47 protein-coding genes and 3 tRNA genes (1 of these 50 running past the window's edge) are annotated in these 57,671 nt (G+C 46.2%); 20 read left to right on the forward strand and 30 right to left on the reverse strand.

Annotated features, from left to right (window positions below; genetic code table 11):
- Positions 1 to 286: 286 nt before the first annotated feature.
- The 4 genes from NDK19_RS15085 to NDK19_RS15100 form a co-directional block, all read right to left on the reverse strand.
- Positions 287 to 1,459 carry a 3-dehydroquinate synthase gene (locus NDK19_RS15085; RefSeq protein WP_250632740.1) on the reverse strand — a complete coding sequence of 391 codons (1,173 nt, stop codon included), beginning with the start codon at positions 1,457 to 1,459 and terminating at the stop codon, positions 287 to 289.
- A gap of 12 nt (positions 1,460 to 1,471) precedes the next feature.
- Positions 1,472 to 2,914, reverse strand: a complete 1,443-nt coding sequence (gene asnS / locus NDK19_RS15090) for an asparagine--tRNA ligase (protein ID WP_250632741.1) — start codon at positions 2,912 to 2,914, stop codon at positions 1,472 to 1,474.
- A 126-nt stretch (positions 2,915 to 3,040) separates the two neighbouring features.
- A complete protein-coding gene (locus tag NDK19_RS15095; RefSeq protein ID WP_250632742.1) occupies positions 3,041 to 3,913 on the reverse strand; it encodes a formyltransferase family protein in 873 nt (290 codons plus the stop codon).
- Positions 3,910 to 4,866 carry a polysaccharide deacetylase family protein gene (locus NDK19_RS15100; protein ID WP_250632743.1) on the reverse strand — a complete coding sequence of 319 codons (957 nt, stop codon included), beginning with the start codon at positions 4,864 to 4,866 and terminating at the stop codon, positions 3,910 to 3,912. Before NDK19_RS15100 ends, NDK19_RS15095 begins: the two co-directional genes overlap by 4 nt.
- 53 nt (positions 4,867 to 4,919) lie before the next feature.
- Between NDK19_RS15100 and aat the strand changes: the two genes are divergently transcribed.
- The 5 genes from aat (at position 4,920) to NDK19_RS15125 (ending at position 9,282) form a co-directional block, all read left to right on the forward strand.
- Positions 4,920 to 5,618 (forward strand): leucyl/phenylalanyl-tRNA--protein transferase, encoded by a 699-nt coding sequence (gene aat, locus NDK19_RS15105; protein ID WP_250632744.1) that lies wholly within the window; start codon positions 4,920 to 4,922, stop codon positions 5,616 to 5,618.
- 63 nt (positions 5,619 to 5,681) lie between these two features.
- The gene (lepB, locus tag NDK19_RS15110) at positions 5,682 to 6,827 is read left to right on the forward strand and encodes a signal peptidase I (RefSeq protein ID WP_250632745.1); all 1,146 of its coding nucleotides are present in this window, start codon (positions 5,682 to 5,684) and stop codon (positions 6,825 to 6,827) included.
- Positions 6,828 to 6,829: 2 nt separating this feature from the next.
- The gene (locus NDK19_RS15115; protein WP_250632746.1) at positions 6,830 to 7,363 is read left to right on the forward strand and encodes a hypothetical protein; all 534 of its coding nucleotides are present in this window, start codon (positions 6,830 to 6,832) and stop codon (positions 7,361 to 7,363) included.
- A 12-nt stretch (positions 7,364 to 7,375) separates the two neighbouring features.
- On the forward strand, positions 7,376 to 8,008 hold the full coding sequence (gene bioD / locus NDK19_RS15120) for a dethiobiotin synthase (RefSeq protein WP_250632747.1): 633 nt from the start codon (positions 7,376 to 7,378) through the stop codon (positions 8,006 to 8,008).
- Positions 8,008 to 9,282 carry a glycosyltransferase gene (locus tag NDK19_RS15125; RefSeq protein ID WP_250632748.1) on the forward strand — a complete coding sequence of 425 codons (1,275 nt, stop codon included), beginning with the start codon at positions 8,008 to 8,010 and terminating at the stop codon, positions 9,280 to 9,282. The genes bioD and NDK19_RS15125 overlap by 1 nt, the downstream gene beginning before the upstream one ends.
- Here the strand turns inward: NDK19_RS15125 and NDK19_RS15130 are convergent.
- From NDK19_RS15130 to NDK19_RS15190, 13 genes are all read right to left on the reverse strand, one after another.
- Positions 9,272 to 11,008: an FkbM family methyltransferase gene (locus NDK19_RS15130; RefSeq protein WP_250632749.1), complete on the reverse strand. Its 1,737-nt coding sequence runs from the start codon at positions 11,006 to 11,008 to the stop codon at positions 9,272 to 9,274. The two genes, NDK19_RS15125 and NDK19_RS15130, sit on opposite strands and share 11 nt — an antisense overlap.
- Positions 11,009 to 11,014: 6 nt before the next feature.
- Positions 11,015 to 11,989: a glycosyltransferase family 2 protein gene (locus tag NDK19_RS15135; RefSeq protein WP_250632750.1), complete on the reverse strand. Its 975-nt coding sequence runs from the start codon at positions 11,987 to 11,989 to the stop codon at positions 11,015 to 11,017.
- A complete protein-coding gene (locus NDK19_RS15140; protein WP_250632751.1) occupies positions 11,976 to 12,998 on the reverse strand; it encodes a rhamnan synthesis F family protein in 1,023 nt (340 codons plus the stop codon). The genes NDK19_RS15135 and NDK19_RS15140 overlap by 14 nt, the downstream gene beginning before the upstream one ends.
- The gene (locus tag NDK19_RS15145; RefSeq protein WP_250632752.1) at positions 12,991 to 14,007 is read right to left on the reverse strand and encodes a glycosyltransferase family 2 protein; all 1,017 of its coding nucleotides are present in this window, start codon (positions 14,005 to 14,007) and stop codon (positions 12,991 to 12,993) included. The genes NDK19_RS15140 and NDK19_RS15145 overlap by 8 nt, the downstream gene beginning before the upstream one ends.
- Entirely contained in the window at positions 14,008 to 14,877 is an 870-nt protein-coding gene (locus NDK19_RS15150; RefSeq protein ID WP_250632753.1) for a glycosyltransferase family 2 protein, read from the reverse strand.
- Positions 14,870 to 15,613 carry an FkbM family methyltransferase gene (locus NDK19_RS15155; RefSeq protein ID WP_250632754.1) on the reverse strand — a complete coding sequence of 248 codons (744 nt, stop codon included), beginning with the start codon at positions 15,611 to 15,613 and terminating at the stop codon, positions 14,870 to 14,872. The genes NDK19_RS15150 and NDK19_RS15155 overlap by 8 nt, the downstream gene beginning before the upstream one ends.
- Positions 15,614 to 15,760: 147 nt before the next feature.
- Positions 15,761 to 16,177 carry a sugar 3,4-ketoisomerase gene (locus tag NDK19_RS15160; protein WP_250632755.1) on the reverse strand — a complete coding sequence of 139 codons (417 nt, stop codon included), beginning with the start codon at positions 16,175 to 16,177 and terminating at the stop codon, positions 15,761 to 15,763.
- Positions 16,178 to 17,218, reverse strand: coding sequence for a hypothetical protein (locus NDK19_RS15165; RefSeq protein WP_250632756.1), 1,041 nt, complete (start codon positions 17,216 to 17,218; stop codon positions 16,178 to 16,180).
- Positions 17,219 to 17,221: 3 nt separating this feature from the next.
- The gene (locus tag NDK19_RS15170) at positions 17,222 to 18,100 is read right to left on the reverse strand and encodes a class I SAM-dependent methyltransferase (RefSeq protein ID WP_250632757.1); all 879 of its coding nucleotides are present in this window, start codon (positions 18,098 to 18,100) and stop codon (positions 17,222 to 17,224) included.
- A complete protein-coding gene (locus NDK19_RS15175; RefSeq protein ID WP_250632758.1) occupies positions 18,088 to 19,836 on the reverse strand; it encodes a methyltransferase, TIGR04325 family in 1,749 nt (582 codons plus the stop codon). The genes NDK19_RS15170 and NDK19_RS15175 overlap by 13 nt, the downstream gene beginning before the upstream one ends.
- On the reverse strand, positions 19,820 to 20,593 hold the full coding sequence (locus NDK19_RS15180) for an FkbM family methyltransferase (RefSeq protein WP_250632759.1): 774 nt from the start codon (positions 20,591 to 20,593) through the stop codon (positions 19,820 to 19,822). Before NDK19_RS15180 ends, NDK19_RS15175 begins: the two co-directional genes overlap by 17 nt.
- Positions 20,594 to 20,596: 3 nt before the next feature.
- Positions 20,597 to 21,889 (reverse strand): ABC transporter ATP-binding protein, encoded by a 1,293-nt coding sequence (locus tag NDK19_RS15185; RefSeq protein ID WP_250632760.1) that lies wholly within the window; start codon positions 21,887 to 21,889, stop codon positions 20,597 to 20,599.
- 114 nt (positions 21,890 to 22,003) lie between these two features.
- Complete coding sequence (locus NDK19_RS15190) at positions 22,004 to 22,750, reverse strand: hypothetical protein (protein ID WP_250632761.1); 747 nt, start codon at positions 22,748 to 22,750, stop codon at positions 22,004 to 22,006.
- Positions 22,751 to 22,850: 100 nt separating this feature from the next.
- Between NDK19_RS15190 and NDK19_RS15195 the strand changes: the two genes are divergently transcribed.
- Complete coding sequence (locus tag NDK19_RS15195) at positions 22,851 to 23,765, forward strand: tetratricopeptide repeat protein (protein ID WP_250632762.1); 915 nt, start codon at positions 22,851 to 22,853, stop codon at positions 23,763 to 23,765.
- Between the two features lie 570 nt (positions 23,766 to 24,335).
- Here NDK19_RS15195 and NDK19_RS15200 read toward each other — a convergent pair.
- The 3 genes from NDK19_RS15200 to NDK19_RS15210 all read right to left on the reverse strand — a co-directional run bounded on the left by NDK19_RS15200 (position 24,336) and on the right by NDK19_RS15210 (position 30,454).
- Positions 24,336 to 26,459 carry a M3 family metallopeptidase gene (locus tag NDK19_RS15200; RefSeq protein ID WP_250632763.1) on the reverse strand — a complete coding sequence of 708 codons (2,124 nt, stop codon included), beginning with the start codon at positions 26,457 to 26,459 and terminating at the stop codon, positions 24,336 to 24,338.
- 148 nt (positions 26,460 to 26,607) lie between these two features.
- Positions 26,608 to 29,784, reverse strand: a complete 3,177-nt coding sequence (locus tag NDK19_RS15205; RefSeq protein WP_250632764.1) for a LysM peptidoglycan-binding domain-containing protein — start codon at positions 29,782 to 29,784, stop codon at positions 26,608 to 26,610.
- A gap of 22 nt (positions 29,785 to 29,806) precedes the next feature.
- Positions 29,807 to 30,454: an O-methyltransferase gene (locus NDK19_RS15210; RefSeq protein ID WP_250632765.1), complete on the reverse strand. Its 648-nt coding sequence runs from the start codon at positions 30,452 to 30,454 to the stop codon at positions 29,807 to 29,809.
- Positions 30,455 to 30,558: 104 nt separating this feature from the next.
- On the opposite strand from NDK19_RS15210, the gene NDK19_RS15215 reads away from it, so the two are divergent.
- The 4 genes from NDK19_RS15215 to NDK19_RS15230 are packed head-to-tail and all read left to right on the forward strand — an operon-like array spanning position 30,559 to position 36,033.
- On the forward strand, positions 30,559 to 32,028 hold the full coding sequence (locus tag NDK19_RS15215; protein ID WP_250632766.1) for a leucyl aminopeptidase family protein: 1,470 nt from the start codon (positions 30,559 to 30,561) through the stop codon (positions 32,026 to 32,028).
- On the forward strand, positions 32,025 to 32,948 hold the full coding sequence (locus tag NDK19_RS15220; RefSeq protein WP_250632767.1) for a hypothetical protein: 924 nt from the start codon (positions 32,025 to 32,027) through the stop codon (positions 32,946 to 32,948). The genes NDK19_RS15215 and NDK19_RS15220 overlap by 4 nt, the downstream gene beginning before the upstream one ends.
- A 21-nt stretch (positions 32,949 to 32,969) precedes the next feature.
- Positions 32,970 to 35,162: a TonB-dependent receptor family protein gene (locus NDK19_RS15225; protein WP_250632768.1), complete on the forward strand. Its 2,193-nt coding sequence runs from the start codon at positions 32,970 to 32,972 to the stop codon at positions 35,160 to 35,162.
- A gap of 13 nt (positions 35,163 to 35,175) precedes the next feature.
- Positions 35,176 to 36,033 carry a GWxTD domain-containing protein gene (locus NDK19_RS15230; RefSeq protein ID WP_250632769.1) on the forward strand — a complete coding sequence of 286 codons (858 nt, stop codon included), beginning with the start codon at positions 35,176 to 35,178 and terminating at the stop codon, positions 36,031 to 36,033.
- Here NDK19_RS15230 and NDK19_RS15235 read toward each other — a convergent pair.
- On the reverse strand, positions 36,030 to 37,139 hold the full coding sequence (locus tag NDK19_RS15235; protein WP_250632770.1) for a fatty acid desaturase family protein: 1,110 nt from the start codon (positions 37,137 to 37,139) through the stop codon (positions 36,030 to 36,032). The genes NDK19_RS15230 and NDK19_RS15235 overlap by 4 nt on opposite strands.
- A 74-nt stretch (positions 37,140 to 37,213) precedes the next feature.
- Here NDK19_RS15235 and NDK19_RS15240 point away from each other — a divergent pair, with 74 nt between their 5' ends.
- Positions 37,214 to 38,512: a DUF2851 family protein gene (locus NDK19_RS15240; RefSeq protein ID WP_250632771.1), complete on the forward strand. Its 1,299-nt coding sequence runs from the start codon at positions 37,214 to 37,216 to the stop codon at positions 38,510 to 38,512.
- On the opposite strand, the gene NDK19_RS15245 is transcribed toward NDK19_RS15240, so the two are convergent.
- Both NDK19_RS15245 and NDK19_RS15250 read right to left on the reverse strand, forming a co-directional pair.
- Positions 38,513 to 39,148 (reverse strand): trimeric intracellular cation channel family protein, encoded by a 636-nt coding sequence (locus tag NDK19_RS15245; protein ID WP_250632772.1) that lies wholly within the window; start codon positions 39,146 to 39,148, stop codon positions 38,513 to 38,515.
- Between the two features lie 359 nt (positions 39,149 to 39,507).
- The gene (locus tag NDK19_RS15250; RefSeq protein WP_250632773.1) at positions 39,508 to 40,236 is read right to left on the reverse strand and encodes a dolichyl-phosphate beta-glucosyltransferase; all 729 of its coding nucleotides are present in this window, start codon (positions 40,234 to 40,236) and stop codon (positions 39,508 to 39,510) included.
- A 191-nt stretch (positions 40,237 to 40,427) separates the two neighbouring features.
- Between NDK19_RS15250 and NDK19_RS15255 the strand changes: the two genes are divergently transcribed.
- Positions 40,428 to 42,128 (forward strand): hypothetical protein, encoded by a 1,701-nt coding sequence (locus NDK19_RS15255; RefSeq protein WP_250632774.1) that lies wholly within the window; start codon positions 40,428 to 40,430, stop codon positions 42,126 to 42,128.
- Between the two features lie 258 nt (positions 42,129 to 42,386).
- Here NDK19_RS15255 and NDK19_RS15260 read toward each other — a convergent pair.
- Both NDK19_RS15260 and NDK19_RS15265 read right to left on the reverse strand, forming a co-directional pair.
- Positions 42,387 to 42,471: transfer RNA gene (locus tag NDK19_RS15260), tRNA-Leu, on the reverse strand.
- Between the two features lie 40 nt (positions 42,472 to 42,511).
- Positions 42,512 to 42,584, reverse strand: a tRNA-Gly gene (locus tag NDK19_RS15265).
- 179 nt (positions 42,585 to 42,763) lie between these two features.
- On the opposite strand from NDK19_RS15265, the gene NDK19_RS15270 reads away from it, so the two are divergent.
- The 4 genes from NDK19_RS15270 (at position 42,764) to NDK19_RS15285 (ending at position 47,656) form a co-directional block, all read left to right on the forward strand.
- Positions 42,764 to 43,975 carry a class I SAM-dependent methyltransferase gene (locus NDK19_RS15270; RefSeq protein WP_250632775.1) on the forward strand — a complete coding sequence of 404 codons (1,212 nt, stop codon included), beginning with the start codon at positions 42,764 to 42,766 and terminating at the stop codon, positions 43,973 to 43,975.
- A gap of 66 nt (positions 43,976 to 44,041) precedes the next feature.
- Positions 44,042 to 45,181 carry an acyl-CoA dehydrogenase family protein gene (locus tag NDK19_RS15275; RefSeq protein ID WP_250632776.1) on the forward strand — a complete coding sequence of 380 codons (1,140 nt, stop codon included), beginning with the start codon at positions 44,042 to 44,044 and terminating at the stop codon, positions 45,179 to 45,181.
- A gap of 78 nt (positions 45,182 to 45,259) precedes the next feature.
- Positions 45,260 to 46,879, forward strand: a complete 1,620-nt coding sequence (locus NDK19_RS15280) for a S8 family peptidase (protein ID WP_250632777.1) — start codon at positions 45,260 to 45,262, stop codon at positions 46,877 to 46,879.
- A gap of 45 nt (positions 46,880 to 46,924) precedes the next feature.
- Entirely contained in the window at positions 46,925 to 47,656 is a 732-nt protein-coding gene (locus NDK19_RS15285; protein ID WP_250632778.1) for a LytR/AlgR family response regulator transcription factor, read from the forward strand.
- A 178-nt stretch (positions 47,657 to 47,834) separates the two neighbouring features.
- Here NDK19_RS15285 and NDK19_RS15290 read toward each other — a convergent pair whose 3' ends face one another.
- From NDK19_RS15290 to NDK19_RS15300, 3 genes are all read right to left on the reverse strand, one after another.
- Positions 47,835 to 48,320, reverse strand: a complete 486-nt coding sequence (locus tag NDK19_RS15290) for a GNAT family N-acetyltransferase (protein WP_250632779.1) — start codon at positions 48,318 to 48,320, stop codon at positions 47,835 to 47,837.
- A gap of 117 nt (positions 48,321 to 48,437) precedes the next feature.
- Complete coding sequence (gene tig, locus NDK19_RS15295; RefSeq protein ID WP_250632780.1) at positions 48,438 to 49,790, reverse strand: trigger factor; 1,353 nt, start codon at positions 49,788 to 49,790, stop codon at positions 48,438 to 48,440.
- A gap of 73 nt (positions 49,791 to 49,863) precedes the next feature.
- A tRNA-Leu gene (locus NDK19_RS15300) sits at positions 49,864 to 49,945 on the reverse strand.
- A gap of 82 nt (positions 49,946 to 50,027) precedes the next feature.
- Between NDK19_RS15300 and NDK19_RS15305 the strand changes: the two genes are divergently transcribed.
- Complete coding sequence (locus tag NDK19_RS15305) at positions 50,028 to 52,493, forward strand: RelA/SpoT family protein (RefSeq protein ID WP_250632781.1); 2,466 nt, start codon at positions 50,028 to 50,030, stop codon at positions 52,491 to 52,493.
- A 3-nt stretch (positions 52,494 to 52,496) separates the two neighbouring features.
- Positions 52,497 to 53,882: an alkaline phosphatase family protein gene (locus tag NDK19_RS15310; RefSeq protein WP_250632782.1), complete on the forward strand. Its 1,386-nt coding sequence runs from the start codon at positions 52,497 to 52,499 to the stop codon at positions 53,880 to 53,882.
- 213 nt (positions 53,883 to 54,095) lie between these two features.
- Here the strand turns inward: NDK19_RS15310 and NDK19_RS15315 are convergent, their stop codons facing one another.
- Both NDK19_RS15315 and hisF read right to left on the reverse strand, forming a co-directional pair.
- Entirely contained in the window at positions 54,096 to 55,454 is a 1,359-nt protein-coding gene (locus NDK19_RS15315) for a tetratricopeptide repeat protein (protein WP_250632783.1), read from the reverse strand.
- A gap of 74 nt (positions 55,455 to 55,528) precedes the next feature.
- Positions 55,529 to 56,323, reverse strand: a complete 795-nt coding sequence (gene hisF / locus NDK19_RS15320; RefSeq protein ID WP_250632784.1) for an imidazole glycerol phosphate synthase subunit HisF — start codon at positions 56,321 to 56,323, stop codon at positions 55,529 to 55,531.
- 76 nt (positions 56,324 to 56,399) lie between these two features.
- On the opposite strand from hisF, the gene NDK19_RS15325 reads away from it, so the two are divergent.
- Positions 56,400 to 57,245, forward strand: a complete 846-nt coding sequence (locus tag NDK19_RS15325) for a hydroxymethylglutaryl-CoA lyase (RefSeq protein ID WP_250632785.1) — start codon at positions 56,400 to 56,402, stop codon at positions 57,243 to 57,245.
- A gap of 3 nt (positions 57,246 to 57,248) precedes the next feature.
- Positions 57,249 to 57,671, forward strand: the 5' portion of a protein-coding gene (locus NDK19_RS15330; protein WP_250632786.1) for a phosphatase PAP2 family protein. 234 nt of this gene lie beyond the right edge of the window; 423 of the gene's 657 nt are visible here — the first part of the coding sequence; it begins with the start codon at positions 57,249 to 57,251; its stop codon lies off the right edge, out of view.

Raw genomic sequence — 57,671 nt, forward strand, 5'->3', positions numbered from 1 at the left:
AACAGGTGGGAGAGTAGGTCGCCGCCAGTACTTTAAAATCAATCAACGCCTTTCTGCAAAGACCGCAGAAAGGCGTTACTGTTTTATAACCAATCAACACCCAACAACAACAGGGGAGATAGGAATAGACGGCTGCATAAATTGGAATGCCTCACAAAGCTGCGGATTGTAGCAGATAACACAGATAAACGCTGATTGGGAAATAACGAAACCTTTGGGCGACACAATTACGAACTTTCCCAAAAGCTCTGCCATTACTTTTCCAGCACAGAATTTTTAAAATCCGTTAGGGTTGATTTTGTAATACTTCACTGCTTTGCTGTTTTAGCCAATCAATAGCTTTTTGCATACTTGCCTCGTTAATTTGGTGCACTTCAAAACCTTCACCGATGCTGCGAATGAGTGTAATGGTGAGCTTACCGCCTAAGTGTTCGCGGAACTCGTCAATTCCACTCATTACGTCGTAGTGGTTGGCGGATGTTTGCCGAAATAACTCCGGAATGGCTAACGGCAGGGAAAGTTGTTTGATGAGCATAATTACGCGATTGAGGTCTGCTGCATTCAGATAGCCTTCATAAAACGTATAGAGGCAGTCTAATGCAATACCGATGGCGACGGCTTCACCGTGTCGGATGCGATAGTTGCTCATGGATTCTAACTTATGCGCTGCCCAATGGCCGAAGTCGAGTGGGCGTGCTGAGCCGCGCTCAAACGGGTCTCCGTTTTGTGCTATATGCTCCATATGGAGTTCTGCACAGCGGTAAATGAGCGCCTGCATGGCGTGGCTGTCTCTTGCTGTTAAAGCATTTGCGTCTTTTTCTATCTGTTCAAAAAATGTTGCGTCTTTGATGAGGGCGACTTTAATGGCTTCGGAGATACCTGATAGCCAATCTCTTTGTGAAAGGGTTTCAAGGAATTTGCTATCGTTGATGACGGCAACGGGTGGCTGAAATGTGCCTAAAAAATTTTTCTTGCCAAAAGCATTAAAACTGTTTTTGACACCTACTCCTGAATCGTTTTGTGCCAAAACTGTGGTAGGAATGCGAATATGTCGGACACCGCGATGGGCTATGGCTGCGGCGTATCCGGCCATATCGAGCACAGCGCCTCCGCCGATGGCTATGAGGTAGGAGTGGCGGCAAATGCCGTAGGTATGGATTGCTTCTAAGATGTGATGGAGTGCTTGCTGATTATTTTTGGCATTTTCGCCGCCTTCGGTTGTCAGTATGGCAGTTAGATGCATTTTATCAGCATGTGCATTTGTGTGTTGCCGAATGGCTTGGGTCAGTTGCGGCCACGCTTCTGCAACGCCGCTATCAACCACAAAAAGGCATTTAGCGGGCAGGTTTTCGGAAAAGATGGTATTGGCCAGCAGACTGTTTTCAATGGAAAAAAGGTTTTCGGTAAAATACGCAGCATAGTGGTATGTTACCGAAAACCTTTGAGATATTTGCTTCATTGGTTGAGCAGATTAAAACTCAGCGTTTTTAGGTGTGCGCGGGAATGGGATTACATCGCGGATGTTGCCCATGCCGGTAATGAAAAGCATCATGCGTTCGAACCCTAAGCCAAAGCCTGAGTGCTCACATGTGCCGAATTTGCGGGTGTCTAAATACCACCAAAGCACATCTTCGGGCACGTGCATTTCTTTCATGCGTTGGGTGAGTTTTTCAAGGTTTTCCTCGCGTTGGCTGCCGCCAATGATTTCGCCTATGCCGGGGAAAAGCACGTCCATAGCGGCTACGGTTTTGCCGTCGGGGTTTTGCTTCATATAGAAAGCCTTGATTTCTTTCGGGTAGCCTGTGATAATAACGGGTTTTTTGAAGTGCTTTTCTACCAGATAGCGCTCATGTTCGCTTTGCAGGTCGATGCCCCATTGTACGGGGAATTGGAACTTGCCTTTTTTATGGTGATTGGATGACAGTAAGATATCGATTGCCTCGGTGTAGGTGATGCGCTCGAACTGATTGTCCAATACAAATTGGAGGCGCTCGATTAAGCCCATTTCGCTGCGTTCATCGGCTTTTTTGGCTTGTTCTTCTTTGAGAAAGCGTTCATCGAGGAATTTCATGTCATCGGCGCAATTTTCCAGCACATAGCGGATGAGATATTTGATGAAGTCTTCTGCCAAATCCATGTTGTCATAGATGTCGTAGAAGGCCATTTCGGGTTCAATCATCCAGAATTCGGCTAAGTGGCGGGTGGTGTTGGAGTTCTCGGCGCGGAAAGTCGGGCCAAAGGTATAAATCAGGCCAAGCCCCATGGCACCCAGCTCGCCTTCCAACTGTCCGGAAACGGTGAGGTTGGTTGAACGGCCAAAGAAATCTTCCGAGTAGTCAATGGTGCCTTCGGGTGTGCGGGGCGGATTTTCCATATCCAGCGTAGTTACGCGGAACATTTGCCCTGCACCTTCGGCATCGGAGGCAGTGATAATGGGTGTATGCAGGTAGTAAAAACCGTTGTTGTTAAAATATTTGTGTATGGCGAATGCAAGCGCATGGCGGATGCGGAAGATTGCGCCGAAAGTGTTGGTACGTGGGCGGAGGTGCGCAATTTCGCGCAGGAACTCCAACGTATGTGCCTTTTTTTGCAGCGGGAAAGTATCTGCATCGGCATCGCCAAGGATGGTGATTTTTTCTGCCTGAATTTCTACGGCCTGTTCTTTGCCTTGTGAAGCTACAAGTGTACCGCTTACGGCAATACATGCGCCTGTGGTTATGCGACGCAGAGTTTCCTCATCAAATTGGGCCACATCGGCCACAACTTGGATATTATTTATTGTTGAGCCGTCGTTAACGGCGATGAATGCCACATTTTTATTACCGCGTTTGGTTCTTACCCAGCCTTTGATAAGTACCTGTGAGCCAATGGCATCACTTTTCAGAACGTTGGTGATTCGGTTGTGTTTTGGCATAAATAATCATCTTGTTTATTAAGTGGGCAAAGTTATATCAAAATGAATTCTAAACCGATTGCAGACGCTTGCGACCACTGATAAGGTGAGGATAAGCTATGTTGTAGATTGGGTTAGGGCAATTGCTTAAAACTCAATGATGGGGAAATAATAATCGCGCGAAGGTTTGGCGCACATCCGCGCAATCATACCACGCTGCTCGAGCCAGTGCAAGTGCTTGTAGAGTTCATCGGAAAACAGAAACCCTCTGATAAGCAAGGCTTGTGAGTCGTCCTGTGGATAGAACTGCAAACTTTTGCCTGCTTTTAATAAGCTGAATGCTTTGATTGCCATGTCTATGCCTGCTACGTGCAGGCGCGCGTTGATGCTGCTGAAGGTGTCATTATCCTTTACAAGGATTCGTCGTTGTCCGACAATATCGCCACCGTCCAATTTAGTGGAAAGTTTATGCAGCGTTACTCCAATGTTGTTGATATCGCCGTTGATTAAAGCCCATGCCACACTGCCTACACCTTTATACCACGGCGAAAGTCCTGTGTGAATGTTGAGTGCAAGCGGAACGGCGTCTATGAGGTGTTTTTTAACTATGGTTGTGCCATGAATCAGTAATACATCGGGCTGCAATCGGCTGATGTGCTCGTAAACGCTACTGTCATTCACGGAGGGCGTAATGAAGTGAGGAATATCGGGTAAGAGGGTTTCGCCAAGTCCGTTGAAATACTCCTGATTAATTTTTGCCTGTTCCATTGCCTGCATTTCGGCTATTTTTGCCTGTTTACGACGCTCTGCCATGCGCCCAATACCGGCCATAATGCCGGTGATGCCTTCTGTTTGGAAGTTTCTTACTACCGATTTCCACAATGGAGTAGTAGGCTGTGTGTTATTTTCGTAATCCGGGGTACGCTCTATAATAGCTTCTGTAAGCCAGCCTTCTGTATACAGGCGATTGATACCGTATATGAGCGGCGGTAGTGGTTGAGAAATGACAACAATTTTCATCGGAAACGAGATAAAAACTGACGGATAATTGCCCGGTCATGTCGCATACTAATAATGTGCCGACAGGCAGCCGCGATATCTGTATATGGGTCGGAAAAGTTAAAACGATGAACAAAAAGCATGTTCTCTATCGGGAAATAATTTTTCATTTGCTCGACGGTTAGCCCCAACTGAAAACCTTGTTGTGCTGCTATTTCCATTACGGTGTGGTTCATGCTGCCGTGCGGATAGGCAATAAAAGGCGGCAGATAGCCCAACCATTCTCGTAAAAGTTGTTGGGAGGTGTGCAACTCTTCTCTTACGGTTGCTTCGGGCTTCACGGCAAGTGCAGCATGTGTATGCGTATGATTGCCTATGTATACTAACGGATGTGCACTAAAATCCCGCAGTTCGTCAGGGGTAAACGGGCGACAACTGTCCGAGTAAACCGCCATCGCATCTTCTCCAATACGGGTGATAACATCCGAAAAGGTGGGCAGCAGCTTGAATTCTTCAATGATGCGGGTAATTTCTTCGTGGGATTTGCCAAGTGCCCACAGGCGCCGATACAACACATCCACCCAGAATGAGCGATTTTCTGCCACATACCACGTGGAAATATTGAAAAGGGCAGGGGTTTGTAACCGTTCAAGCACGGGTAAGGCTCTGGTATTATTGAAATAACCGTCGTCAAACGTAATCAGGGCTGATTTTTTCGGCAGATGCTCGGGGATAAGTAACTGATTTGGATTGATAAAAGTATAGCCCCCTGCAAGCAGTGTTTCAATAGCAATGGCTAAGTCTTCTGCTGTGCTGGCTTCCATCGGCAAACTAAGCCCGTTAAGTGCTTCGGATTTACTTTGATAAATTTTGTGAAAATACAGAATGATGATGTGTGGCTGTTCTTGGGTAAAAAAAAGCAACTTGTTATCTAAAAAATTGATAAAATCGTTGAGTTGCCGACGGATTAACATAGGCTTTAGCAATGGAAAACCGAAAGTAGACAAGACTTTTTAATTTTGCAATTATGTATCAGTTGCTGCCCGATTCTCTACAATTTCCGCCGGTTGATTTGGCCGATGAGAACGGTTTGCTGGCCTACGGCGGCGATTTGTCGGCAGAGCGCGTGCTGGCGGCTTATGAACAGGGAATTTTCCCGTGGTTTGATGAACATTCGCCGCCACTGTGGTGGTCGCCCAATCCGCGGTTTGTTCTTTTCCCCGAAAACTTGATTGTTTCCAAAAGCATGAAACAGGTATTGCGGAGGAGACAATTTACTATTACGGTTAATCGGGCATTTGATGAAGTCATCAGAAATTGTCGCTATACGCCACGCCCGGGGCAGGACGGCACGTGGATTACAGAGGAGGTGCAACAGGTATATTGTGAGTTGCACCGACAAGGATGGGCACATTCGGTGGAGGCATGGCAGAACGACCGATTGGTGGGCGGAGTTTACGGGTTGATTTTTGACCGCTGCTTTTTTGGAGAGTCCATGTTTGCGCATGTAACCAATGCATCCAAAGCGGCATTTATCACGCTTGTTGCCAATTTGAAGCGTGCCGAGTTTGTAGTGGTTGATTGTCAGGTATATACGGAGCATTTGGAGAGTCTGGGGGCGCAAATGATTCCCCGACGGATGTTTCAGCAACTGATTAGGTACTATGGCAGACGGCTACCGGTAAATCTGACCGCTATTTTTGACCCGAACTGTTATGAGGTATAAGCGTGGGGCTGCTTCACCGATAAAATATTGTAATATTGCATCACATTACACACTATCATAAGCATGACACAAGAATCTGCTTCTCCATACAACAACCCAATGAACAATCCGACTGCTGCCAACAAAGGTACGACCAATAATAAACCCAAAAAGAGTGCTGCCCGCGAGTGGCTGGATGCCATCGTATTTGCCGTAGTAGTGGCAACTATTTTTCGCTGGCTGCTGGTAGAACCTTTTACGATTCCTACGCCTTCAATGGAAAAATCGCTGTTAGTGGGCGATTATTTGTTTGTGAGCAAACTGCACTATGGCGCACGCACACCCATGACTCCGCTGCAAATTCCGCTGGCTGCCAATAAGATATGGGGTACCAATATTCCTTCTTTCGTAGATTGGATTCAGTTGCCGCAATATCGTTTGCCCGCTATTTCGGAGGTAAAGCGCAATGATGCGGTAGTGTTTAACTGCCCCGTTGACCCTGCGCCCGACTATCCGGTAGATATGAAAACACACTACATCAAGCGCTGCATCGGGTTGCCGGGTGAAACACTGGAAATTAAAGACCAGCAAGTGTATATTGACGGCAAGCCCATTGAAAATCCCGAAGGATTGCAGCAAAGCTATATTGTAGAAACCAAACAGAACCAGATGGTGCGCGACCGCGTGTTCTCCGAGCTCGGCATTACCGACGTAGAACAGTTTGGCAACAGCTACCTGATTCATACCAATGATGCCAAAGCGGCAGAGTTGCGCAAAGCCGATTTTATCAGCAGCGTAACCAAAGAGATATTCCGCAAAGAGGGCATTGACCCGCGCGGACGTTCTTATCCGTATGCCACGGGCTTTGACTGGACGATTGACAACTTCGGGCCGCTGAAAATACCTCAGGCCGGAGAAACCATTGAGCTTAATACACAAAATGTTGCCTTGTACAAACAGGTAATTATGTACTACGAGCATAACAAGGGTATCACGGAAGCCAACGGCCGGTTATTACAGGATGGCAAGCCGCTCACCTCTTACACATTTAAGCAGAATTATTATTTCATGATGGGCGATAATCGTCATAACTCTGCTGACTCGCGTGTGTGGGGGTTTGTGCCGGAAGACCATGTGCTGGGCAAAGCGCTGTTTATCTGGATGTCGGTCAATCCTTATCCGGAAGGAAGTAAAATCCGCTGGGAGCGCCTGTTTTCAGGAATTCATTGATAATGAGGTTGCTTGCCTGTCTTTTCTTTTTTCTGTTATCGGCTTTTTTTGTTGCGGAAAAGGCTGCTGCACAAACTTTTTATATTGAGTTTGTAAAAAAAGGCAAGCCTTCGCAAATCCGCATCATGGGCGACGGAGAGGAAGTGGTTTGCAAAATCCGCCGCCCCGATAAAAAAAGGCTTCGCATCAAAGGCGAATTGAACATACTGAATGACAGTACTTTGCAGGTAGGCAATCAGATTTTTCAGTTGCATCAGATTATTTACATCACGGCAAGTACCGACTGGTGGGACAGAAAGCTCTCTGCCCTGCTGATGACCGCAGGCGGAGTAGCTGCCATGAGCTACGGTGCAGCCAATATTGGCATGAACAGACCTGTGCCCGCAAACAACGGCGTTTTAGGTATTGTCCATACGCTTGCAGTAACGACAGGCGTAACGCTGGCCACAGCAGGGGTTATGCAGTTTGTCTTGCCCGGTAAGTACTTTTATTACAACAAATACTGGACGGCGCAGATTAAGCCGCTCCGATTTTGACGCAATACAACGATGACTCAATCACACCGTCCGATATTTATTACAGCCATTGGCACGGACAGCGGCAAAACGCTGGTGAGTGCCATTATTACCGAAGCCCTGCAAGCCGACTACTGGAAGCCCGTGCAATCGGGTTTGCCGCGCGATACGGAAACAGTGCAATCTTTGGTGAGCAACCCTGTTTCACAATTTCACAAAGAGGCTTATTTGTTGCGCGAACCGCTTTCGCCACATGCTTCGGCTGCCATTGACGGGGTGCGAATAGACCTTGACCAAATCAGCCTGCCGCCAACTGCTAACCGTTTGGTCGTAGAAGGCGCAGGCGGTATGCTGGTACCGCTGAACGAACGGGATTTTGTGATAGACCTTGCTGACCGCTTCGCTGCCGAGGTGATTTTGGTTGCCAATCTGTATTTGGGCAGCATTAATCATACGCTTTTGAGTGTTGCCGAGTTGAAGCGTCGCGCTGCCGCTGGTTGGTTTACTATTAAGGGCATTATTTTTAATCATTGCCCCGTGGAAAGTTCTGAGCAAATTATTTTGCACCATACGGGCTTGCCTTGTTTGCTGCGCATCGGCAAGCATGAGGCGGTTACGAAGGAGTTGGTGAAGATGTATGCGGAGGAGTTGAGGGGGAGGTTGTAATGAAAGTATTGCACGTTTCGGCATTGGATATGGGAGGGGCTGCCACAGCCGCCATTCGTCTGCACAAGGGCTTGTTAAAGGCAGGTATTGATTCTGCCTTTCTGACGCTGCGAAACTGCAATCGCAATATTCCCAACAAATATATTTATGAGCCCAGACCCGAAGAAATCAGCCTGCTTAAAGTACTGAAAAAAACGCTTCGGGTTCGCTTGGGTATGGAAAGCCCGCATAGCTTTTACGATGCGCAGGACTTAGCCATCAAAGGTGAACCTACGGGTGCAGGGTTTAGTTTCCCTGAAACATTGGAAGATATTACTTTACATCCTGCTTATAAGTCGGCACACCTGATTCATTTGCACTGGGTTGCCGGTTGGCTGGATTACCCTTCTTTTTTTGCCAAAAATACTAAGCCTGTTGTCTGGACTTTGCACGACCTGAACCCTTTTAGTGGTGGTTTGCATTACGCGCTTGGCACCTCCATCACAGAAATGCAGATGGGGCATTTGATAGACAATCCACAAGACAGATTACAACAAGCGCACAATCGGAACCTGACTGTGAAGCAGCAGAGTTTGCAGGATTTCAGGAGCTTAGCCGTAGTATCTCCATCGGTATGGCTGCAAAAACAATCTGCCGAGAGTCTGTTGTTTAGCCGTTATGAAAATCATCACATACCTAATGGGTTAGATACGGAACTTTTTAAGCCTTATGACCGCTCGGTTGTGAGAGGGTTACTGGGTCTTGCCGATAAAAAAACGCTGCTTTTTATTGCCGATGCAATTGACAGCCCGTTAAAGGGTTTCAGGTTTTTCCGCGATGCTTTATTGCATGTGCAGAACATGTGTGATTATCAACTGTTGGTTGTAGGGTTGGATAAGAGCAATGCGCTGGCAGGTTTTAACAATGTTCATCACATGGGTTATGTGCAAGATGAGCGCCTGATGGCAATGATTTACAACGCGGCAGATGCTTTTGTATTACCTAGCTTGATGGACAATTTCCCGAATACCATGCTGGAATCAATCGCTTGTGGCACGCCCGTCATTGCTTTCCCGACAGGCGGTATCCCTGAAGCGATTCGCCATGGTGAAAACGGGCTAATTTGCGAAAAAGCCGATGCAGCCAATCTGGGAAGCCTTTTAGAAGCCTTCTATCGCGGCCAATGGCAATTTGACAGGGAGCATATAGCTGAGCAGGCTGCAAAAACCTATGAAGACCGCACAATTACAACCGCTTACCGGAAAGTATATCATGCTGTAATGGCTACTGTCTGATGCCATGTATGTTTAATTGTCCATCCATACCGGCATAAACAACCGGTTCTGTGAATGGTTTTTCCGAAGCAATACCCGGAGCAGAGATATACAGGCGAAAGCCCGATTCTTCCAGCAACGAAATCAGTTGAGCCAATTGCTGAGTCTTCCCTGCAAAAGAATGATATTCAACGAACAAATGCTTTACGTGGTGCAGCAGGTCTTTGCAGTCTGCCAGAACGGTCAGTTCTGCCCCTTCAATATCTATTTTCAGTAAATCAACGGTGCGGGTCAGGTAATTGCGCAAGCGCGTGGCAGGAATACTGATAATTGTGCCACAGTTTGCTTCGGTTACTACTCTTCCGCCGTCAGAGCCATCAGAACAAAATTGAAGCGTGGTTTCTTCGTTCCAAAGAGCTTTTTCTATAACGGTTACATCGGTTAATCCAAAGGACGCGATATTTTGGCGCAGATATTTGGCAATGGATTTGTCAGGCTCAAATGCTACGATTTCAGCATGAGGATACAGTTGTTTGAAGTAGATAACACTCATCCCGATATTAGCTCCCGCATCAATGATATACGGGTTTACGGTATCTGCACGAAACTCATAAATCTGCTTGACAAAAATTTCATCATAAATGAAGAGAAAAGAAGCGGCATCGGGAAAAGTAACAGGATGGGGCAGTAATGAGATTGTTATATCTTCTTTATTACGCGGCAGTTCGGCAATCCGACGTAATTCGGCTTTTATTTGCTCGGCAGCACGAAACTCCGGTTGTTTGTGCAGACGATATTGGTACATAATCTTGTCGGGGACATATTGCCCGATGAAACCTTTCAAGCGACTGAACCACCCCGGATTGGGTGCAAAAGGAGGAATTTTCAGTTGATACCTGTAAAATTGCTGCATCAGTTGGCGGGCTTTTCGGCTTTCCCTGATAGCTTGCGGCTTCACAGGGATACTTTCTGCCAATGTAGCCCAGTGGAAATCATCTTGTAAAGTGCAATTTTCGCCGCTGTTATCATGGCCAATGTTATTGACCAACGATGGATAGGGGTGCAGTGCAAACCCTTTCCGAATAAAAAAACTGGCATACCAGCGAATAGCCCATGTTTTTGTTTTGCCTAACATGTTGGCTTCCAACTGGCTGAGAAATGGGAAACTGTTGTTAATATTAAATTTTCTGACGGCTTTCTTACTTTTCGTTACCTGCTTGTACAGATATAGCGGGTCGTTGATGAAATGCTGCCATGCACGCGCCCATGTAGCCCATCCCCAACAGGAATTGGCATTGTAAAAAAATGTTGCGGGCAACTGTCCTTTCACCGGAAACATATACCCCGAAATATGCATCACGCGTGGTTCTTCGGCGTAGAGTTCCAGCGCTTCGTTCATGTAGCGCAGAAAGCCCGGGGAAGTTACCAAATCATCTTCCAGCACGATGATGCGCCCGTATTGATTGACAATTTGCGTAACGCCGTCTATGATATTATCTGCCAGTCCCCAGTTGCGTTGGCGTTCAACAATGTGTACCTCTTTGCACCATTGCCGACTGCGTACCACTTCGCGCACCTGCCGAATGCGTTCTTTTTGCTCTTCGGTGGCATCGGCTTTGGGTCCGTCGGCAAATACGTAGAGCACGGATTGGTCAGCCCATTCATTGGCTGCCAGTGCCTCGAGCGTCTGCTGGGTATGCCAAGGGCGGTTGTAAACGAACAGGGCAATGGGGGCGAGGGTTTGCATGTTATTTCAATTGGTCGGGTGCAGGAATTTTTCAGGTGCTACGTATTTGCCGCGAATACCAATCAGGGCATGGAAAGTGGCCAGTATACGAAAGTACCGCAAATAATACTCGTGTGTATGCTGTTGGGTATCACCGCGCCATCGGTTAATATAGTGCCTGATAAAGAAATCGGCGATATCAGTGTAATCGGCCAATTCTTTTCTAATTACCTTATTGGTAATTCGTCCGTATTTTTTATCCAGCAATAATTGATTTCTTGTGCGGTAGTAAGTCCGTACATATTCCAGTGAATGATTCAGTGTAAATGAAACGGCTCCCTGATGTACCACTACCGATTCAGGAATAACAATGGAAGGAATATTTTTTTCCCAGAGCATATGACAGTAGTCGGTTTCTTCACAGTACAAAAAATAACGCGTGTCAATAAAACCATATCGGCGAATGATATGAAAAGGCAAGAGCAAGCTGGCTCCGTTCAACTCCCCGACAGGTCGTTTGACCAACCGATGTTTGACAGCTTCATAGGGTTGGCCACCCAGCGGGTTATAGGTATTGTCGGCTATTTGGTTGCCTTGTACCAATGAGCCTCCGCCATAATTAATTGTTCCGTCGGCTTTTAATGTAATGCTTCCGTAGAGTGCGTCAGGATGCTGTTCCCATGCTGTTACCAATGCGGAAAGAGCATCAGGATGAGGCACAGCATCATTGTTCAGTATCCACAACAAATCAAAGCCTTTTTTTTGTGACCAGCGGACAGTGGCCAGATGGCCGCCGGCGTAGCCCCGATTGCTTGGCAGTTTTATCAATTTGGTTATGGGAAACTGCCCAAGCAAATCTTCAGGCACATCCTGAGAGGCATTATCTACCAGCACTACTTGCCAATTGTGGTAAGTTTGCCGCTGCAATGCCTCTAAGCAAGCAGCAGTTGCTTGCCAATTGTTCCAGTTAAGAACCGATACGAGAACCTTAGGAGAGGGCATCAATTATCAATTTTACACGTTGGAAACTCCAATACAACCCATCCCATAGCAAAATTGGTTCTTTTTTGAGCCAAAATAAACGCCACAGCGCCAGCCAGCCCGTGATAAAATCTTTCAGGTGTATCCAGTTGTAAATACACGATGGATGGGTTTGGGCTAATTGACGGGCAAACTGTAAGCGTTCTTCTAAGGTAGTTTGTGCTCGCTTGCCCGTCAGGAGTACCCAGTCAGGCGGCATTATGCTTATGCTACGGCAAAAGTAGGTAATTCGTCGTTTAAGGTCGGAGGGCAGATAAAAATCGGTATCATAAATAAAATTTAACAATTCTTCCTTGCCAAATGCTCCTGTGAGAAAACGTCGCTTAATCATTGGTACACCTAATAAGGGTAATTTGCCGGTCATATGGAGTGCCATGTTATAACGGGGAGGGACTAAACCCGACTGTTCATAGCGAATCATAGCACCTATGGAAAGATTTTGTGATAGCAGGTATTGGCTTAGCCCGATTTCGTATGTTTCTATGACCTTGCGGCGACGCTTACCCATCCCTTCCGCAATACCATTAATTCGGAAGTAGTAAGCAATGTGCGGCAAAGCCTTTTTGCCTGCCATCAGAAAGTAGGATTGAATATGATAACTGTCTTCCAATGAATCTGTAATGCCTGCGTAATCTAAAGAGCTGCTCTCAAACCATTGCACCACATTGTCTAAAGAGCGAAAAAGTATGCAGGAATCGTTAGCCAGAATAAGTCGGTCAAATTGGAGTAAATCTATTTGTTGCAAAGCAGCATACCACTGGCCAAAATCATATCCTTTGTTGGGTAAAAGCAATAGGCGAATGTTATTTTGTGCCAAAAACTGTTGAGAGTCGGCGGATAGTACTTTTTCATTGCTCAACAGCCACAGTTCGCGCGAATGTTTGCGCAACTCGAGCAGATAAAACCGTATATAGTCGGGAATGGAGGTATGCTCAAAATAACTGCTAAACAGACAAAGGGTATTAGGCATTGCTTTTTAATCGCATCTTTAGCCAGAAACAACTATTTATTAGATAGAATCCTAATTTTTTTGGCCTTTTATATAGCAAAAATAAAATCTGTACTACAGCAATAGCTATGCTACCCTTATGAATATTAGTAAAAACGCCATCATCTGTAACAAATTCTTTAAGTAACCATCTTTTAGTCGCAACTTTTATAATAATATTATTCCCAATGGTATATCTGTACTTTTGTTTCCTAAAAAAGGAAATAGGAAATGCATTTAAGAGAACCTCTCTTAAGAATAACTTAGTAGTAAATATGATAGCCTTCTTTCTGGTAAAATCATGTAATTTCAGTTGATTAATACCTTGTAGTAATATTTCTAATCGTTCTTTTACTAATAGATGCCTATTATTTACATGACCACTTTGCCCTCCATATGCAAATTTACATATAATGACATCTACAAACTCAAAGTTTGTATTAGAAGCCATTGCGCGTATATTAAATTCTATTTCTGAAGACAGACGATACTTTATATTAAATAATCCTAGTTTATCAAATAGTGACCTAGCTGTGAAATAAGACTGATGAAGTAAATTTTCAAATAATATTGTTGAATGATTATATTGCTTACTATAATTGGTAAAATATGAATTGCCAATAAAAACATTTCCATATAAAATACCTGTGTTCTTATTTATTTTTTTGCAATAAAATATATCCTGAAGCACATTCTCGCTATAAAAAGTATCATCTGCCCCCAAAAAGTACAGCCATTCGCCTTCGGACAGTTGAATACCTTTGTTCATGGCATCGTAAATGCCTTGGTCTTTTTCCGAAATGTAGCGGATGTGCGGATAGACAGCTGCATACTGCTGCACAATATCCATGGTATTATCCGTAGAAAGCCCGTCAATAATCCAGTGCTCCTTGTTGGCATAAGTTTGTGAGGCTACGCTTTCTATGCAGGCTGCAATGGTAGCGGCAGCATTGAAGGTTGGGGTAACAATAGATATTTTAGGGGCTTGCATCTATGCTAACTCAAAACTTTGTGATGTTGCCTTAAATTGTACTTTATCGGGATAATTGTACAATGCATGAATTTTAGAGGCAATTTTGAATATGCGATTCACAAACGGATAGTCAATAACTTTAAGTAGCCGTTTTAATTTTTCCAAATCATTTCTTTCCTTCTCCGATAGCAGGCTGATTTCATATGCTATGATATCGCGAACTTCCTGTAAATACTTGTCTTTTTGCATAACGGATAATTGCCCTGTTTTTCTGGCGCGAAAACCACCGATGAGAGCCTCCACAATTGTGGGTTTGCTGTATCTGAAAAAACGCATCCAGAGTTCAAAGTCTGCTGCCAATTGATAGGCTGTGTTGATGGTATTGCCCGATTTTTGCCATAATGAACGTCGCCACAGTGTGGACTCTTGTTGTATCCATTCTTGACTGTTTAGGAGGAAAAGAAAACGACTGTATTTTCTTCCCGATTTAACGACAACTGTACGTCCCTTTTCGTCAAAAATAGTAGGTATCCCGCTCAGCCAATCTATTTGCGGATATTGGGAGAATATTTCAGCCGCTATGCTGAATGCTCCCTTATGATACATATCATCAGAGTTAATCCAACCCATTATTTCGCCGCTTGTGCGTGCAAATCCTTTTTGCAAAGCATGGTACATGCCCCCGTCAGGCTCACTCACCCAATAACTAACATACTTCTCATATTTCTTAATAATCTCTACCGAATTGTCCGTACTGCCGCCGTCTATAATAATATACTCCAAATTCGGATAGTTTTGTTCCAGCACCGAAAGGATGGTTTGCTCAATGTACTCGCCTTGGTTGAACGACGGCGTTACAATAGAAATTTTTGGATATTGATTAGGCATAGTCTTTAAAACTAAACTCGGGCCTGTCGCTGCGTGCAAAGAAAATATCCATTTGCCAGAAACTGTTGTCTTTTTTTCTGTGGGTAAAGTCTGCCATATCAATAGGCAAAAAGCCCAGTTTTTCCATGTATGCACACATTTCCCAGAATCGTAAACTGTTTTTGGCAATCTGAAAATTATATACTTCCATAACTATCAGGTTAGTATGTCGGAGGGTTTCTCTTGCCCCTTCCAGTATAGGTACTTCGTAGCCGTGTGTGTCAAGTTTGATTAAGTAGGGTGGTTGCAATTTTCTTTGTGCCACCTCATGGTCTATACTGGTAACGGGAACTTTTATCAGATTATCCGAAGTTGCCTCTTCCATAGCCAACCCACCCCATAAATCGGAATTGTCAAAGTAAATTTCTCCCTGTTGGCTGCCCGCTGCCGCAATAATGTAGTCTGCTTTTGCGTAACGGGTTTTAAAAGCACGCAAACCTTCTTCATGGGCTTGCTGAGCCTCTATCAACAGATAACGGGCGTGTGGATAGTGAACCATGCAACCTTCCGACCAGCGACCGTCCGATGCCCCTACGTCAATGACCGACGCTATGTCAATATTTCTGCCGCGACTTCTCTTCAGCCCTTCTGCCATGGAAAATCCTGAAACTTCTTGGCTAACAACGGGGAAGAGCCGTTTTTGGGTAATTTCATATCCCATAGAATGGAATAATTCTTTGATGATTGATTTGAGCATGGGGTGAAGTTGCTATCGCCGATAATACTATCTTATGCAGAGATACTAAGGAATAATCTACTGTGAAATTTAAAAATAACACTGTTTGCGGAATGAAAAACGCTTGCAAAGTAAATATATCAGGTCAATACTTTTCCCGATAATTCGCTACGAATAATGTTCTGACTTTAATAAACTGCCCGAGTGTATCTCCTTTACGCTCTCATATGGCTCAAAAATATAGTCATCGGGGTCAAAGTAGGTAGATGCTAACACCATCAATATACAGTCAGGAGTGAACGCATACATTTTATGCCAGTCTTTGGGTTCTAATATCAAGCATTTAGAGGGAGTGTCCAGTGTAAATACTTCTTCTCCGAATCCGTCAGTGCTGTAAATTTTACAAGAGCCTTTGATACAAACAGCTGCTTGTACGGTCTGTTTATGTCGGTGTTTGCCGCGTTCGGAGTCATCTACTCCGTAAATATAGAATATGCGTTTGATGTCAAACGGAATAACTTTTTCTATGACCGTCAGATTGCCACGGCTGTCGGTAAATGTTTGAAGATTTATCAAACGTGCCATTTATGTTTTTTTGAAAATGAGATTTTTTAGAAATTGATAACTTCGGTAAATCGGTTCTAAGTGGATTTGTACGAGCAATCGTCGGTTGATAAAAAGTTTAGGATAGCCGAAAATTACCAAATCTTGAATTTCAACACGGGAATACTTCTTGTTGTAACGTGTAATTTGTTGCTCATTCCATACGCGTATTTGGCGAGACACAGCGCGAATATGCGCAATGTAGGGGGCATAGACTCGGTTCAGCAATATTTTGTTTAACGGCACCTGATAGTTTTGCAAGCCGCTGAGCAACAAACGAGGCGTAACAAAACGCAGATGATGGAAATGATAATAAATCAATGGGCTGCCATTGACCAAAACTTTCCCGTTTTGTATGCTCAAAGACAAGTCTTCAACATTCCACGGTGCCACGCCTGCCCCCGCATGAGTTGGTACGACAAGCTCATCTTTATAGCGTTCCGGCCATTGGTCAAGGTATTTCTGGTCTGCAAATCGGTCGTTTTCCAACTTATCGTAACACCATGCGCTGCATTGTTCTTTCCACAGGCGCAGGCAGGAAAGCCCCGTGGTATTATTGCGGAATGCCTGAAAACTTACGTTAAATACACCGTACCGAATACTATTCGCATGTTTTTTTGAAAATCGGTGCGGGGTGATGAGTATGGACTTATTACCTAATTCCTGATACAAGGGTGCCGGCGAGTCAAAAAAGAAAATGTCGGCATCCATGGTCGTAATCAGCGGAATTTGCGGATGGTTCTCTAAGATATACAAAGGCCAAAACGGACTGAGCGTAAAAATATACTCTACCCAACTGCGATTGCTTTTGGCCGCTTGCAGTTCGGGGAAATAGGCTTCTACGGTCTGAAGTTGTACGGGTACGGTATTGGGGTGTTTTTCCTGTACAAAAAAATCATAGCTTGCTCGGTCGAGACACAAAATAAACAACTGAAAATCACCTGCATGTCTTTCCATAGAAGTCCGCAAGGTTAGGCCTCTTGAAAGATAGTTTTGGTCAAACAGGGTTGCAAAATGATACATGTTTTATAGCTTTTGAGCCTCTATAAATATAGAATCAGGCTTTCTTGTTTTATTGTTTTTAATATCAAGGTTGAATTCCTGCCAATTGGGAATACTGCTTTCAAATGCATTGACTATTCTAATATTGCTAAATCCGGCATTTGTTAATAAACGGCTCAACGAGAATCGGTCATACATCCACTGATGTACTTCGCCTCCTAAACGGAATTGTCCTATTTTTGTGAATATTTCCATTTGCTTGAAATGCATTATTTCATCTTTAAATAATATATATTTAATTTTTTCTTTTAAATAAATCAATGGATTTTGTATTATCCATATTATTTTAGTAAAAAAATCTTTGTTTTTAATTTCTTCTTGTAAATGAGAATTTTTTTTATTTTTAAGTAAATTTTCTCTAAGACATTCTCCTTCATAACCTATGCGACTATAAACATAGTCAAGATTGCAAACATCGTCTTGTGATAAAAAATTTACCATTTCTCCACCCGAGGAATGTCGAACGCACTGGTCATACATTTCAATCATTATCCATTCATGATTAGCTTGTGCAATAACATCGTCAGGATTCTTTTCTAAGTAATATATGGTATTTTGATAATCCTGTATAATACGTTCTAAGTCAGGTGTCGCAATGCGTATAATACCCCCATGCTTTAATACACGGTAGCATTCGTTAATGAAATCTATAGCTTGTGCTTTGCTAAAATGTTCTAATACGTGGGAGTGATAGACTACGGATACACTATTGTCTGATAGGGGTATGCCATTTATTAAATTATGAGATATTACATAATTATTACTAGATATGAAATCAATATTAATCCATCTCACATCAAAGTGAGAACCACAGCCTAAGTTAACATAATCTAATTTTTGCATAATTTCATAAATAGTCCTGACCAGTATACATTAAAACCGTTTTTTAAACATATAGGTGCTGTAAATCTACTATCAAAATCAGATATAATTTTATAATTACTAAATTGTTTTACAAAATTTTCATAATTAAAAAACCAAGCAGGATAAGATGCTTCATATACGGGTTCGTGAACTTCCTGTATAGTTAATATATCATACGAGTTTTTTACAAATGCAGTTCGATCAATAATGATATAGCAGAAATTAAACTTTAAAAATTCTTCTATCCACTCATAGGGTTTGTCCAAATACTGCACCACCCCTGATAGCAGTAAAACATTGGGTTGGCGTTCTTTGAGGCAGTCTTCTATGGTATAATAAAATTTGAGGTGCCCGTCTGCTATGTCCTGCTGACCACACGCCACGAAATGCGGCTGTTCTACAACGCTCCACTCTAACGCAAGGTCTTTCAGGAAATCTCTGCTTCCAAAACAAGTACTGCCGAGCGAACCGCCAAAGTCCAGCACGCTCAACTTATTGCCGTATTCCACGCCGATTTTAAAAAGACAGGCCAGCAGTGGCCAATTATATTGAATCTTATCAAAGATAACCGAATCGCGCTCATAAACGGCCTCTCCGTTTTTTACTTTGAGTACGCTTTCCCGTATTTTTTGCAGAATAATGTCTGCTTCGTAGCCCGTGCACAATTCTTTAGCTTCCTCCCACGAAGCATAATTCCCTGACCAACTGATGATGGGCTTGGGCGGGGGGGGATTAGAGATTGTTTTTTCGGTATTGAATAAACTCTTAACTTTATTAATTCCACGCTGTGCCAATTCTTTAAAATTAAGCAAGTTCCAAGGCAAGTAAGCTTTTTTACCGCTGATTTGTAAGTATCTGTCGATAACAGCACGGAACACATATTTATTTAAATATGGTTTGTGCTTTTTTACAGGAATAGTACATGTAGGGAATTTGATATACATACTATAATCTACATCTTTACTATTTGTAGCATCTTGACCTAAACCTATATGATTAGAAAGTGCGTATTTAGGATAAATCGTTAATTTTTGATGTAAATAAGCCACTGCTTGCCAGCGGATTGCCCAAGAGCTTATTTTACCTTCGGCCTGCATTTTCAGCATATTTAAAAAATCGTATGCGCCGTATAAGTTGAAAAACTCTGTCAAGTTTACGTCATGCAACCGTTGATACAACTTATTGCTGTCTGATTCAAACAGTGCCCAGCGGTCTTGCCAAGTAGCCCAGCCCAAACAATCAGGTATGGGCAGAAAAAAAGTATCGGGAGTTTTATCATCCGAAACATAGAAGTTACACGCACCGACGGAAATCACTTTAGGTTCGTTGACATATACATCCAGAGCCTCGTTCATAAATTGTAAAAAGTAGGGAGAAAGTTCTAAGTCATCTTCCAATACAATAACTTTACCATGCCGGTTGATTACTTCCGTAACACCCGTAATAATGGATTTTGCTAAACCTAAATTTATTTCTCTTTCTATTAAAATAACCTCCTTACACCACTGCTTACTACGTATGATATTGCGAACTTCTTTTATTTTTTGTTTGTCTTGCTCGCTTGCATCAGGTTTAAAACCATCTGCATAAACATACAATATAGAATCCTTAGCTTGCTCGTTTCTCGCAAGTGATTCCAATGTTTGTTTTACATACAACGGACGATTGTAAGCAAATAGAACGATTGGAGCTAAGACATTACTGGGCGTCGACATTTTTGAAAAATAGGGTTTTAAATGTTTTTCCTATGAATTTATAGCTCACGGAATTTAAGAATATGCCAATATCTGAATTAATATGAGATACTATATCGAGAGTACTATCAGATTCAACAAGTATGATATCAGGCCTGTATTGCTCCCAGTTGTTTGATTGAAGAACTTGTAAGTCTAAACCTTCTACATCTATACTAAAAAAGTCAATATGTTGATTTTTAGGCAGATACTTATCAAGAATACTATCTAATCTTTCTACCTTTAACTCTATAATATCGGTAATGTAATATCGATTATAGATGCCATCATTTTTTTTTGCCACTTCTTCCGAGAATGTATTCAGCCCTGGTTCATTAAATATAAAATATTTTAATACCTTATTGTTTTCCACGCTTATGCCTACCTCTAAATTAATATCTTCAGGACGTTGTTCATTAAAAAGACGCATACTGCCCGGCATTGCGTCTATATTTATACCGCGCCAACCTCTTCTGTAAAAAGCATAAGTATTAGAAAATCTTTTGGGATGATGTGCACCAATATCTACATAGAAACCTTCTCTTTTATCGGCAAATATCCTATTAAGAAATAAATCCTCTCCTTCTTGTGAATATGACATATTGACATATTCATATTGTTCTTTCAAAGTTTTAATCTCTTGTATTAAAGGAAGCATGAAAGGATATGCATAAAATTCTCTAACTACTCTAGGAGTGAGAGATGTGATAATTTGTTTAATAATTTTTTTTGCTGCCATAAGTTATTGCCAGTTATGATCTACGAGTACACTCTGGTGGGATAAAGGTGTAAGTCTACCTGTTTTAAAAAAATCACCTTCTTGTACTTCCAATAGGAATGCATCTATTATCCAGTCTACAATTTCTCCATTTTGTTCTCTAATGAAGATGTTAACAGAATATGTGCCTGGACTTAATGGAAATTTAGGCACAATACATTCAAATTTTCCATCGCTACTAACATGATATGTCTTATTTAGTAACTCACTCCAAAGAATAATTTTATTTTCCCCAAGAATTGAATTGAATGATAATGCTACAGATACATTACTAACCACAGTAGAAGATTCGTAATAAATTACTATTTTAACATACTCTCCTGAGGAAATTACTTTTACATCTTTGTTTTCAGCATTTAAGAATTGAACACCAATTGCATTTAATTTTTGATTTCCTACTCGATCATTACGTTGACTGATTTGAGTTATATTTTGTGATATGGTTGTAGTGTATTGATTTATTGCTGTCTTTATATCTAACTTATCAGATTCCATTCTGCCATTTTTTAAAATTAAAGCTGTTTCACATAGATTCTGCAAAACAGCCATATTATGACTCACAAACAACACCGCCCGCCCTTGGCCTGAGCTGACGTCTTTCATTTTGCCGATGCACTTTTTTTGAAATTCGGCATCGCCTACGGCCAGCACTTCATCGACTATCAAAATGTCTGCCAACAGGTGCGCCGCCACGGCAAAAGCCAGCCGCACGTACATGCCACTGCTGTAGCGCTTCACAGGCGTATCTAAATAGGCTTCTACGCCTGCAAAGTCAATGATTTCGTCTAAGCGGGCGCGTATTTCGTGGCGGTTCATGCCCAAAATATGCCCGTTGAGGAAAATGTTTTCCCTGCCCGTCAGTTCGGGGTGGAAGCCCGTGCCTACTTCCAACAGGCTGGCTATGCGTCCTTTTATCTTCACCTGCCCGCGCGTAGGGGCGGTGGTTTTGCTCAGGATTTTGAGCAAAGTGCTTTTGCCTGCGCCGTTTTTGCCGATTACGCCGAGTATTTCACCTTGTTTTACCTCAAAGTTGATGTCTTGCAGTGCCCAAACGTAACGCGCTTTCAACGCTTTCATTTCGTCTACGCTTTTGATGGTGCTCAGTTCGTTGGCGGTGATGTACTGCTCGAAAGGGTCGGGTTTGCCCTGTATTTTAGCCCACAGGCGTTGTAGGTCTTCCCCAAAGGAGGCAGCGCCTACCGTGCCAAGGCGGTAGCGTTTGTAGAGGTTTTCAACCTTTAAAACGGTGTCTGACATGGGGCAAAGATAGGGGAATTGGTCGGGTTTGGCAAAAAGTGAGGCGCAGGCTTTGGGAAAATAGCACACACCTGTTGTTGAAACAGTATATTGCCGAACAAAAGCCATGGCCACCTACCGCGCCAGTTTGGTAATCGTTTCTTTGAGCGAGTGCCAGCGGGCTTGCTGTCCGCTCAGCAGGGGGTACCAAAGGCCGTCGCCCGGGCTGATTTGGTCGCCCGACTTCGGCTGCGGTGCTGCCTTTTCAACGTCGGTTTCTATCATAAAACTTTGTTCCATAATGGCAAGGGCGGCCTGCCAAGAAATAGCGTGGGTCGCTCCTGCGTGCATCAGCATGGCGGTGCGGTCGGCAAACTGCCAGCGGATGTCGTATCGCTGTTGCTTGCCGTTTTCTTGCCAATTATAGCCCACTACGAGCGGCGCTTCTACTTTGGCGGTTTCCATCAGCCCCTGTACTACTTGCTGCAACAGCAGCTCCCATGCCATGCGGTTTTTTGGGGAAAATGTTTGGGTTTCGCCCGAGAGAGTTACCGTGTGCAACTCCAAAAAATTATGTGCGGGCTTCCGCGGGCGCGTTTCGGGTTGGGTTTGCGCCATGAGTTTTTCCAACTGTGCAATCCATGCCTCATGCAGAGGGGCTTCGCACGAGCGGTTATCGTTCGGGGAAAAGCCTTCCTCGGCAAGTTCCTCTTCGGTGAACTCTTCGCGGTGCGTATAGGTCAGTTCGTAGGTAGCGCGGTACTCGGCCGCTTCTTTCCTGATAATCAGGTGATAGTAATGGCTGAAAGGCGGCGGGGTGAGGTCGTTGGTCTCAAATCGGGCTTCCCACAAAGTAAATCGGCTGAAATCGGTAGCTTGCACGATGATTGGCGTAATTTTTTCAAAAAGTTCCGTAAATTAAGCGTTATTCGGCAGGGAAAACAACCCCACAGCCACTCTGAACCGTAACTGACCCAAACATATGGCTTCATTGCGCATTTTTCTTTCGGCAATTTTCGCCTTTTTATCCTGCTTGCTGTATGCCCAGAGTATAGACTTGCAAACGCAGCCCGCGTATCAGAGTTTTACGGCGGGGAAAAATATACTGTACCAAAAGGCGTTGCTTGTGCCCGGCTCTCCATATGCCATCGTGCTGGTGGCTGTGCGCCGCACGGAGGATGTGGCCAATTGGTCGCAAGACCCCGCGGACGGCATTCATGCGCGCCTGTTTGCCTACGACTTGACCGGCCGCATGGTAGATGAGGCGCAAACCCATATGCTCAACCAACAGATAGGCGCCGATAAGTTCTATGACCCCGACTATTGCGGCGGTTTAGGTTCGCTTACGCCCGATGACTTCAAGGCAGATGATAAACGGCTGATACTGACTCGCTTTTATGCTGCGGGAACTATGCGCTCCAATTGCACAGACGAAATTGTATTTGTAGGAGGCAAATTGTATTTGCAAAAATCGCGTGCCGTAGATACGGGGTTAGGGGCAGAGGTAGCCAAAGAACGCATCATAATGAATCAGCAGGCGTTGCAACTCTATCAGCAGGGGAATTTGCAGGGGGCTATCGGTATTTGGGAGCAATTGTACGGCTATTGGCAAAACGGCCCTTATGCCACAGCCGGCCCAATGGACGAAATTTTGAACAATCTGGGTTTCGCTTACTATAAAATCAAAGATTTTCGCAAGTCGGAAAAACTATTGTTGGAGTGCCGAAAAAATTTTCCCAATCGCGCTGTCGTCAATCTGAATTTGGCCGACCTCTATCGGGACGATGGGCAGGTATCGGAGGCAATTAAGTATTACCAAGCCTTTCTGCAATCGCCCAACCTGACCGCCAATCAGATAGCGTACGCCAAACGGCAATTGGAGATTTTGAAGAAGTGATACTGTACATCAATGCAGATTATGCAAAAGCATAAGTGGTATGTAAATTGCTGAAAACAGCCGCATAAACCTGTCGGGTTTGTGTAGATGCGATGAAACCTTAGAAAGCCGCTGTTTGATTCAATGTTACGCATGAATCTGTTACTGATATAATCATCACCCGAATTATTTGCTATTCATTTGATAATCAGCGTTTTTTGCGACAAAAAAATCAAAATGACGCATTAGCGCAAAGATGCATGTTTGTAAATTGTATTTTTTATATGTAGGTATATTTGTAGGGACAAGGCATGCCTTGTCTCTACACGTTTTGCATGAATTATTGCGCACAACCAAATTTAATTTTTTCAAGATTCTGCCGCAAAATTCGCGTTAATCATTTGAAAAAAATAGGGACACAGGCGCGCCGTATCCCTACTGTATCATGCACATTTTATACACAAACCTGACAGGTTTCTAAAACCTGTCAGGTTTAAATATTTGTTTTTCAGCATTTTACACAAGCGATTTTTCGTAAATCTCTTGCGTTTTTATATAAAAGCTCGTTTACCTGAACGCAGCGGTGCGTATTTACAACAAACCGGAGCGTTTCAACAAGGCTTTCGGTGAGGGTTCTGCACCGCGGAATCGCTTGTAGAGGGTCATGGGGTGTTCGCTGCCGCCTTTGGAAAGTATGTTGGCGCGGAATGATTCGGCCACTTCTTTGTTGAAAATGCCTTTTTGCTTGAAGAAATCAAACGCATCGGCATCGAGTACTGCTGCCCATTTGTAGCTGTAATAGCCTGCCGAGTAGCCGCCCGCAAAAATGTGGCTGAAAGAAGTACTTGCATTGACACCCTCCACATCGGGGAACAGGTTGGTTTTTGCGATGGCGTTTTTCTCAAATGTGTTCACGTCTGCAACATCCTGTGCTTGGCCGTGATAAGCCATATCCAGCATACCAAAGCTCAGTTGGCGCAAAGTAGCATAACCTTCCATGAAATTGGCGCTTTCCACAATTTTTTGGATGTATTCCTGCGGAATAGGCTCATTGGTTTGGTAGTGGCGGGCAAACATATCCAGCGCTTCTTTTTCGTAGCACCAGTTTTCCATGATTTGCGAAGGCAACTCTACAAAGTCCCAGTAAACGCTTGTACCGGAGGTGCCGCTGTATTTACATTGGGAAAGCATACCGTGCAGTGCGTGCCCAAACTCGTGGAACAGCGTGGTTACTTCATCGAAGGTGAGCAGCGAAGGCTGTGTTTCGGTAGGTTTGGTAAAGTTGCAGACAATTGACACATGCGGGCGGATGTCTTTGCCGTTTTTGACATGTTGGTCTAAGTAGCTTGTCATCCATGCGCCGCCGCGTTTGCCTTCGCGCGGGAAGAAGTCGGCGTAATATACGGCCACAAATTTGCCTTTGTCATCAAAAACCTCATAGGCTTTTACTTCGGGGTGATAAACGGGAATCTGTTTGTTCTCTTTGAATGTGAGGCCAAACAGTTTGTTGGCAATGGTAAAAGTACCTTCAACTACGTTTTCAAGTTTGAAATACGGTTTGAGGGCTTCGTTGTCGATGCCGTATTTTTCTTTTTTGAGTTTTTCGGCATAAAAAGCGTAGTCCCAGCGTTGCAGACGGTCTTCGGTGAAGCCGTTTTTCTTGGCGTAGGCGAGCAGTTCGCTCATTTGCTTGTCGGCAACGGGCTTGGCATAGCTGAAAATTTCTTCCAAAAAGGCATTGACTTTTTCGGGTGTTCCTGCCATGCGCTCTTCAAGCACAAAATGTGCGTGCGAAGCATAGCCCAACAGTTTGGCGCGTTCGTGGCGCAGTTTTACGATTTCTTTGATGATGGCCTGATTGTCGTTGGCATTGCCCTTAAATGCTTTGGATGAAAACGCGATGAACATTTTTTTGCGCAGGTCGCGGTTTTCGCTATAAGTCATAAAAGGTGCATAGCTGGGCTGTTGCAAAGTGAATACCCAGCCTTCCATGTTTTTCTGTTTGGCTGCCAGTCGGGCGGCATCTTTTACAAAGTCGGGTAGCCCTGCCAAATCCTTTTCATCGGTCAGGTGCAGGATGAACTCGTTGGTTTCTTTGAGCACGTTTTCGCCAAAGGTCAGCGAAAGTTCGGAAAGGCGTTTGCTGATTTCGCGCAGTTTGGCTTTGTCGGCCTCGTTCAGGTTGGCACCGTTGCGGGCAAACTGTTGGTAGGTTTTTTCCAGCAAAGTCATGCTTTCAGTGTCCAATTTCAGTGTTTTGCGCTGTTCGTACAGTTTTTTAATGCGCGCGAACAGTTTGGCGTTCAGCAGGATATCGTTGCTGTATTCGGACAGCAGGGGAGAAGCCTCTTTAACAACTTTTTGAAGTTCGGGGCTGGTTTCCGCACTGTTCAGGTTGAACATAGTGCTTTGCACCTTGCTCAGCATTTCTCCGGCTTGGTCAAGCGCTACAATGGTGTTTTCAAAAGTGGGCGCTTTGCTGTTGTTGGCAATAGCGTCAATTTCTTTTCTGCCACGTGCCAGAGCTTCCTGCAATGCGGGCATCAGGTGCTCGGTTTTGATTTTATCGAAGGGCAGCGTTTCGTGCGGGGTGTTGAACGGAGAGAAAAAAGGATTCTCGTTTGTCATGGGTTTGGGTGCTTGTTGTTGAGCGGTTAAAAGTGAAAGCCCTGCCGCTGCAAGTAACAGCCGAACAGGTTTAAAGCGTGTTTTCATACAAATTTGGGATAGTGAACAGAACAAATAGTAGTAACGGCAAATTTACGCAAAAACCCGCTCCGCGAAAAGGTTGGGCAGGTGCAACAAAAATGCCCCGAAACATCTTGCTTCGGGGCATTGGAGAAAAAACTCTTCGGCAGTCGGACTATTGACTGACGATGATGCGTGCTCCCGCATTGACGCGGTCGCTTGGCAGGTTATTCCATTTCTTAATCTGTTCCACTTTTACTTTGTATTTCTTTGCGATGCTGAAAAGGGTTTCGCCTTTATTGACCACGTGGTAAATAACGGAGCCTTTGCCCGTGGCTTGCGTAGTAACTTGTTGGTTGGTTGAAGGGCGCGCTGTTTCGGCAATCACACCTTTGGCAGCGGTTTTGGATTGTGCAGCCTGTGCTTTCATGGCGGCTACTTGTGCGGCGGCGGCTTCGTTGATGGCTATCGGCGTGCCTACGGGCAGCGTAAATACGCCGGCAGGAATGTTATTCCACTTTTTAAATTCGCTGAGCCGTACGCCAAAGCGATTGGCCAAGTCGTAAATATTGTCTCCCGGGATGCTGGTATAGATTCTGGCTTCTTCCATGCGCGCTGCGGGGTTGGCAGACGATGCCGACATATTTGCGTTGCCGCCCCTCATAACCATACCTGTCGTCGGTTCGGAGATGTTAGAGAGCATTATGCCGCCTTCCGTGCCAACGGCAACACTGCTTCCCGGCGCTTGCACAAAAATAATCTGCCCGAATTGGAGCTTAGTGCTCATATCCATATTGTTCCATCGCATCAAATCTTTTACAGGTATTTTGAATTTGTCGGCGATGCTGAAAAGGGTTTCGCCTGCTTCTACCTTATAGGTGGCAGCGGTTGCGGTAGTGTTCTGTACGGTTGTGTTGCCTGTTGGGGTAACTCCTGTACCTGTAAGGGCAGGCTGGGTCATCGCATTGCCTACATTTGCCGAAGGATTGGTGTAGGGCTGCGGCGTTACGTTAAAAGTGTTGGTGTTTACTATTGCAGGGTCGGCTACATATACTCTTGTTACACCTGACGGGAATGCCGTATTTCCCGGAGTCAAGTTATTCCAACGGTAAAAATCGTCTATGTTGAGGTTATACATACGCACAATATCTTCTACCGACTGTCCGTAAGTAAGCTCATGTATGCCTTTATTAGTGCCGACAGTTGCGGTTGATGTACTTCCCTGAGGCATTACATTAACTATGGATGTGCCCGTATTAGGTGTAGCAGCATTGGCTGTTATCGGTACTCCGCTCACAATCAGTTCCTGATTGATAGCAATGGCGTCGGTTTGCAAGTTGTTCCATGCGCGAAGATTGGCTACGGTAGTGTTGTATTTGCTGGCTATTTTGGTGAGGTTTTCTCCCCTTTGCACGCGATGTTTAACGGGTTGTGTTTCAGCACTTACCACCCCGAGTTGCTGTGCGCTGCCTGCAACAATGGCCGTAGGGTCGTATAGTTTCAGAACGTCCCCGGGCTTGATAATTGCGGTACTGGACAGGTTGTTCCATGCTCTTAGGCTGCTGGTTGTGATATTGTATTTTTGGGCAATGGAATACAGGTTGTCGCCCTGTTCTACCTTATGTGTGGGTTGTGCCTGTGTTGCTGTGCCTGTGGCAGTCAATACGTCAATGTCGTTGGTTGGAGGAGCTAAAAGGGTGCTGTCTATGGATGTATTACCACCGGCAATAGTAGCACTTGTGGTATCTGCCACTATGGCAGGCAACGATTCGCCGCGGATTTTGAGTTCCATGCCCGGTGTAAGCGTAAAGCCCGTAATGCCGTTCCATCGGCGTAAATCGGTAATGGTTACGCCATATTTGGAAGCAATTTCATAAATGGATTCTCCTGTTTGCACAATGTGAATGCCGGTATTTCTTGCACCTGCATTGGGGTCTGTTATGGTATTATCTATCTGCAGTTCCGGGGCATCTTGTATGCTTGTCGGATTGATGGCCGGCAACTCGCGGTATTCAGGTGCAGTGTTTTTCGGTCTGCGCTGTTGCAATACCAAAATGCGCCCGGGTTGCAAAGCTTCATTTTTTTCAATGCGGTTCAGCTTCAACAGGCTGCTGAGCGTCATGCCATAGTTTTGTGCAATTGACCAGAACGACTCATTGGGCAAGGCCACATGGTCTTTTACAGGCCCTTTGCTGGCTTTGGCTTTCAAATACAGTACTTGCCCTGCACCTAAAACAGCGTCCTTGTCGTTAAAATCGTTCAGCTTAATGAGTTTGCTTTTGCTGATGCCGGCGGCGGCGGCCAACTCGTCAATGCTTTGCCCGTCGGCAGCTATCATCCCCGAAATGCCGTTAATGGTGGCAAAAGTAAAGTCCTTGTTGCCGATGCGGCGGTCAATGCGGTTGGTAATAATCGGGTAGGGGCTGCCATTGGCCGTTGCTTCGGCATTGGAGAACCGCGCAGCAGTGGCTGCAAAACCTTGGTTAGGATTGCTGATTTGCAGTGCTGTGCTCACTGCGGCCACTCTTTCGGCAGGCACGGGCAAATAAACAGGCAGATTGCGAGGTATATTGCCCGAGATGAGCCATGAGTTGTAATAGCGGACTTGCTCCACGGGCAAATTGGCGGCTCTTGCGATGGCATCCAGTGTTTTTCCTCCCGTTTGGTTGTAAACCAATAACTTAATCGGGCTGCCGGCTACATTCTGTTGATTGCGGAATACGGAGGTGTACGCCAGCAAATCAATGATATAGTCGGGTGTTTTGTCGTTTATGGGCAATTGTGTTGTGCCGATGCGGGCGCGCTCCACGCCGTTGCTTTCGTTAAAGGCATTGGAAAGCCCCACGTTGTAGGCTGTGAAAGCGTAAATCCAATTGCGCATGGAGTAATTGTTTTTATGCATGGCGCGTGCAAAAGCGCGGGTGGCAGAAATAATGCTTTTGCGCTCGTCAATGGCATTGTCCACCTGTAAACCGTTTTCTTTGGCAATATCGGCAGACATCAGCCAGAATCCGGTAGCGCCGGGCTGACGGGGGGAGGTGGCATCGGCTGAAAGACCGCTCAGCAGAAACGCGATGTATTGCAGGTCATCGGGGCAGCCTTCTTCGCGGAGCGTTTGTGTGATGAGCGGCGAATAAATCTGGGAACGCTCGGAAAGGTCGGAGTACAGCGTCCAGTTGCCTGCAATCTGATTCACTCTTTGTTGAATCCGCTCGCGGGTGCGTGGTTCTATGGTCAGGTCTATATCGGCAAAACGCATTTGCGAAGGAACAGTAAGCCCTTCCTGCGCCATTGACCGAAAAGAACATAGAAACACGATGCAGAAGAGAAAAAATAACTTGTTCGTATTCATAACAGTGCGGGGGAATAGAATCTTAGGACAATTTTTGCGCGACCAGCAGCCCGTCGCGGATGGGCAATAATATGTTTTTTACACGGCTGTCCTGTTGTACCATACGGTTAAAAGCGGCTATCGTTGCAGTGTCTTTGTCCGTGGCGGCAGGCGGAATTACCTTGCCGCTCCATAAAACATTGTCTATCAGTATATAGCCGCCTTTTCTGACTTTGGGCAGCACCATTTCGTAATAAGTGGCATTTTGTCGTTTATCGGCATCAATAAAAACGATGTCAAAAACTTCATCTAACAGTGGCAATATCTGTGCCGCATCGCCGGTTCTGATTTCTATTTTGTCTGAAAGACCGGCTTCGTGGAAGTAGCGGTGGGCTATTTCCAAGGTTTCCTCGTTGTTGTCAATGGTAATCAGCCGACCCTCGGGAGCAAGCCCCTGCGCAAGGCAAATGGCAGAATAGCCTGTAAATGTGCCGATTTCCAATATATTTGTCGGGCGAACCATTTCGGAAAACAGCGACAGCATTGCGCCTTGCAAGTGCCCCGACAACATGCGCGGCAAGGTGGTTTTCAGGTGTGTTTCGCGTACAAGCCGTTGCAGCACAGGCAGTTCCGGCGTGGTGTGCGCTTCTGCATATTGTTCGGCTGCTATCTGTTCCCAGCGGCTTTTCATCGTCGGACGACTTAAAGTTTAGATTTTAGTTGTCAAATGTAAAGTAAAGATATACAAGAGTTTACCATTTATACAAGTTTTTGTCATCATTTGTTTGTGCGCCCATGCAAGTAAGTTTTACCCGCCTGATACCTGCTCAATCGGCTCATTTGCTGTTGCCTTTTACCGCGGCCGAATGGGAGGCTTCCGCCGATGCCGTTGCTACCCGTTTTGGCCTGCATGTAAACCTGCTCCAACAAGAGTTTAAAGGCCGCAAAGACGAAATCGTTAATCTTTTATTGCCTGATAATCAGCCGATAAGTCGCTTGTTGCTGGTAGGTTTGGGCGAGCAGTCCCATGCGGAGGTATTCCGAAAGGCTATGCGTTTGCTGGTGCATCAGCAAAGTGAAAAACTGCAACCACGCTTGGTAATAGACTTCACACAGTCTGCCACTTGCTTGGCAGCTATTGAGTCGTTTGCAGAGGCTGTTTCTGCCATGTTGCTGGGGACTTATCAGATAGGCAAGTACAAGGCTACGCCACCTGCCGCGAAATTATTGCCCGAGCTGACAATTGTCGTTCCCGAAAATTTGCAGGCACAGGCGCAGCGGGCTTTTGAGGCGGGCAGGCACATTGCCGAAGTACAACTTGCGGTGATGGACTGGGTCAATACGCCCGGCAATCGGATGAATGCGCTTACACTGGCAGAAACGGCACTTGCAAGCGGCAATAAATACGGTTATGCGGTGCGTGTGCTGCACAAGGCAGACATAGAGCGCGAAGGTTTAGGCGCGTTGCTTGCCGTTAATCAGGGCAGCGAACTGCCGCCCACATTCACTATCATGGAATACCAACCTGCGGGTAAACAAACAGTTAAAACAGTCGGATTAGTAGGCAAAGGCATCACTTTTGACACGGGCGGCATTACGCTCAAAGAAGGAACCAACATGGGCTGGATGAAAAGTGATATGGCGGGTGCAGCTGCCGTTATCGGCGCAATGGAGGCTGCGGCAAGGCTGCAACTGCCTGTGCGCCTTATTGGCATTGTGCCCGCAACCGACAATAAACCCGACGGCAAAGCCATCCAGCCCGGCGATATTGTGCAAGCCTACAACGGCATGAGCATAGAAGTGGACGATACGGATGCCGAAGGGCGCATGATTTTGGCAGACGGCGTATCGTACCTTGCCAAAAACTACCAGCCCGATGTAATGATTGATATTGCCACGCTTACAGGTGCGTGTATTTTCGCATTAGGCTATCATGCCGCAGGCTTATTTACCAACAATGATGAATTAGCGGCGGCACTGATAAAAGCAGGGCAACAGTCGGGTGAGCGGGTGTGGCGTTTGCCACTCTGGGACGACTACGACAGCCAGATTCGTTCCGATATGGCAGATGTTAAGAACTTCGGAGGCAGGCCGGCAGGTGCCATTACGGCTGCCAAACTCATTGAAAAATTTACAGACCGCCATCCTGCATGGGCACACATAGATATTGCAGGAACAGCCTTCGGCGATTCGCCTTTTGCCGGCAGCCGAAGCGCTACGGCCTTTGGTGTGCGATTAATTACCGAATTTTTGAAAGCGTTATGAAATACGTTCTCGTAAAATCCTTCTTCGTATGGATGATATGCGGGCTGTTGGCTGCACCGCAACTTTGGGCACAAGATGCCACCGATACCGATACCCTGTATCAGTCATTCGGCAAAATTTATCGCCTGCAATTGATAAATGCGCCTTTCCCTTCGCCGGAACGCGCCAATGGGCATACCTACAACGGGAAAACTTACAGCGCTGCCGAGCATTACAACGACAGCACGGTATTGGTATTCATTCCCAAAAAATTCAACCCAAGCCGAGAGGTAGATGTGGTAGTATATTTCCACGGCTGGTACAACAACCCCGACAGTGCCCTTGTGCAGTTTAACCTCATCAATCAGTTTGTGCAGGCAAATAAAAATGCGATATTGATTGTTCCGCAAGGGCCTAAAAATGCCCCCGATTCGTTTGGCGGCAAGTTGGAAAAAGCGGGCATGTTCGCCGCATTCATCAACGAAACCTTCCTGAAACTGGCTGCCGAAAAAGTATTTCGCAGCAATCCGCGCTTAGGTACGATTGTAATTGCCGGCCACAGCGGCGCGTACCGTGTGATGGCACATATCCTCATGCATGGCGGCATGGAAATTAAAGAAGTCTATTTGTTTGACGGGCTGTATTCGCAATTTGAGAAGTTTATTTTGTGGATAGACCGCAATAAAACAGGGCGTTTTGTTGCCGTTACCTCTCCTGCCGAAGGCGGCACCGAAAAACAAAGCATGGACATGATGGCAGTGATGAAAGCATGGAAAATTCCCTTTGCTTCATTTAAGGAGTTGGATGCTTCGCTGGTAGAAATGGAAAAAAACCGTGTGGTTTTTATTCAGAGCATATTGGGGCATAACGAAGTACTTTCCACAGGCAACAATCTGTACAAATGCCTCGTAACGAGTGGTAATTTGAAAGATATCAACTAAAAAAATTACAGCTAAGCAAACATGCAACCTTACTTTATTCAACTTGCATTAGGCGTTTGCTTCGCCTTGCAACTGTTTGGCTATCAGGCCTATGCGCAGGATACGCTGAAAACCCGAGTGCTCACCGATGTGGTCGTTACCGACGGCCGATTATTGTTAGGCACTGTTACGCCGCTGCCTCCACTGCATAACAACTTCATTTTGGCGGGTAAAAAAACCGAAGTAATTTCTTTGCAAATGACATCTGCCAATTTGGTGGAGAAAGTCGGCAGGCAAATTTTTGCCAAAATCCCCGGCGCTTTTGTCTATGATATGGACGGCGCAGGCAACCAACTCAATATTGCCACCCGTGGCCTTGACCCGCACCGCAGTTGGGAGTTCAATGTGCGACAAAACGGCATTATGACCAATTCCGATATTTACGGCTATCCGGCCAGCCATTACAGCCCCCCTTTGGAATCGGTTGAACGCATAGAAATTGTGCGCGGAACAGGTGCCCTGCAATACGGCGCACAGTTTGGCGGCATGGTCAATTACATCACCCGACAACCCGATTCCACCCGCACATTCAGCTATCAAACCGTTAATGCCGTCGGCTCATTTGGCTTATTGAGTACATTCCACAGCATCGGCGGACGAGTCGGCAAGTGGTCATATTATGCCTATGCGCAGCGGCGGCGCTCCGACGGTTATCGGGACAATGCCTTTTCCGATGCACAGGCGCAGTTTGTCAGTTTGCAGTACGACTTTTCTGCCAATTTGCGCCTGAAAGCCGAGTGGGGGCGCAGCCAATACCTGTATCGCATCCCCGGCCCGCTGACCGACTCGCTGTTCCGGCAAAATCCGAGGCAGGCGACCCGCTCCCGCAACTTCTACGAACCCGACATTCACGTGCCTTCGCTGACCTTAGATTGGACAATCAGCCCGCGCACACACCTGGATTGGACTGCTTCGGCCGTTATCGGCGCGCGTAACAGCGTGCAGTTCATTGCTTTTGCCAATGTTCCTGACCGCATTTTACCCGCAACTTTGGATTACGCGCCCCGTCAGGTAGATATTGACCTTTTCAACAGCTACACCTCCGAGTGGAAACTGCGGCACGAGTACCGCTTGGCAGGCATTCCTTCTACGCTGATAACGGGCGTTCGCTATATCAACAACGATTTGCACCGCCGCCAACAGGGGCAGGGAACAACGGGTTCGGACTACAACTTGACCGTTTTACAGCCCTATCGGCGGGATATCCATTTGAAAACGGGCAATTGGGCATTTTTTGCCGAAAACAGATGGCAAATCGGCAGCCGCTTGCAACTTTCGGGCGGGCTGCGCGCCGAAGACGGTATCAGCCGCATGAGAGGCCGTTTGGTCTATTTGCCCGAAGAGCGTATCCCTTTTGATCTTGTTCACAGGTTTGTTTTGCTGGGCGGCAGCGCACAGTATCAACTTACCAAAAATGCCCAACTCTATGGCGGCTGGGCGCAGTCATATCGGCCGGTCATTTTTGCCGACCTTGTACCTGCCAACCCGCTGGAACGCAACGATGAACGCCTGCGCGATTCCTTCGGGCACAATGCCGAAATCGGATTCCGAGGCACTACCGAGCGGCTGACATGGGACATCACTTTGTTTCAGTTGCTGTATCGCAACCGCATCGGCAGCCTGCAAATGACCGACGACAAAGGCGAAACGTACATTTGGAAAACCAATATAGGCGACAGCCGCAACAATGGTTTGGAGGCGTATGCGGAGTATCAGCTAATGAAAAATCGCCGCTTGCAACTTTCCGCATTTACTGCTACTGCGCTGATGGATGCCGTTTATGTAAATGGCAAGTTGCGCCGTCAAAATCGCAATGAAGAAATCAGCGGCAATCGGTTAGAGGGAGTGCCCGCGCTGACTTCCCGCAATGGTATCAACTTCCACGCGGGCAAATGGCATGGTTTTTTGCAGTACAGTTATGTATCCGAAAGCTACTCCGACCCGTTCAATACTCGTGAACCTGTACCGACCGGAGCCGCGGGCATTGTGCCGGCGTATCGGCTGATAGATGCCGGCGTGAGTTTTCAGGCAACGGAAAAAATACAAATGCGATTGAATATCAACAATTTAACCAATGAGCAGTACTTTACGAAGCGTCCTGTTATCTATCCCGGTGCGGGCGTATGGAACTCCGACGGGCGCAGTTGGATTGCTACTGTAACGATGAACTTTTAAACGGGCGATTGCTATGGATAGAAAAACAGTAGGGGCTTTCTTGCTTTTGATTGCGACGCAGTGGTGGGGTGCGCTGCCTATTGCTGCCCAAAGCCTGCCCTTTTCTCTGACAACCAATAATCCTTCGCAGGGGATGCAAGCCGTAAAGGCCAATTATGCCACCGAAAACGATACCATTCGCTTCACGGGCGACAGCGGCGAGGTGTTCGTGTATCGCATCAAAGCCGGTTTTCAGGCAGCGCTGCCGCCCATGCAGGTCAATTTGCCCGCCGGGCAGCCTGTGCTGGCACCCGATTCGCTTTTCAGCGTAGCCGTCAATACCGATTTTCGCTTGCCTGTCGGTTTGTATTTTGCCCAAAGCGATACGGCCACTGCCACAGGCAAAGGTTTTTTGATTGCCGACCGTGCCTATCCCAAATTGCGGAAGATAGACGATGTGCTGGCAGCCTTGGTTTACATCTCTACCAACGACGAGATAGCGGAAATTAACAGCAGCCGCGATAAAAAAGCCGCCTTAGACAACTATTGGTTGCGTTTAGGCGGCAATGAAGAAAATGCCCGACGGATGATTCGCATTTTTTATCAGCGGGTAGAACACGCCAACCGATATTTTACCACCTACAAAGAAGGTTGGAAAACCGATATGGGCATGATTTACATCATTTTCGGCGAACCTTCCGCTTTGAATCGCACCGCCAACGGCGAAGAGTGGGAATACCGCACCTCGGGCAAAAGCACCATCCGATTTACTTTTCAGCCCAAAGCCAACCAGTTTACGGGGCTGCACTATGAACTGGTGCGCCATGCCCGCTACCGCGATGTATGGTATGAGTACGTGGACAGATGGCGGCACGGATTAGTGGCCAATTAGGCAACGGCTAACCTGCTTTTAGCCTGCCACTCTTCCGCCCCTAATTTGCGCAACATGCGATAGTGCGATTGCAGGGCAGAACCAAATGTTTTGTTCTCAATATAGGGCAGTTGGAACTCCTGTGCCGTTTGTTGTACAATATCCGAAATGGCGCGGTAATGCACATGGCATATTTTCGGGAACAGATGGTGCTCAATCTGCATATTCAGACCGCCGCAAAGGAAGTTAGCCAAGCGGCTGTTGCGGGCAAAGTTGGCCGTTGTGCGCAACTGATGCTCCGCCCATGCTTCTTCAATGTTGCCCTCTTCGTTGGGCAGCGGAAAGGCCGTTCCTTCCACTACGTGCGCCAACTGAAACACCAGACCCAATACCAGCCCCTGCGCCAAGTGCATCAGCAGAAAACCCACTAACCAACCGCCAAAACTGATGGGCATCAGCCAAAGCGGCAGCCCGATAAACAGGAGGTAGTAAATGCCTTTGTAAAAGAACAGGTTGAAATATTCCATTTTCGGGTGTCTGTTTTTGTGGTTTCCGATTTTTTCCTGAAAGAATTTTTTAAAGTCTTTGCGGAATACCCACGAAACCGAAGCCAGCCCGTACAGCAAAAACGCATACAAATGCTGATAGCGCTGAATGGGTGTCAGTTTATCTTCCGTTGAGAGGCGAATCAGGCCGGGGGCAACTTCTATGTCCTCATCGTGCCCTGCAATGTTCGTATAGGTGTGATGTACGATGTTATGCGAAATACTCCATACATACGGATTGGCACCGATGATGTTGAATACCATGCTAAGCGTTTTATTTACGTAAAAATTGGATGAATAGGAGCCGTGAATGGCATCATGGCACACATTAAAACCTATCAAAGCACCTAGAACGCCAATGGTAACGGCTAAAAGCAGCATAACAGGAGTGCTGAAATTGCCAAGCAGCAACAGTAAGTAACTTGCAATAAAACCACCTAAAAAGAGCAGTGTTTTGAAAATCATTTCCGCATTAGCGTGCTTTGAAATGTTATTTTTGATAAAATAATCTTCTACGCGTTTTTTGACGGTGGCAAAAAACGCTGACCGACTTTTGTCGGCAAACCGAATTTGTTGATACATTTTGAACTGCTTGAAAAATGATAAGAATTGATAATTTGCAATAACGAAAAAAATGTGAAAATTAAAGGCGTTTCATGGATGAATTATTTCTTGCCTACTTGTGGCAGTTTCAATATTTTGACAAGAGAAATCTGCAAACAGAAAGTGGTGAGCCGTTGAGCATCATCAAACCCGGTACACGTAATCCGAATGCCGGTGCTGACTTTACCGATGCAGCCTTACAAATCGGCACGCTGCAATGGTTCGGGCAGATAGAAATACACGTTCGTACTACTGACTGGCTGCGGCACGGGCATCAGCTCAATGCAGCCTATGAAGGTGTAATTCTGCACGTTGTTTGGGAACATGATACTTCTGAAAAACCCTTGCGGCGCTCAGATGGTTCCATTATTCCTGTGCTGGCATTAAAAGAACGCACTAATCCGCTGATGAGGGAGCGCTACGCCCTTATGCTTGCACAACCTGCGCAAGAAATAGCCTGCGCCTCTCAAATACATAACGTAAACAGCCCGACCATTATTGCCACAGCAGACCGAATGTTGGTGCGCCGCCTGCACCGCAAGTCGGCAGAGGTGTTGGAATGGTTGCAGCGGCACAATGGCGACTGGCAACAGGCGGCCTACATGCTTTTTATGCGCAATATGGGGTTCAAAGTCAATGCAGCGCCTATGCTGGAACTGTCGCTTTCGCTGCCTTATGCGGTGCTCCGCAAGCACCTGCACGAGCCTTTACAGGCAGAGGCGCTGCTGCTGGGGGTGGCAGGTTGGCTGGCCGATGACTATTCGGATGCTTACCTGCGGCAGTTGCAAGCGGAGTTCCGCTATTTGACACACAAGTACAATTTGACCGATAAGTTGATGCAAAAGCAGGTGTGGAAAACGGCAAAAATGCGCCCTGCAAATTTTCCTGTCCGCAGGTTGGCACAGGCAGCAGCCATTCTTTGCCACTTACCCGATTTGTTTACGGTTTTTATTGAAACAACAAACATACAGTCTTTGCTGGATGCTGTCAGCTTGCCGCCAACTGATTATTGGCAAAGGCATTACCTTCCCGAAAAACCCTCTGAAAGGCACTTGGGCGGCATAGGGGAAGACAGCGCCAATACATTGCTTATCAATACGTTATTCCCTTTGTTGGCAGCTTATGCGCAACGAGAAGGCGGAGAAGATTTTATGGAACGCGCCATGCAACTGATGGCACAACTGCCGCCGGAGGACAATGTGATTACCCGTAGCTGGGAGTCCCTGCCTGTGCCCTTGCAAACTGCTGCCGACACACAGGCAGCCATAGAACTCTACAACGAATTTTGCAGCCGCCGCCGGTGTTTGCAATGCAGCATTGGGGCTTATCTGGTGCGCGGCGATAGTCGTTAATTAGTTGTCTTGCTCCGGCAACTTGCGCTCCGGTCGCATTTGCGGCAAATGGATGTGAAATTTGACCGCTATCAGCCGTATAACGATAACCGTCAGCGCAGCCATCAGTTCGGTAACGCCCGTTGCCATATGCAAAAAACGGCAGGCAAAATAAACAATGCCGCCCGCTACACAGGCAAGCGCGTAAATATCCTTGCGAAAAAGCAGTGGTACTTCATTGAGCAAAATATCTCTGATTACGCCACCAACCGAGCCCGTAATTGTCCCCATCACAATACACACCCAAAACGACAGCCCCGCATCAATGCTCTTGGTTATTCCTACAATGGTAAATAGCCCAAGCCCGATGGTGTCAAACAGGAAAAGCGTATTTCCCCACTTGAAAACCTGTTCTTTGAACAATAGGGTAGCAAGCAGCGCCACAGCCGTTACAAGGAAGTACTTTTCATCGTGCATCCAAAAAGGGCTGACATCCAGCAATAGGTCGCGCACTGTTCCGCCGCCAATGGCTGTTACCAGCCCCATCACATAGGCACCAAACCAGTCAATCTGTTTGCCCGATGCCATTCTGATGCCGCTGATGGCAAAAGCAAATGTGCCTGCCAAATCAAGAAAAAAGGTAAGATTGGTGTACAACGGTTATTGGAGTTGTATTTTAGGGTTGAAGTTATGCGTTTTGCGATATTTTTTTCAACAACTTTTGCCGTTTTTATATCGGTCTGAAGCCTTGCGAAATCATAGAGGCAGTCGGCAAACAAAGAAGATGGATGAACTGATGTAAATTATTTAGTAAAAAATTTATGCTAATGCTTTTCTTGATTAAACAAAACAGGTGTTTATGTGTGAAATAATTAAAAAAATGCATTAAAAGTTAAATTTTTCAAAGAATTGACCTGCGCTCAACTGTTATTCGCTGTCTCTGCGTCAAACGTGATTTGCATGATGCTCTGTTAGTTGTTTTTTCAGATTTTGGATGCCACCGATATAATTGGTACTTAGACTTTGTAAGTCAAGTGGATACGCAGCAAATCCATCGGGATGCGAAACGTATCTTTCAGCCCAATTTTAGAGTCGCCCACTTCATTCCATTCATTCAGAGGATATTCGTAAATCTTGGCTCTTGAGACTTCAAAACCCAGCGATTGTTGAAACCGTTTGATGATTTCCACATCTACTAACCACCGTGAAATAAAGGGTCGGTCAAAAACATGGGTCATCTCATCGCGCCGAAATACTTTTGCTCCGCACTGTGTATCGTAAAAAGGCAGGCGCAAAGACCAACTAATCAGGGTGGCAAAAAAGCGCCCTATGATGTGCCTGCTGGCCAAGCGATGGATACTGCTGCCCATTCGTTTTACGCGAGAGGCACAGACAAAAGTATATTGGCTGTTTTCAGCTACTTGTACCAGCGCCTGCATTTCGTGGAGGGGGGTGGCCAAATCGGCATCTAAGAAGCCTACGTATTTTACGGGTTGAGTAGCCAATAGCAGCATCCCTTCACGCACACTTTCTCCTTTACCCTTATTTTGGCGGCGGTCAATAAGCAAGACCTGTTGCGGTAAGGCTTCCTTGATGCGGTGCAGTACGTCAGAAGTGGCGTCTTTGCTGCCATCGTTTACAAAGCAAAAAAGCCACTCAGGATGTTGGCGCATAAACTCAATAAATGCCTCTGCGGGCAGTCGGTTGGCTTCGTTGTAGCACGGAATGACAACACCAATTAGCATGTTTGTTTGAGTCCTCTCACCGAAGTTATACAAATGATTTGGAACAATTACTATTCGGTTGGTATGAATGTCCTTTTGCGCAAACGTTTTGTTGCTATTTCTTGGAATTTTTCAGCTTTTATATGCATCTTCACTCACACTTAAAAACTTTCAGGCGCATTAGCACCCCGACAAGCTAAACAACAAACTTTATGAATACAATCTCAACCTTATGGCGGATTCATACTCCTTTTTTGTTCTTTATGGGCTTTTGCCTGTCGGTGGGCTTATGGATATACCGAGATTTCGGTCTTTCCCATGACGAAGTAACCCAGCGAACCACAGGTGCAATGGCTGCTGTGTATGCGAATCAGAAACTTGGCTATGTCTTTCTTTCGGAGGAAGCGATTCGCAAGAGAGCAGAAAAGATAGTGGAAGACCCAAGAAGTATAGATAAGTACTTAGGTAAAACCGGCTTTAATGAGTACCGCGACAGGGACTATGGGGTTGTGTTTGAGCTGTTTCTAATCGGAGCCGAAGTAGTGAGTGGGGTCAAAGATTCTGCCGATGTGTATTTTTTGCGCCACTTGCTAACCTATCTGTTTTTTCTGGTCGGATTGGCGTTTTTCTATTTGCTGCTTTGGGAGTGGCTCCAAAACCGTTGGTGGGCACTAATGGGCGCAGTTTTCTTATATCTTTCTCCGCCTATTTTTGCCCATGCTTTTTTCAATTCCAAAGATATCCCGTTCATGGTGGCTTACTTAGGCAGCATGTACACCCTGCAACGCCTGCTTCGGAACAAAACTTTTGCCAATGCGTTTTGGCATGCCTTGATGTGTGCCATTGCGGTTGATATCCGCATACCCGGTATTTTTATGCCGGGTATGACAGGGCTAATGGTCGGGTTGGAATTTCTGAAAGCCCCTGCCCCGATGGGGTATCTTAAACAGCATATGCGAATATATACCGCCTATGCAATTATGCTGGTTGCTATGATTGTGCTTTTCTGGCCGTTTCTCTGGGAGGCTCCATTCAAAAATTTCCTGTTTGCTTTTTCCAATATGAGTAAGTTCAGGTGGAATGGGCAAACCTTTGCTTTTGGGCACGTATTTGAGCCTTACCTGTACACACCATGGTACTACATTCCGATTTGGATAATAGCTACTACGCCACTTTTGTATATTCTTGCATTTTTTTATGCCCTTTTTCTGGCAATTCAAAGGGCGGTAAAAGCTCCCGATGGTCAGTGGTTATACGATACACCCGCCTGGCAAACCCTGCTCATGTGTATAGGCGCTTCCATTCTGCCACTGACCGCCGTAGTAGTACTCGGTTCTACGGTTTATGACGGGTGGAGACAATTGTATTTTATCTATCCCGGTATCTTGGCAAGTGCTGTTTATGCCATGCATCACCTATTTGAGCAAGTGCGTTCCCGCCCCTTGGTCTGGACTATAGCCTTAACGGCAATCCTGTCATCTACTGTGGTTACGACGGCCTTCCGAATGTTCAAACTCCATCCGTTTCAGCATTTATATTTTAGCAGTATAGTAGGCGACGACCCCGGGCGTTATTTTGACTTGGATTACTGGGGGACATCTTACCGAAAATTATTAGAAAACATGGCCTCTTCCTCAAAAGAAGAGTTGCAGCAGCGCCCCTTAGTGGTCTGGGCTGACGAGTTCTCTGCAAAGGTAAACCTGCAAGGCCTTCCTGCAGAGGTGCGGAGAAATTTTCGCTTTGCCGACTCACTCCACCAAGCTGACTACTACCTGACGATTTTCCGTGGCCGCCTGCCTGATGGCTCCTTTGCCTTGCCCGACTCCCTGATTAATCGCAATGCACCGGTAGCAGAGGTTTGGGTGGATGGAAGAATCCGTACGGCGGCGGCATTCAAGGTGAATAAGCGATAACACATCGGTTTTTTACACCTAATGCGAACCTTTTAACAAAGCCTTGATAATCAACTGTTTTTGCGTTATCGTAAGCACTGTAATTAACCTTTATACGGAAGCGCAAGAGGTTTGTAAAAAATCTTTTGTATAAGTTGTTGAAAAACAGGTATTTAAAAACTTGATAGGTTTCTAAGGCCTGTCGGGTTTGTGTATGACAGCCTACAAACAACAAAAACCCTCCGAAAACCAATGAACTTTCGGAGGGCTTGTCATACGTACCAGGAGCGGGGGTCGAACCCGCACGGCTTATTCAGCCACAGGATTTTAAGTCCTGCGTGTCTACCTATTCCACCATCCCGGCCTTTTATGAACGCAAAAGGGATTCATTGCTGAATCCCCTGAGCGGGAAACGAGACTCGAACCCGCGACCTCAACCTTGGCAAGGTTGCGCTCTACCAACTGAGCTATTCCCGCATTAAATTGGTATTTTGTTCCACAATTCTTGGCGTTGAACTTTTTTCGCTGCCGTTGTTCCTGAATTGTGATGCAAAGGTATAGCAGCTTTTTATATCTGTCAATACCTTTGCTCAAATTTTTTTTCGGCATTTGTGCCACTAAAACCGTTCCAAATTGACAATCAGTAAATTACGCCTATGAAAATTTTTCAAAAATTATTGGAGAATGAGGTGCAGCACTTCATTCAGACGCATTTATATGAAGATGCGGGGCGTTTGATGCTGAAAAAAAGTCCTTTTCCCGCCATAGAAATGCGGCATTTAGTCGGGCAGATTCAGGCAAAGCGCAAGGCACAAATCAAATTGCCTTCTTGGTTTAGTACTTCGGGGCTTGTTTTTCCGCTCTTGCTCAATCTGGAACAAAGTTCTTCGGAGGAAACTGCCCGTTTCAAGGCCGCGCTGATGCAGGGCAGGCACTTGGCAGACCTGACAGGCGGCTTTGGTATTGACTGCGCATTTTGGGCTGATTCCTTCGAGCTGGTAGATTATGTAGAACGAAACGAGGAACTTGCCGCCATTGCAGCCCATAATTTTCAGGTATTGGATAAAAGTAACATTCGCGTGCATGTTGCCGATGCCCACGAGTGGCTGCAAAATTTGGGAGAGCCGTTGGATGCGGTTTATATAGACCCTGCTCGCCGTGATGCTGTCGGCAATAAAGTTTTTCGCCTGAGTGATTGCGAGCCTGATGTTCCTGCCATGTTGCCGCTGCTGGCAAAAAAAACGCGGCAAGTACTGATAAAAACATCGCCCATGCTCGATATTAGTGCCGCTCTTGCCGACTTGGAACAGGCCGCCGATGTTTCGTGGCAGGTTGCCGAAGTTACCGTACTTGCGGTACACAATGAGTGTAAGGAAGTGCTTTATTGCCTGCGTCAAGAAAATAGCAGCGAAACGCAGATACATGCGGTGAATCTGACGGACAGCGGCGTACAGGCGTTTAATTTTTCATTTGCCGAAGAAAAGGCCGCAACCGTAGCGTTTGCCATGCCGCAGGCTTTTTTCTTTGAACCCAACGCTGCCCTGTTGAAAGCGGGTGCATTTAAAACCCCTGCTGCACGTTTTCATTTACAAAAGTTACATCCGCATACACATTTGTACACATCGGAGCAGCGGCCGGAGGACTTCCCCGGACGTGTTTTCCGACTGACAGCAGTTTGTAAAGCCGACCGTAAGGCTATTCTGGCACATCTGCCGCAGGGAAAAGCACATCTGGCGGTGCGTAATTTCCCCGCTTCCGTAGCCGAACTGCGTAAACGCTGGGGCATTGCCGAAGGCGGCGAAACTTATCTTTTTGCCGTTACCCTTGCCGATGGGCAAAAGGCAGTGTTGATAGGCGAAAAAGATTAACTTTGCCACACCAATAAACACATTCAACGAACACATCGTTAAACCGCAAAAACACACTTTCCAATCATGCACTTTCAAGAATCAGAAAATCAAAAACTGATTGCACAAATGGTTCGCGACTTTGGGGCAAAGCACATTACCCCTTTCCGCGACCAATGGGACAAAGACCAACATTTCCCGATTGATGTTTTCCATAAGCTGGGCGAACTGGGGCTGATGGGCGTTCTGATGCCTGAATCGCTCGGTGGCGCAGGTATGGGCTACTTTGAGTACGTAACAGCCATCGCTGAATTGGCAGTTGTTGACCCTTCAATTGCCCTGTCTATGGCAGCGCACAACTCACTGTGTACCAATCATATCTACGAATTCGGCAATGAGGAACAGCGCAAGCGCTGGATTCCTAAACTGGCTACCGGTGAGTGGATTGGTGCATGGGGGCTTACCGAACCTAACACAGGTTCCGATGCGGGTAACATGCGCACAGTAGCCGTTCGCGACGGCGACCACTGGGTTATCAATGGTGCAAAAAACTTCATCACGCACGGCAAGTCGGGTAATGTAGCGGTTGTGATTGCCCGCACCGGCAACGTAGGCGACTCGCACGGCATGACGGCTTTTGTGGTAGAACGCGGCACTCCCGGCTTTACGGGCGGCAAAAAAGAAGACAAACTCGGTATGCGTCTTTCCGAAACTGCCGAAATGATTTTCACCGATTGCCGTATTCCGCACGAAAATATGCTGGGGCAAGAGGGTGAAGGCTTTATCCAAGCCATGAAAATTCTGGACGGCGGCCGTATTTCCATTGCCGCGCTGAGCCTCGGTATCGCAATGGGGGCGTATCAGCACGCTTTGCAATATTCCAAAGAGCGCGAGCAATTCAACAAGCCCATTTCCAGTTTTCAGGCAATTGCTTTTAAATTGGCCGATATGGCAACCAAGATTGAGGCCGCTAAGTTGCTGACTTTCCAAGCGGCTTATCTGAAAAACAATAAGTTGCCCGTGAACAAAGAATCTGCAATTGCCAAGTATTACGCTTCCGAAATTTGCTGCGAAATAGCCAATGATGCCGTTCAAATTTTTGGCGGCTATGGTTACTGCAAAGACTATCCGGTAGAAAAATATTACCGCGACTGCAAACTCTGTACCATTGGCGAGGGCACTTCCGAAATTCAGAAATTAGTGATTTCGCGTGCTATCCTGAAATAGCCCTGTTGCACACCTGTCGGGTTGCCCAAAAGCCGACAGGTGTATATTTTTGATTATCAAATATTTACAGCCACTCTTATGGCGCGTCTGCTGGTCTTCCTTTCTCTGCTGCTTTTCAGTGCCGACCTTTGGGCGCAGGCACAGGTACATATTGTCTTTTTTCGCGATAAGCGCAATTCTCCTTTCAGTTTAAACAGGCCGCAGGAATTTCTTACGCAGCGGGCGATTGAACGAAGGCAGCGGCAGAATATACCGCTTACCGGTCGCGACTTGCCTGTTAGCCCTGCTTATTTAGACTCTATTCGCAAGACAGGCGCTCGCGTGCTGTATCCCACTCGCTGGTTCAACGGAGCAATTATCAGTGCTACCGCTGCCCAAATGACAGCCGTCAATCGGTTGAGTGTGGTGCAAAGCAATGCAGGGCAACGCCTGAGCAGGATAGAAGAACAACAGCAAGGAAGCGAACTGCCCGACTTCATTCGCACGGCACGTACAGAGGCAACGGAGAACTTTAACTACGGGCTATCCGACAGGCAGGTAAGCATGTTAGGCGTAGATGCCATGCACCGCGCCGGATTCAGAGGCGAAGAAATGCACATTGCCGTGTTAGACTGTGGTTTTCAGGGGTTTAACTCGGCGTTGCCTTTTCGCAGCATGACCGTACTGGGCACTTTCAACTTTGTAGACGGCACAACCAACGTTATTAACTCCTGTACCCACGGCACACGCGTACTCTCTGCACTGGCAGCTTTTCAGGAGGGTTCGTTGATAGGAACTGCCCCGCGCGCTGCTTACTACCTTTTTCAAACAGAAGATAACGCCACGGAAACTCGCGCCGAGGAGGCTTGGTGGCTGGCAGCCGCCGAACGCGCCGACAGCTTGGGCGTAGATGTCATTTCTACCTCCGTAGGCTACTATGCATTTGACGACCCCGCACAGAACTACACCATCAACGATTTGAACGGGCGCACGGCACTCATTACACGCGCAGCCAATGCAGCGGCTTCTGTGGGGATGCTGGTTATCAAAAGTGCAGGCAATCAGGGCAACAGGGCTTGGGGACGCGTTACCTTCCCCGGTGATGCCGACTCTGTGCTGACGGTTGGTTCGGTCAATACAAACGGCGTTTATTCCTCTTTCAGTTCGCGCGGCCCTACCGCCGATGGCAGGGTTAAGCCCGATGTAGCGGCCATAGGAGAGGGCACTATCGTCAGTTTACCTTCCGGCACTATCACGGGTGATGTGGGCACATCTTTTTCTACGCCGTTGGTAGCAGGGCTGGCAGCAGGTTTTTGGCAGGCTAACCGTCGCCTGACCAATATGCAGGTCATTGACTTTATCCGCCGTTCGGGTACTCGTGCCCGCAACCCGAACGATTCCATCGGCTATGGTATCCCCAACTTTGAACGGATGCAATTGCTGGTAACTTCTTTGCCCGGTCAGGTGGTCAAGTCGGCAGCGATTGTTGTTTATCCCAACCCCTCAAATGGCGAAATCAGGGTTTCGTTTCCTGAATCACTGCACGGCAAACCTGTTACGCTGCTGCTAACCGATACATCCGGCAGGCAATATATGGAAACAACCACTACGGCAGCAAAAGAACCGACCGTGCTTCGCCTGTCAATCGCCAAAGGATTTTACTTGCTGCAAATCGTCAGTTCGGAGGGTAGGAGGGTAGCATCAGTCGTCTTTGATTGACGGCATAAATTATTATTTTGCCGCTCACGCATAATTTGTTTTACCATGTCTGTAATTCGTTTGCTGATTGCTGAAGATGATGAGGTGGCAGCTAAAAACCTTTACTTCACTCTGGAAGACATGGGGTATGCTGTTGCGGGTCATACAACGCTTGGCGAAGAGTTATTGCGCATGGCCAAAGTGGCACAGGTTGATTTGGCTATTTTGGACATTGACCTGCCCGGGCAACTGGATGGTATAGAAACAGCCGCTGCACTGCAAAAACTGAATATCCCTTACATTTTTCTGACTGCACAGTCCGACACGGAAACACTGCATCGGGCAAAGCTTACGCAACCCGCTGCTTATTTGGTGAAGCCCTTTGACGAAGCAACGCTGCGCTCAACCATTGAACTGGCAGTATATCAACATGCCGTTAAATCGGGGCAGCCGCTCCCTGCACAAATTCGCACGCGGTATGCTGCGCAGGACTGCATTTTTGTGAAAGCACGCACTCGTCTGGAAAAAGTGCGTGTTGGCGATGTGTTATGGGTAGAAGCCAGTGATATTTATGCGGAGCTGCATACCCGCGCAGGCAAATTTGTTGTCAATTATCCGTTAAAGGTAATTGAAGAAAAATTTCCGGAAGATTTGTTTTTCCGCGTGCACCGTTCGTTCCTCATCAACCTGCAAAGTATTGACGCACTGGAAGATAACGAATTGATTATCAACGGGCAGCGCATCCCCATAGGAAAGACCTACCGCTCCAAATTGATGGAAAAACTGGAAATCATGTAAGCAATCAGGTAAAGTTCACAGTATTTTCGCTTTTCATTGCAAAGATTTGTACTCCAACCTGACTCGGCTGACTCTAAGACCTGTCATGTTTAACCATCCGTTTTTCGCGGCAAACGTGATGCAAGCACGCAGGTTGTTGCAGATAATGCGATTTTTTTACTGATTTTTTAATCCGAAATCAAATCAGGATGGACATCAGAATTTCGTTGGCATAGCGGTTTTCCGTTTCCAAAAAAGCAAACTCCCGCAAAATACCTTCCTGACGAAAGCCGACCTTTTCATACAAATTTTTTGCGGCATCATTGCCCACGGTAACGCTAAGTTCTATGCGGCGAAACCCTTTTGAACGGGCATACCCGATAATTTCCTGCAACATGGCGGTGCCGTAGCCTCTCCCCGACAGGTCAGGGTCTATGGCAACCCCGCCCAGATACACCACATGTGCCGTGCGGTAGGTGTAGGGTATCAGTTTGCACATGCCCGCAGGAATGCCGTCAGCCGTTTTGTACTGCCATAAAACTCCTTTGGCAAGCAAGTCTGCATAGATGGGGCGAAACTCATCGGGTGGCATGGCAGCATACAGCAGCCAGATGTTATTCTTGGGGTGCATGTATAACCGATAGAAAAAATCAAAGTCGTTGGCAGTGGCAGCAATTAAAGGCATGGGTGGCAAGAACTTTTGAAACAATCTCTGCAAAAATACCCATTACCGACTCAGATAAAAAGCAAAAAGCAGTTGAGCATAGGCGCACAACTGCTTTTTGCAAGGGATATTATCGGACTACTGGATAGTAATGTCGTCCATGTAAGCATCAAATACTTTGTGCAGCAAGGTCAGGCGGAAATAATCATCTACCTTTTGGCGATTTTCTTGGTCTTGCAACATGCGCATAGCAAGCATATTTTCCATACCCACCATGTTGTAGTAGCCCATGCGTACAATTTGCATGAAATTGATATCGCTCAGGCGTGCTACGATGTCCTGCATATCTACCTTAATATTTTTTGCATTGGCCAATTCTGAAACTAACATTTCAAAGCGCATAGTATCGCGGTAGCCGTCGTATGATTCGGCAATCTGCGCTTCGCTCAGGTTAGGGTTATTGGCAGCCAGCCAACGCTTCATGAACGAATCGGGCAGGTCAAAATTATGTGCTTCCAGCAGTTGTGTCTGGAATTGATTCAGCATCTGGTCTTTTTGAGCGATTTCCGCTTCGCGGGTTTTAATGTTGCGCAGTTGTTGGCGGAAATCTTCTTCGCTTTGTACTTTGCCCGGCCCGAAAATCGTGTCAAAAAGTTCCTGATTCAACTCAGGCAGTTGTTTCACGGAGATATTACCGATGGTCATCACAAATTCGCCGCTGATATTTTTGACCATGTCTTCGCCCATTCCGAAAAATTCGCTCACCTGTGCATCAGACGGGAACAGGGTGCGGAGGTCAAAAGTAACAGTGTCGTTTTTCTTCTTACCCAAGAAAAGAGACTTGTGCTCACCGATTTGCCCGATGGATACTACACCGTAGCCTTTCGCATCGGCAGTAAACAGGTCGCGCAGTTCATCAGGGTTATTGTAGCTTGGCACTTTCACAGCCTCGCCATTAGCCGTAACTATGAAGCCATAGACTGTAACATCCGGTTGGTCAGCTACTTCTTCCTGCTCCTGATAGTTGGCGTTCATATTGCGCAGATTTTCAATGGTTTCATCAATTTGCGCATCGGTAACTTCAGCCGCAGGCTTAGATATAACAATATTCTTACCGACTGAAAGCGTAATTTCCGGCTTCAGGCCGATATCGTAAGAGAACTCAAAATCGGTTTGATTTTCCCAGTCGTAGTTGCCGTTTTGAGTAGTTTCGCTCATCATTGGGCCGCCCAGAATCTGAATGTTATTATCTTTCAGATAGTTTTCCAGCGCATCCGTAGAGGTTGCGGAAACTTCCGAAACTTTGATGGACTTGCCATACATTTTGCGAATCATTCCTGCCGGAACTTTACCGGGGCGGAAACCTTTAATTTGCGCCGTGCGCGCGTACTCCTTTATTTTTTTTTCAATCCTGTCTTGGTAATCTGCCTGATTGAGTGTAATTTTAATGGAGGCAGTCAGGGAGTCGGTTTTTTCTAATGTGATTTCCAAGGCTCTAAATAAATTAAGCTAACAAAGAGGTGGTAATAAGGTCGGCAAAAACCAACACATTCAGACTATTGAGTGCGGATGGAGGGATTCGAACCCCCACGCCGCGAAGCGCCAGATCCTAAGTCTGGTGCGTCTACCAATTTCGCCACATCCGCTCAAAAGTTCGGCAAAAGTAATTCACTTCTCTGAAAACTCAACTTTCTTTGTAATTTTTTCTTAGTGCACGCATCTTTGAGTATGAAAGATAATCCCAATTCGCCTGCTCCAAATACATTACCGGCAACTGTTATGGATGTGCCGGAGGTTCATCAAAAACCCGTTATCCAAGATATAACAGCAGCCGTACCTGCCGATAAGCAATTGGAGGAAGAACGCAAGGAGATTTTACGTCGCTACCGTCAGGTGCTTCGCAAAGTCAGTCCGGTTTTAAAGAACCCGAAGGAGGATTTGAAGCGCATCAAAGCAGCTTTTGAAATGGCCGAAGAGGCGCACCGAAGCGAGCGGCGCAAGTCCGGGGAGCCCTACATCTACCATCCGCTGGAAGTAGCACGCATTGTAGTAGAGGAAATGGGATTGGGCGCCACTTCTGTTATCTGTGCCTTCTTGCACGATGTGGTGGAAGATACGGATATTACCATAGAGGATATTCGCCGCAAGTTTGGCGATAAAGAAGCGCACATTATAGACGGGCTGACAAAAATTAAAGATACTACGCTGGATGCGACCACTACCGAGCAGATAGAAAACTTCCGCAAAGTATTGCTCAATTTGTCGGAAGACATTCGCGTGGTGCTGATTAAAATAGCCGACCGCTTGCATAACATGCGCACGCTGGACGGTATGAGGCGCGACAAACAACTCCGCACTATTTCGGAAACACAACTGATTTATGCGCCATTGGCACATCGGTTGGGTTTGTATGAAATTAAAAGTGAGCTCGAGGATTTGTGTTTGAAATACAAATCGCCGGAGATTTACAACGAAATTGTCTATAAAATTAAAAAGACACAGCCCGAGCGCGACAAATTTGTAAAGGATTTTATTAAGCCAATAGATGCAAAACTTAAAGAACGCGGTTTTAAGTTTACCATTAAAAGCCGTGTAAAAGCTGTTTCTTCCATTTACAATAAGATGGAGAAGCAGAAGATACGCTTTGAAGATGTTTTTGACCTTTTTGCCATTCGGATTATTTTGGATTCACCGCCGGACAAAGAAAAAGAAGACTGTTGGGTTGCTTTTTCTATTGTAACCGATTTTTACCAATCCAATCCTTCACGCATGCGCAATTGGATTGACCACCCGCGCAGTAACGGCTATGAGTCGCTGCACATTACCGTTATGAGCCACACAGGCCAGTGGGTAGAAGTGCAGATTCGCAGCAAGCGAATGGATGAAGTGGCCGAAAAAGGTCTGGCCGCCCACTGGAAGTACAAAGAAAAAAATCCCGATAAAGGGGCTAAGCCACCCGTCAATACGATGGAAAGTTGGCTGAACCGTATCCGCGAAACGCTGGAAAACCGCGACTTGGATGCGCTGGAAATGATGGGCGAAATACATAAAGAACTGCACGAAGAAGAAATTTATGTATTTACGCCCAAAGGCCATATGAAAATATTGCGCAACGGCTCTACCGTACTCGACTTTGCCTTTATGATTCATACCGACCTTGGGCTGCATTGCCTCGGGGCGAAGGTAAACGGCAAGCTCGTACCTATGGGGTATCAGTTAAAAAATGGTGAAAAAGTTGAGATTATTAAAAGTAGCTTGCCCAACGTAACGACGGACTGGCTGAAATTAGCCAATAACAAGCGAACACAAAGTAAAATCAGCCAGTTTCTGAATGGTAAGCGCAGTTCTTATGCCGAAAGGGGACGCGAAATAATCAAACGGAAAATAGAGCAATTGCACATTGCCGTTCCCCAAACGGAGGAGTTCCGTCTGAAACTTGCCAAAAAGTTCAATCAGAACTCCATTATTGAGTTTGAAGAAAAGTTAGGCAAAGACGAGTTGCCGCATACTCAGTTAAAAGAGGTCATTAGGGGGTTGGTAAACGAACTGAAAAACACTGGGAAGCCCGCACCTCTCCCGACTGAAAAATCTGTTAAAAATCTCAAACCCAATACGGCCAAACTGCAAATCGGCGGACACACGGGCGAGATTGTATATACGCTTGCCAAATGCTGCTCCCCCGTGAAGGGCGATGAAGTTATCGGTTATATGACCGTCAGCCGTCGCCTGATGGTGCATCGGGTAGATTGTATCAATGCCATCAATCAAATGGCAAAAGATAACAGCCGAGTTATTCCGCTGGAATGGATTGACGATGATAAAGCAACGAACCATCGCGAGGCTTCAGCCAAAACTCCTGCACGGATAGAAGCTGTAGAAGGGGCAGCTCCTCCCACACCGGAAGAATTACCGGCCGTAGAAGCAATACCCGCGCCTCCGCCTCCGCCTGCACCTATGTACTATGAGGTGGCACTGAACATGTACGGATTTGACAGGGATGGTATCGTAAACGAAGTTACGCAAGTTATCCATGCACATAAAGTAAGTATGCGCTCCATTACGATGGGTGAAACAAATGGACTGTTTGAAGGGCAGATAGTGGTGCGTGTACAGAGTATAGACCAACTCGATAGCCTGATGAAAGACCTTAAAAAAACAGAAGGTATTAAGGGCGTAGAGCGCAGCGTTTTGTAAAGCATGAAAAAGACAGTTGTAATTAATGTGGTGGGTCTTTGCGGCGCACTGATAGGCGAGCATACGCCGTTTTTAAAACAATGGATAGCCAAAGGGCAGGCAATGCCTGTTGAAAATATGCTGCCTGCCGTAACCTGCTCGGTGCAAACTACCTATCTTACCGGTAAATGGCCATCTGAACACGGCATCGTAGGCAACGGCTGGTATGACCGAACCGAGTGTGAGGTAAAATTCTGGAAACAATCCAACAAGTTGGTGCAGGCACCCAAGGTATGGGATGAAGCACGCTTCCATGACCCCAATTTTACGGTTTGTAATATGTTTTGGTGGTACAATATGTACAGTACTGCCGACTACAGCGTTACGCCGCGTCCCCAATATTGGGCAGATGGCCGCAAAACACCCGATTGCTATTCCCATCCCGCCGATTTGCGCGATAAATTGCAGGAGCGACTTGGCATCTTCCCTCTGTTCGATTTCTGGGGGCCTCGTACCTCCATTCGCTCCTCGCGCTGGATTGCCGAGGCAAGTAAATTGGTAGATGAATGGCACAACCCGACGCTTACACTGATTTACCTGCCCCACTTAGACTATAACTTTCAAAGGTTTGGCACGCAGCATCCAACCATTCCCGAAGATTTGCGACAAATAGATGCGCTGTGTGCCGATTTGATACAATTCTACGAACAGCGCGGGGCAGAAGTGCTGTTGCTTTCAGAGTATGGCATTACCGACGTATCGCGCCCTATCCATTTAAACCGCTTGTTCCGGCAAAAAGGTTGGTTGCAAGTACGCCGCGAACATGATGCAACCGAGTTGCTCGATGCAGGTGCAAGTCGGGTTTTTGCTGTGGCAGACCATCAGTTGGCACATATTTACATCAACGACCCAACGCTTTTGCCGCAGGTAAAGAGTTTGTTGCAGCAAACCGAAGGTGTAGAACTTGTATTAGATGAGCAAGGAAAAAAAGCGCACCACCTAACCCACGAGCGCGCCGGTGATTTGGTAGCTGTTGCCGATGCAAAAAGTTGGTTCACTTATTACTATTGGTTAGATGACCGCCATGCCCCCGATTTTGCCCGTATAGTAGATATCCACAAAAAGCCGGGCTACGACCCTGTCGAGATGTTTACCGACCCCAAAAAGCCCTTGATGCCGTTACGGGTAGGATGGAAGCTATTGAAAAAGAAGCTTGGTTTTCGTATGCTGATGGATGTTATCCCGTTAGATGCCTCGCTCATAGGCGGCTCGCACGGGCGCATAACAGACCGACCGGAAGATAAGCCTTTATTGGCAGCCCGTTATGTTGCTTGTTTGCCTAATCAGGCAATTTGTGCGCCTACCGAGGTGTATCATGTCATTATGCGCCTGTTGAACAGGCAGACATAAGCAGGCAACCAAATTTTACGCATCGCATGGGAGCATTTCGGAATACGGGTTGGGAATTTACAAAATCAGCGAAAGACCGTAACATTCGCCTGAAATCCGTATTCAACAGAAAGCCGCTGTATATGACCCGTATAAAAATAAAAACGGCGCAGGGGGAATATCCTTGCGCCGGTGTTTGTTTTCAGGAAAGTCTATCAAAAGCGGTTGAAAAGTTTAGTCATCAATATTACCGCCGCTGAGTTCGCCGCCACTTTCTATTTCTTTTTCGGCTACGCTGTCATCATTGTTTTTGCGCAACTCATAGATAACGGCGTATTTGAGGCTGCTCTGGTCTGCTTTCTTAAACGCTTCGTTGGCGGCTTTGGGGTTTTTCATTTTATTGAAAACCAAACCTTGCAAGAAGTAAACCTGTGCTTTCATTTCAGGGTCTACTCCCTGAAACTTATTCAGAATGTCGTTGATAACGGTCATGGACTCGTTGAGCTTGTTCAGCTTAGACAAGGCAACGGCTTTAATAAAAGCAACCTGATAATTAGTCGGTTGAATGGCAAGACAAGCATCAGCCGAAGCAATTGCCTCGTTATACAACCCTGCACCAATTTCACTCTGTGCTACTTTTGAAAGAGCTAAGGCTTTTTCCACCGGTTCTTTCTTAGCTTCAGCAGCCAGTTTTTGTTGTTTGATAACGGCAGATTGGTCTAGTGTCATTTTTGAGATATTGACCAGCATTTCATGAGCAGGGGAGAAGTCCGGCTTTATTTTAATGGCTTGTTCTGCCATTTTTTTGCTTTCTTCCAACTCATATACCTTATAGTAAGCGGTAGCAAGGTGCTGGAAGTAGATATGGCTCATTTCAAAAATTTTGACCTTGTAGGGGCCAAAGTTGGCTTTGGTAAATGCTTGCTGGGCTTCCGGATATTTACCCAGTTTGTAGTAGCCTAAACCAAGTTCATAGTAAAAACGGGCAAAGTCGCGAGGGTCTTGGCTGGTAATCAAAGGAGTTGCTTTCAGCATGTCTTTTACAGCCAAATCGTGCTTGCCGAGCTTGTTATTCAGGTGTGCATTGAAGAAAAGCAACTGCAAGTTGTTGGGGTCTAATGCCAAGCCGTCGGCGATATGGTTAGCAGACTCTTTGAATCTGTCCGCACGCATCAATAACTTGATAATGTTGATTTTGTACTCTACTTTTTCTTTCGGATTGCTGTCGTATTTGAAAGCATTATTGAATGCTTCTATGGCTTCGTTGGTTTTGTTTTTGGCAGCGTAAAGCCTTGCCAGCCTTGTGTATGCGCCTAAGTAGTCCTTACGCAATTGGATGGTTTTCTCAAAACACTGGATGGCATTGTCCATATCCTTCAACAGGATGTAAGTTTTGCCCTTGCGAAAAACATATTCAGGATTGGCAGGGTCGGCTTGTATTGCTTTATTGTACTCGTCAATAGCTTCCTTAGGCCGGTTATTCTTTTTGTAATCCTCAGCCTTAAGCAAAAACTCAAGCCCGCCGTCTTGTGATTTAGCCGCGAAGGATGTGGCTAAAAACAAGATGAAACAAAACCAAAATTGCATTTTCATAAGATCACTGAGTAAAATTTAGCCATTGGCACTTGTGTAATTTGCCGTAAAATACTAACATTATCATGCCAAAATTACGTAATTAAGGTCTTTTGCGCAATTAAATTTTTTGAAATGGTTCGCATTGGGAAACCCCGCTGTGCCAGATATTGCTTTAGTTCTGTTATATCTACTTCGCGAAAATGGAAAATGCTTGCAGCCAATGCGGCAGAGGCATCATCATTTTCAAAAATCTCGGCGAAATGTTCCTTGGTTCCTGCTCCTCCGGAGGCTATTACCGGTATTTCAAGCATGTGGCTCATTGCGCCTGTCAGTTGCTTGGCAAATCCGCTTTTGGTGCCGTCATGATCCATGGAAGTGAGCAGAATTTCCCCTGCGCCGCGTTCCTGCGCTTCTTTTGCCCATGCAAGCGTTTGAAGCGTAGTAGGCACGCGCCCCCCATGTGTATGAACGATATCTTGGCCGTTTAGGTTGCGTGAGTCAATAGCTACAACTACGCACTGGCTGCCAAACTCGAGCGCCATTTGGCCAATAATTTCGGGGTTGCGAACGGCTGAGGAGTTAATGGAGATTTTGTCTGCACCGGCTTTCAGCAAAGCATCCACATCGGCAACATGGCTGATGCCCCCGCCTACCGTAAACGGAATATTGATTTCTCTTGCAATTTTTTTGACTAATTCTATTAGGGTCTTACGTCCTTCCACTGTGGCCGTGATGTCCAGAAAAACGAGTTCATCGGCACCTGCTTCCGCATAATAAGCAGCCTGCTCCACAGGGTCGCCCGCATCAATGAGATTGATGAAGTTGATGCCTTTAACGGTTTTGCCGTCTTTGATATCTAAACAAGGAATGATGCGTTTGGTTAGCATATCTGAAAGTTACACTCTTTTGCACACAAAGCAATAAATTCGCAGCCAATAAACAACACAACATCTTGCTTTTACTATGAAATTGATAGAATGCCCGCGCGATGCCATGCAGGGTTTACATGATTTTGTGCCGACGGAGGTCAAAATCAATTACCTGAATGCATTGCTGAAAGTCGGGTTTGATACGCTTGATTTTGGCAGTTTTGTATCGCCCAAGGTGATACCGCAAATGCGGGACACTGCCGAAGTACTTGCCGGACTGGATTTATCGGCCACCTCAACGCAGTTGCTTGCCATTGTGGCAAGTGTCAGCGGTGCTAAAATAGCGGTGCGCTACCCGGAAATCCGATATTTGGGTTTTCCGCTGTCTGTTTCCGAAACTTTCCAGTTGCGCAATACCAACAAGAGTATAGCTGAGGCAATTGAAGTAGTTAAGGAAATACAGCAATTATGTACGGCGCATGACAAACAATTGGTCGTTTATTTTTCCATGGGTTTCGGCAATCATTACGGCGACCCTTACGATGAAAATGTATTGGGAGAAATGGCCTTGAAAATGAATGAGTTAGGTATTCAAATCATTGCCCTTGCCGATACGATTGGCGTATCCAATCCGGAAAATATTAAACGGGCATTTGGTACGTTAATACCTGCTTTTCCTCATATTGAGTTTGGGGCGCATTTTCATTCGCATCCCCGCACGGCTGTTCGCAAAGTAGCTGCTGCATGGCAGGCCGGCTGTCGGCGATTTGACGGAGCTTTGAGAGGGTTTGGCGGATGCCCGATGGCAAAAGACGAACTGACGGGAAACATAGCGACCGAGGCTATGATTGAATACTTTGAGCGCGAGCACATTCCTACGGGGATTAATCACGAGGCCTTTGGCAAGGCTATGCAATTGAGCGCTACTGTTTTTGGATAATTCATGGAATCATTAAACGAGCTTTTGCGTCGCAACAGCGGCTTTCTGCTGCCTTTTATGCTGGTATTATTGGTAGCAGGCATTGTATTGATTTACCTGCCCAAAGGCGATGAGGTAATTTATGTGAATAGACTGCACAGTCCCGCGGCAGATTTTTTCTTTCAATATGCTACGCATCTGGGAGACGGAATGTTTGCTGTTGCGGTAGCGGTTGCTATGCTTTGGGTGCGTTTCAGGCACAGCGTGCAGATACTGCTTGCATGGGGCATTTCAGGACTGACGGCACAGTTGCTCAAAAGAACCTTGTTTGCCGATATGCCGCGGCCGGCTGCTTACTTTGGCGATTTAGTACCGCTGCACTATGTGGAAGGAGTAACCATCCATACGACCAACAGTTTTCCGTCCGGTCATTCTACCACGGCTTTT

Origin of the sequence: Rhodoflexus caldus (assembly GCF_021206925.1) — a bacterium.
GTDB lineage: Bacteria > Bacteroidota > Bacteroidia > Cytophagales > Thermoflexibacteraceae > Rhodoflexus > Rhodoflexus caldus.

Excerpts from the sequence above, each read along its gene's own strand:
- NDK19_RS15085 (WP_250632740.1), bottom strand. The coding sequence starts at position 1,459 with ATGAAGCAAATATCTCAAAGGTTTTCGGTAACATACCACTATGCTGCG.
- asnS (WP_250632741.1), bottom strand. The coding sequence starts at position 2,914 with ATGCCAAAACACAACCGAATCACCAACGTTCTGAAAAGTGATGCCATT.
- NDK19_RS15095 (WP_250632742.1), bottom strand. The coding sequence starts at position 3,913 with ATGAAAATTGTTGTCATTTCTCAACCACTACCGCCGCTCATATACGGT.
- NDK19_RS15100 (WP_250632743.1), bottom strand. The coding sequence starts at position 4,866 with ATGTTAATCCGTCGGCAACTCAACGATTTTATCAATTTTTTAGATAAC.
- aat (WP_250632744.1), top strand. The coding sequence starts at position 4,920 with ATGTATCAGTTGCTGCCCGATTCTCTACAATTTCCGCCGGTTGATTTG.
- lepB (WP_250632745.1), top strand. The coding sequence starts at position 5,682 with ATGACACAAGAATCTGCTTCTCCATACAACAACCCAATGAACAATCCG.
- NDK19_RS15115 (WP_250632746.1), top strand. The coding sequence starts at position 6,830 with ATGAGGTTGCTTGCCTGTCTTTTCTTTTTTCTGTTATCGGCTTTTTTT.
- bioD (WP_250632747.1), top strand. The coding sequence starts at position 7,376 with ATGACTCAATCACACCGTCCGATATTTATTACAGCCATTGGCACGGAC.
- NDK19_RS15125 (WP_250632748.1), top strand. The coding sequence starts at position 8,008 with ATGAAAGTATTGCACGTTTCGGCATTGGATATGGGAGGGGCTGCCACA.
- NDK19_RS15130 (WP_250632749.1), bottom strand. The coding sequence starts at position 11,008 with ATGCAAACCCTCGCCCCCATTGCCCTGTTCGTTTACAACCGCCCTTGG.
- NDK19_RS15135 (WP_250632750.1), bottom strand. The coding sequence starts at position 11,989 with ATGCCCTCTCCTAAGGTTCTCGTATCGGTTCTTAACTGGAACAATTGG.
- NDK19_RS15140 (WP_250632751.1), bottom strand. The coding sequence starts at position 12,998 with ATGCCTAATACCCTTTGTCTGTTTAGCAGTTATTTTGAGCATACCTCC.
- NDK19_RS15145 (WP_250632752.1), bottom strand. The coding sequence starts at position 14,007 with ATGCAAGCCCCTAAAATATCTATTGTTACCCCAACCTTCAATGCTGCC.
- NDK19_RS15150 (WP_250632753.1), bottom strand. The coding sequence starts at position 14,877 with ATGCCTAATCAATATCCAAAAATTTCTATTGTAACGCCGTCGTTCAAC.
- NDK19_RS15155 (WP_250632754.1), bottom strand. The coding sequence starts at position 15,613 with ATGCTCAAATCAATCATCAAAGAATTATTCCATTCTATGGGATATGAA.
- NDK19_RS15160 (WP_250632755.1), bottom strand. The coding sequence starts at position 16,177 with ATGGCACGTTTGATAAATCTTCAAACATTTACCGACAGCCGTGGCAAT.
- NDK19_RS15165 (WP_250632756.1), bottom strand. The coding sequence starts at position 17,218 with ATGTATCATTTTGCAACCCTGTTTGACCAAAACTATCTTTCAAGAGGC.
- NDK19_RS15170 (WP_250632757.1), bottom strand. The coding sequence starts at position 18,100 with ATGCAAAAATTAGATTATGTTAACTTAGGCTGTGGTTCTCACTTTGAT.
- NDK19_RS15175 (WP_250632758.1), bottom strand. The coding sequence starts at position 19,836 with ATGTCGACGCCCAGTAATGTCTTAGCTCCAATCGTTCTATTTGCTTAC.
- NDK19_RS15180 (WP_250632759.1), bottom strand. The coding sequence starts at position 20,593 with ATGGCAGCAAAAAAAATTATTAAACAAATTATCACATCTCTCACTCCT.
- NDK19_RS15185 (WP_250632760.1), bottom strand. The coding sequence starts at position 21,889 with ATGTCAGACACCGTTTTAAAGGTTGAAAACCTCTACAAACGCTACCGC.
- NDK19_RS15195 (WP_250632762.1), top strand. The coding sequence starts at position 22,851 with ATGGCTTCATTGCGCATTTTTCTTTCGGCAATTTTCGCCTTTTTATCC.
- NDK19_RS15200 (WP_250632763.1), bottom strand. The coding sequence starts at position 26,459 with ATGAAAACACGCTTTAAACCTGTTCGGCTGTTACTTGCAGCGGCAGGG.
- NDK19_RS15205 (WP_250632764.1), bottom strand. The coding sequence starts at position 29,784 with ATGAATACGAACAAGTTATTTTTTCTCTTCTGCATCGTGTTTCTATGT.
- NDK19_RS15210 (WP_250632765.1), bottom strand. The coding sequence starts at position 30,454 with ATGAAAAGCCGCTGGGAACAGATAGCAGCCGAACAATATGCAGAAGCG.
- NDK19_RS15215 (WP_250632766.1), top strand. The coding sequence starts at position 30,559 with ATGCAAGTAAGTTTTACCCGCCTGATACCTGCTCAATCGGCTCATTTG.
- NDK19_RS15220 (WP_250632767.1), top strand. The coding sequence starts at position 32,025 with ATGAAATACGTTCTCGTAAAATCCTTCTTCGTATGGATGATATGCGGG.
- NDK19_RS15225 (WP_250632768.1), top strand. The coding sequence starts at position 32,970 with ATGCAACCTTACTTTATTCAACTTGCATTAGGCGTTTGCTTCGCCTTG.
- NDK19_RS15230 (WP_250632769.1), top strand. The coding sequence starts at position 35,176 with ATGGATAGAAAAACAGTAGGGGCTTTCTTGCTTTTGATTGCGACGCAG.
- NDK19_RS15235 (WP_250632770.1), bottom strand. The coding sequence starts at position 37,139 with ATGTATCAACAAATTCGGTTTGCCGACAAAAGTCGGTCAGCGTTTTTT.
- NDK19_RS15240 (WP_250632771.1), top strand. The coding sequence starts at position 37,214 with ATGGATGAATTATTTCTTGCCTACTTGTGGCAGTTTCAATATTTTGAC.
- NDK19_RS15250 (WP_250632773.1), bottom strand. The coding sequence starts at position 40,236 with ATGCTAATTGGTGTTGTCATTCCGTGCTACAACGAAGCCAACCGACTG.
- NDK19_RS15255 (WP_250632774.1), top strand. The coding sequence starts at position 40,428 with ATGAATACAATCTCAACCTTATGGCGGATTCATACTCCTTTTTTGTTC.
- NDK19_RS15270 (WP_250632775.1), top strand. The coding sequence starts at position 42,764 with ATGAAAATTTTTCAAAAATTATTGGAGAATGAGGTGCAGCACTTCATT.
- NDK19_RS15275 (WP_250632776.1), top strand. The coding sequence starts at position 44,042 with ATGCACTTTCAAGAATCAGAAAATCAAAAACTGATTGCACAAATGGTT.
- NDK19_RS15280 (WP_250632777.1), top strand. The coding sequence starts at position 45,260 with ATGGCGCGTCTGCTGGTCTTCCTTTCTCTGCTGCTTTTCAGTGCCGAC.
- NDK19_RS15285 (WP_250632778.1), top strand. The coding sequence starts at position 46,925 with ATGTCTGTAATTCGTTTGCTGATTGCTGAAGATGATGAGGTGGCAGCT.
- NDK19_RS15290 (WP_250632779.1), bottom strand. The coding sequence starts at position 48,320 with ATGCCTTTAATTGCTGCCACTGCCAACGACTTTGATTTTTTCTATCGG.
- NDK19_RS15305 (WP_250632781.1), top strand. The coding sequence starts at position 50,028 with ATGAAAGATAATCCCAATTCGCCTGCTCCAAATACATTACCGGCAACT.
- NDK19_RS15310 (WP_250632782.1), top strand. The coding sequence starts at position 52,497 with ATGAAAAAGACAGTTGTAATTAATGTGGTGGGTCTTTGCGGCGCACTG.
- NDK19_RS15315 (WP_250632783.1), bottom strand. The coding sequence starts at position 55,454 with ATGAAAATGCAATTTTGGTTTTGTTTCATCTTGTTTTTAGCCACATCC.
- hisF (WP_250632784.1), bottom strand. The coding sequence starts at position 56,323 with ATGCTAACCAAACGCATCATTCCTTGTTTAGATATCAAAGACGGCAAA.
- NDK19_RS15325 (WP_250632785.1), top strand. The coding sequence starts at position 56,400 with ATGAAATTGATAGAATGCCCGCGCGATGCCATGCAGGGTTTACATGAT.